The sequence below is a fragment of the Streptomyces sp. NPDC043878 genome (assembly GCF_056435735.1).
Window position 1 is genome coordinate 166,698 of the sequence record NZ_JBWKDW010000012.1, and the last position, 57,167, is coordinate 223,864.

The window sequence follows — 57,167 nt, forward strand, 5'->3', positions numbered from 1 at the left end:
GGTCCGTCGTGCTCTTGGGGTCCACGCACGCGAACGGCGGGGCCCGGGAGTCCCCCCCTCCCCCCCCCGTCCGCGTGCGGGCGTGAGGGCCGTCAGCCGCCGAGCGGGAGGCCCTGCGTGGGCAGGGAGCTGGTCGGCAGCCCGCCCTTGGTCAGGGCGTCCGTCGGCAGTCCGCCCTTGGTGGCGGTCTTCGTGGTGTCACCGAGGATCTCTCCGGCGGCCTTCTGCGCGACCGGCGCCGCCAGCTTCGCGACCTTGCCGGCGGTCGGCACGGCCTTCTTGACGGCCTTGCCGCCGGTGTCGCCGGCGAGCCCGGAGACCTTCGCGGCCGCTCCGTCCACGGGGTTGCCGACGTTCGCGCCGTCCAGCGCGGTGAGCGCGCCGAGGTTCGGAGCGGCCGGAAGCTCGGGGGCCGCACTGGCGGAGCCGGCCGCACCGACCCCGGCGGCCGCCCCCGCAGCGACAAGCAGCGCGGCACGGGCGATCCGACGGGTCAGGGGGAGGGACATGGTGCTCCTTCGACGGGAGGAAACGATGAACTGTCGTCCGTGCCCGCACGTCGACCGCGGTCCGGCCGTCCGGCTGTGGACCGGCCGGCGGTTGATCGTCCGGGCTCGGACGCAGTGACTACCGCTCGAACCCCCCGAAGGTTGCGGCGGCCCGACGTAAAGAGTTGGTAATGCGTCGCATTATCGGTTGTGGATAATAACGGGCAAAGAGTGCCCGTCCCGAAAGCGCGTCGACCCGTACAGCCCTTTGTCCGCAAGGGATCGGGCCGTCGCCGGAAGCAGCGCGGGCAAACCCGCCGAGGGTGTCTCCCGAGGCCGCCCCGCGTGACCCCTGCGGGTGATCGTCCGCACTACTGCGCGGTCACGATCCGCACCGTGCCCGTCCCGGTGTCCGCCGCGGTCCCGCCGGCGACGCGCGTTCCGCTCGTCCGCCACTGGCTGTCGGTGTTCCCGGCGGTCCACTCCCGCCCGTCGTACGCGACGCGTTCGATGTGCAGCGCGGAGGCGTTGGCCACCGCCCAGTGCGCCAGCTGCCAGCCCCGCTGCCGGGCGCTGCGGCGCTCGCCCGTCCCCTTGGCGCCCTTCGCGTCGGCGGCCACCGGCAGGGTCACCGTCCGCCCGCCGCCCGTGGACGCGCTCGCCGTGGGCGACGGCGACGCCTTCGGGTCGCTCACCTCCGCGCCCACCGGCTCCAGCACGTCGCGCCCGAAGTCCCGGACCAGCGCGGACCGCACCCCGTCCGGACCCGCGGCCACGGCGTCGGTCTGCCGGCCGTCACAGGTCAGCGTGGCCGGCGAGGTCCCGGTGAGCGCGGCGGACAGCAGCACGGCGTCCGGTTCGTGCTTCGCGTACGCCGACGGGTAGCCGCTGCGCTGCACGCGCTGGGCGGCGACGGTGAGCGGCAGCCCGGTGTAGCCGGGCACCTTGGCCAGGTGCTCGTAGAAGACACCCGCCGCGTAGGTCGGCTGCATGATCTCCTTCGCCGTGCCCCAGCCCTGCGAGGGCCGCTGCTGGAACAGGCCGAGCGAGTCCCGGTCGCCGTGGCGGATGTTGCGCAGCCCCGACTCCTGGAGCGCGGTCGCCAGCGCGATGGTAACGGCCCGCTCGGGCAGACCGCGCCCGGTGCCCACCGCCGCTATCGTCGCCGCGTTCACCGCCTGCTCCGGCGTGAGGTCGTACGCCGCCGCGGTCCCGTCGCGCGAGACGACCTTGCAGCCGGGTCCGCCCGCGCCACCGGTGACGTACTGCACCACGAGGTAACCGGCGACGGACAGCAGGACCACGAAGGCCGCGCCGAGGCGGAGGAGACGGCCACGGCGGCGCTGGGGAGAGGTGGGGGACGGCTCTGGCACGCGTACAAGGTACTGGAGGCCCCTGTGCCCCCCGCGCCGGGTGGGAAGCAGGGGGCCGACCGCCGGGGCACTAGGGTCGACGGCATGGCCGATACCCCGCTTGACCTCACGCTGGACGCCGCGGGGCTGACCGCGCGGCTCGTCGACTTCCCCTCCGAGAGCGGCGCCGAGAAGCCGCTCGCGGACGCCATCGAGACCGCCCTGCGCGGCCTTCCCCACCTGACGGTCGACCGCCACGGCAACAACGTCGTGGCCCGCACGCACCTGGGCCGTGCCGAACGCGTGATCCTCGCCGGGCACATCGACACGGTGCCGATCGCGGACAACGTGCCCTCCAGGCTGGACGAGGACGGAGTGCTCTGGGGCTGCGGCACCTGCGACATGAAGTCCGGGGTGGCGGTCCAGCTCCGCCTCGCGGCCACCGTCCCCGCCCCCAACCGCGACCTGACCTTCGTCTTCTACGACAACGAGGAGGTCGCCGCCCACCTCAACGGCCTCAAGCACGTCGCCGAGGCGCATCCGCAGTGGCTGGAGGGCGACTTCGCGGTCCTGCTCGAACCGACGGACGGTCAGGTCGAGGGCGGCTGCCAGGGCACGCTGCGGATGTTCCTGAGGTTCACGGGACAGCGTGCGCACTCCGCGCGCGCGTGGATGGGCTCCAACGCGGTCCACGCGGCGGCCCCCGCCCTGGCGAAGCTCGCCGCCTACGAGCCGCGCACCCCGGTCGTGGACGGACTCCGGTTCCACGAGGGCCTCAACGCCGTCCGCGTCGAGGGCGGCGTGGCCAACAACGTCATCCCCGACTCCTGCACCCTCGTCGTCAACTTCCGCTACGCGCCCGACCGCAGCCCCGAGGACGCCGAGGCGTTCGTGCGGGAGTACTTCGCGGACTGCGGTGTGGACGAGTTCGTCGTCGACGACCACAGCGGCGGCGCCCGCCCCGGCCTGAACCACCCGGCGGCGGCCGCCTTCATGGCCGCCGTCGGCGGCGAGGCCCGCCCCAAGTTCGGCTGGACCGACGTCGCCCGGTTCAGCGCCCTGGGCGTACCGGCCGTCAACTACGGCCCCGGCGCACCCCTGCTGGCCCACCGCGTCGACGAACGGGTGCGGGCGTCACTGATTCCCGAGGCGGAGGAACGCCTGCGGCACTGGCTGACGTCCTGACGACGACCAAGCGGGGCGGCGGCGTCCGTACGGCGCTGCGCGGCGGACATGCCGACGTCCCCCGCACGTAACCCCCGTAGATCTACGCTGAGGTGGAAAGACCCGCGATCGGAGGGAGCGCACATGGCTACCGGGAACCCCGAGGGGAAGAAGCAGCCGCCGGAGGAGCAGCGCCTGGGACCGGTTCTCCGACGGCGCGATCAGGTGCAGGCCAGTACGACGGACCAGCGGCTGCTGGACGCGGGCGGCCCGTCGGACTGGGTCCACACCGACCCCTGGCGCGTGCTGCGCATCCAGTCGGAGTTCATCGAGGGCTTCGGCACCCTCGCCGAACTCCCCGCCGCCATCAGCGTGTTCGGCTCGGCGCGGACCCCGGTGGACTCACCCGAGTACGAGGCGGGCGTACGGCTGGGCCGCGGCCTGGTCGAGGCCGGCTTCGCGGTGATCACCGGCGGCGGGCCCGGCGCGATGGAGGCCGCCAACAAGGGGGCCTGCGAGGCGAAGGGCACCTCGGTCGGCCTCGGCATCGAGCTGCCGTTCGAGCAGGGGCTCAACCAGTACGTCGACATCGGCCTCAACTTCCGCTACTTCTTCGTGCGGAAGATGATGTTCGTGAAGTACGCCCAGGGCTTCGTGGTTCTGCCCGGCGGCCTGGGCACGCTCGACGAGTTCTTCGAGGCCCTCACCCTGGTCCAGACCCAGAAGGTCACCCGCTTCCCCATCGTCCTGTTCGGCAGCGCGTACTGGGGCGGCCTGGTCGACTGGCTGAAGAACACGCTGATCGCCCAGGGCAAGGCCGCGGAGAAGGACCTGATGCTCTTCCACGTCACGGACGACGTGGACGAGGCGGTGGCTCTGGTGTCGAAGGAGGCGGGGCGCTGACGGCCCCGGCCGTCGGCTGAACCGCGGTCGTCATGGGAGGGGCCGGCTCGCCGTGCGCCCGGCGTGCCGCCGTTCCTGGTTCAGGCCGTGGCCGCGGGCGTGTGGTTCTCGACCGACGAGGGACGACACCGACGACGTACGACGCGTGACCCCGGGGGGCGCGATCCCAGGGGGAAGGGATGGGGCGGGGGCGCTGTACCGGCGCCCTCGCCGTGCCCTCGCCGGGTTGCCGCGCCGCTTCCCGCCGGGGTGTTACGCCAGTCTCCGGCCGCCCCCGCCGGGGGGTTACGCCAGTCTCCGGCGGGCCACCACCGGCGTGCTACGCCAGTCCCCGGCGGGCCACCGCCGGCGGTCGGTGGCCCGCGATCGACGCCACCATGTCCAGCACCTGACGGGTCTCCGCCACCTCGTGCACGCGGTACACCTGCGCCCCGAGCCACGCGGACACCGCCGTCGTCGCCAGCGTGCCGATCACCCGCTCCTTCACCGGCTTGTCCAGCGTCTCCCCGACGAAGTCCTTGTTGGACAGGGACACCAGCACCGGCCACCCCGTCGCCACCATCTCCTCCAGCCGCCGGGTCGCCTCCAGGCTGTGCCGGGTGCTCTTGCCGAAGTCGTGCCCCGGATCGATCAGCACCGACTCCCGCGGCACCCCCAGCGACACCGCCCGCTCGGCCAGCCCCACGGTCACCCGGAGGATGTCGGCCATGACGTCGTCGTACGCCACCCGGTGCGGCCGGGTCCGCGGTTCGGCGCCGCCCGCGTGCGTGCACACCAGGCCCACCCCGTACCGCGCGGCGACCTCCGCGAGCCGCGGGTCGACGCCGCCCCACGCGTCGTTCAGCAGGTCCGCGCCCGCCTCGCACACGGCCTCGCCGACCTCGTGCCGCCAGGTGTCCACGCTGATCACGGCGTCGGGGAAGCGCCGTCGCACCTCCGCCACGAACCCGACGGTCCGCCGCGCCTCCTCCTCGGCCGTCACCTCCTCGCCCGGCCCGGCCTTGACGCCGCCGATGTCGATGATGGCCGCGCCCTCCGCCACCGCCTGCTCCACGCGCGCGAGGGCGGGCTCGTCGAGGAAGGTGGCTCCCCGGTCGTAGAAGGAGTCCGGGGTCCGGTTCACGATCGCCATGACCACCGGCTCGTGCGCCTCGAACACACGCCTGCCCAGCCTGAGCATTCCCTGTGACCTCTCCTGGTACCTGCTGGTCTTCGGCCCTCTTCGGCCCTGACTGCCAGACTCGCATGGCACGATCGGACCCTGACACATTCGAGGGGACCCAGCGATGGTTATGTTCTTGTTCCTGGTCGTCGCGCTCGCCGTGGTGGTCGCCGCGGTGACGCTCGCCGTGGTCGGCGGCGGCGAGGGTGACGGTCCGCTGCCGGAGGCCGCCCCCGAGCGGCTGCAGGACCCCCTGCCCCCCGACCGCCCGGTGAGCCGCGAGGACGTGGACAGCCTGCGCTTCCCGCTCGCCGCCCGCGGCTACCGCATGGCCGACGTCGACGACGCGCTCGGCCGCCTCGGCGCCGAACTCGCCGAGCGGGACGCCCGTATCGCCGACCTGGAGTCCGCGCTGGCCGGCGCCCAGGCGGCCCCCGCCCACGTCTCCATGGAGAAGCCCGCCCGGGACCACGGGCAGTGGCACGCCCCGGAGGGCGGGCAGTGAGCGACGGCACCGCCCTCGCCGGCCCGGACGGCGCACTGCGCTGCCCCTGGGCCCTGTCCGCCGCGGAATACGTCTCGTACCACGACGGGGAATGGGGACGTCCGGTCCACGGCGACGACGCCCTGTTCGAACGGCTCAGCCTGGAGGCGTTCCAGTCCGGCCTGTCCTGGATCACGATCCTGCGCCGCCGCCCCGGCTTCCGCGCCGCCTTCGCCGGCTTCCGGATCTCCTCGGTCGCCGCCTTCACCGACGACGACCGGGAGCGGCTCCTCGCCGACCCCGGCATCATCCGCAACCGCGCCAAGGTCGACGCGACCCTCGCCAACGCGCGCGTGCTGGCCGACTGGGCGCCGGGCGAGCTGGACGAGCTGATCTGGTCCCACGCGCCCGCCCCCGGGCCGGCCCCCAAGGCCCTCGGGGACGTCCCGGCGATCACCCCGGAGTCCACGGCCCTCTCGAAGGCCCTCAAGAAGCGGGGCCTGCGGTTCGTCGGCCCCACCACGGCGTACGCGCTGATGCAGGCGTGCGGCCTGGTCGACGATCACCTGGCGGACTGCGTGGCCCGCCGGACCTGAGCGGCCAGGCCGGCGCTCACCGCCCCAGGTACTCCGGCTTCTCCTTGTTCACGAACGCGCGGACCGCGATCGTGTGGTCCTCGGAGGCGCCCGCCCGGGTCTGCAGCTCGTCCTCCTTCTCCAGGGTCTCCTCCAGGGAGTGGGACAGCCCGTGGGCCACCGCCTCCTTGATCGCCGCGTACGCCACCGTCGGCCCGGCGGCCAGCGCCCGCGCCACCTTCTCGGCCTCGGCGCGCAGGTCGGCCGCCGGTACGAGACGGTTCGCGATGCCGAGGTCGTACGCCTCCCGCGCCGTGATGCTGCGCGGGAAGAGCAGCAGGTCGGTGGCGCGGCCGGGGCCCACGACCCGCGGCAGCGTCCAGGACACCCCCGAGTCGGCGGTCAGCGCGACACCCGCGAACGAGGTGTTGAACGCCGCCGTGTCCGCCACCACCCGGAAGTCGGCGGCCAGCGCGAAGCCGAAGCCGGCTCCGGCCGCGACACCGTTCACCCCGGCCACCACCGGCTTGGCCATGCCCGTCAGCGCCCGCACGATCGGGTTGTAGTGCTCGCGCACCGTGGTCATGGTGTGCCCCGAGCCGGTCTCCCGGTCGGCGGCCAGCAACCCGATGTGCTCCTTGAGGTCCTGCCCCACGCAGAACGCCCGCTCCCCGGCCGCGGTCAGCAGCACCGCCCGTACGGCGTCGTCGGCCGCCGCGGACTCCACCGCCTCCCGCAGGACGACCTTGGTGGCGATGTCCAGCGCGTTCATCGCCTCGGGGCGGTTCAGCACGATCGTCGCGAGCCCGTCACTGACCTCGTAGAGCACGGTGTCGGCCATGGTGTAACCCCTCCGGTGTCGCGGCTCGGACGTACCCGTCGGCACGTCCCGGTGTGGTCCGAAGGACAGCATGGCGGAGATCACCGGCGGGCGACCGGGCCGCACGTGTGACCTGCGTCAAAGAATTCCGGCGGATTTCCGGTGCGCGGAAGTCCGTGCGGCGGCGCAGTATCGCAGTCAGATCGCCGAATTGAGTGGTTTTGCTCGCGCGCGTTGCCCAAGCGATGCCGACTGATGTTGGTCATCGGGTCCTGAGATGCGGGATAATGGCCTGGAAGCAATGTGTTCGATGCCGGTGTCGCGTGTCCTTCGTCGGGCTGCGCGTGCCCTCCAGGGCCGTCGGCTTTGACGATGAGCTGGTTTCAGGAAGGGGAACGAGCATGGCGGCCATGAAGCCGCGGACGGGCGATGGCCCGCTCGAGGTGACAAAGGAGGGGCGGGGCATTGTCATGCGCGTTCCGCTCGAAGGCGGCGGTCGGCTCGTCGTCGAGCTGACCCCTGACGAGGCCGACGCGCTCGGCGACGCCCTCAAGAAGGTCGTCGGCTGACGCGGGAGCGACCATACCCGTTCAGTCGCCCCGGCACCGCACGCGGTGCCGGGGCGACTGTTTTTTCCGCCCTCGGCGCCACGGGGCGCGGGGTCAGCGTTTGACGGCGCAGAGCAGCCCGTCGCCCACGGGGAGCAGGGACGGCACCAGTTCCTGGCTCTCACGTACCGCGCGCAGCAGCTCCCGCAGCCGCAGCACCTCGGTGGGCTGCGGCCCCGAGTCCACGGTCCGGCCGTTGGCGAAGACGCCCTCGAAGACCACCAGGCCACCGGGACGCAGCAGGCGCAACGATTCAGCGAGGTAGTCCAGGAACTCCAGCCGGTCGCCGTCACAGAAGACGAGGTCGTAGCCGGCGTCCGCGAGCCGGGGCAGGACGTCCAGGGCGCGGCCCGGGATGAAACGGGCCCGGTTGCTGGCGAAACCGCACGCCCGGAAGGCCTGGCGGGCGAACTGCTGGTGCTCCGGCTCCGGGTCCACGGTGGTCAGTACCCCGTCCGGCCGCATGCCGTGCAGAAGATGGATCCCGGAGACGCCGGTGCCGGTGCCGATCTCCGCGACCGCCTTCGCGTCCACCGAGGCCGCCAGCAACCGCAGGGCCGCGCCCGTGCCGGGCGACACCGAGCGCAGGCCCGCCTCACGGGCCCGGTCGCGGGCCCAGCGCAGCACTTCGTCCTCGGCGACGTAGGCGTCGGCGAACGCCCAGCTCGTCTGCCGGTTGCCGCTAATGACCCTCTCCTGTCCCCGTGGTTGCCTGGGCGTGACTGTATCCGTTGCTGCCGGGAACCTGCTGATGGGACCGGGCGTTTAGAGGGGTGCGGGACGACGCGGGGGGACACAGTTGGATCACGATGAGGGACCGGGGCTCCGGCGACCGCCGACGCGTCCGCACGAGCCGGGCCAGCGCACATCATTTTCTCGTAAAACCGCTTATCCGGAGCTAACGGGCGAGGTGGCTATGGTAGGGGCTCCGCTGGACACCATCAGAGCCGACAGGGGAGGTGCGGCGACGTCTGTGGATCGGGGAGGAGCGCTCAGGCGCCTTCTCGGATCGGCGGGCAGGCCGAGATCCGTGAACGACACCGCTGCTGACCACAGCCACGCCGCTGACCAGGCCCAGACCGCGACCTTCGGGACCGACGCGGACGGGCCGGCGTGGACTCCTCCGACCTGGGAGGACATCGTCAGCACCCACAGCGGCCGGGTCTACCGTCTGGCCTATCGCCTGACCGGTAACCAGCACGACGCCGAGGACCTCACGCAGGAGGTCTTCGTCCGCGTCTTCCGCTCGCTGTCGACGTACTCGCCGGGCACCTTCGAGGGCTGGCTGCACCGCATCACCACCAACCTGTTCCTGGACATGGTCCGCCGCAAGCAGCGCATCCGTTTCGACGCCCTCGGCGAGGACGCGGCCGAGCGGCTGCCCAGCCGCGAGCCGTCCCCGCAGCAGCTCTTCAACGACGCCCACTTCGACGCGGACGTGCAGCAGGCCCTGGACACCCTCGCCCCCGAGTTCCGCGCGGCGGTCGTCCTGTGCGACATCGAGGGCCTCTCGTACGAGGAGATCGCCGCGACCCTGGGCGTCAAGCTCGGCACGGTCCGCTCCCGTATCCACCGTGGCCGCTCGCAGCTGCGCAAGGCCCTCGCGCACCGTTCGCCGGAAGCACGCGCCGAGCGCCGTTCCTTCATGCCCCGTGTGCCCGCTCTGGGAGGAGGGGGCGCGACCGCGTGAGTGGATCCCGACCCGATTCCGTAGAGCGGTTCCTGGCCGAGCAGCACCTGGGAGACCGACTCGCCGCCCTGGTGGACGGAGAGCTGGGCCACGAGTCCCGCGACCGCGTCCTCGCCCACCTCGCCACCTGCGCGAAGTGCAAGGCCGAGGCCGACGCACAGCGCCGCCTGAAGAACGTCTTCGCGGAAGCCGCCCCGCCGCCGCCCTCCGAGAGTTTCCTGGCCCGCCTCCAGGGGCTGCCCGGCGGAGGCACCTCCGACCACGGCCAGTCCCCGCCCGCGGGAGGGTTCGGCGTCCACGGAGGCTCCGGCGCCTTCGGGACGCGCCGTTCGGAGCGCTTCGACTTCTCCTACGTGCCCGTCCGGCCGCACCCCTCCGTGCTGCCGGCCGCCGCCTCGGCGGACCGCGGCGGGTTCCGGGTCCACGACGTCAGCCGGCACGACGCCGAACGGTCGGCCTCGCGCGGCATGCGGTTCGCGTTCGCCGCCGCCGGGGCGGTGTCCCTGGCCGCGATCGCCCTCGGCGGTGTCACGGGCGGCGTGCCGACCGACACGGCCGCGGACGCCCGCGGCGGCACCGGCACCGGCAGCAACGTCACACCCGCCCGCACCCAGGGCTCGGGAGCGGTCACCGCTCCGGAGAACCAGCGACGCCGCGGCTCCCTGCTCGCGCAGGGTCTCGGACAGCGGTCCACCCTGGGTGACGTCCCGGCGGCGGCCTCGACCGCGGTGTCCGCGCCGCTGCTGCCCGGGATCACCGCCGCCGCCGGCGCGGGCCTGGCCGAGGAGGCGGTGGACACGCTGACGGCGCCCGTCATGGCCGGCGCCGCCGTCATGTCCCCGCTGATACGTCCGTTCAGTGCCAGTCCGCCGCTGACCCTGACCTCGTGGTCCAACGCCGGGGAGTTCACCGCCCCGGGCCTGCTCCGGCCCGTCCCCGACGCGACCTCCTCCCCCTCCTCCTCGCCCTTCACCCGCTGAGCGGCCTCCGCGCGGTGCCCCGCGAGCCTGGTTGAATCCAGGGACCGGCGGAGGACCCGCGGCGGCGTGGGCGGAGCCGTGCTGCTCGCGCTGGTCTCCGGGGGTGCAGCCGGGGCCACAGGCGCCTGTCCGGAGCGCGAGGCGGGATCGGTGACGTACGCCTGCCCCAGGCCGCGCCGCAGCCCGGTGGGCGATCACGCTGGGCCCCGGCTCCGCCGACGCCCGCTGAGCCGCAGCGGCCACCCGCCCCGGAACCGCCCCGGAACCCGCCCCCGAATCCACAGGAACCTCACACCCGCGGCCCCGCCGGCCGCGCCGCGCGGGGCACGGCAAGGCAAACAACCGGAAAACCCCTCGGGCGGGCGCACTCGGAGTGCCCGGGACAGTACCGGTCGTACGGGATCGCCGGGTACCGTGGACCCGGCCCGGACCACGGAAGACCGCACAGACCACCGAGGGCCGTGGACCGAGGACATCGCAAGGAGCTTCAGGTGTTCAATGACATAGGACCGCTCGAGCTGGTCACGCTCGTTGTCCTCGCCGTGCTCGTCTTCGGTCCGGACAAGCTCCCGAAGGTCATCCAGGACGTCATGCGGACGGTGCGCAAGATCCGCGAGTTCTCGGAGAGCGCGAAGGCGGACATCCGGCAGGAACTCGGCCCGGAGTTCAAGGACTTCGAGTTCGAGGACCTCAACCCCAAGACGTTCATCCGCAAGCAGCTGGACAACGACGAGCTGGGGCTCAAGGAGATCCGCAACGGCTTCGACCTGAAGAAGGAGATGGCCGAGGTCACCGACGCGGTGCACAGCCGCGACACGGACACGTCCTCCACCTCCTCGTCCGGGTCCTCCGGCGGCCGGATCGACATGACGAAGAAGCCCGAGAACCCCGGCGACGACGAGCGGCCGCCCTACGACGCGGACGCCACCTGAGGCGGTACGCCCCGCTGAGGCCGTACGCCCGCTGAAGGCCGTACGCCGGTCGGGCCGTAGGCCACCCGGGTTCCCCGGCACGGCCGTACGTGACGCGTTTCATACGTCCGCCGCCCCTTCCGCGGCCTGAACCCGGGCCTCCGGGCGACCCACGCGGCGGGCGGTTTCCCGGCTGCCCGGAGCGGGGTGGCTATGCTGCCGAGTTGTTGGGCGGGCCGTACCAGAACGAGCACGGCCGCCCGAAGGGGGGCGGGCCGCTCCGGTCCGACGAGAGCGAGGAGGCGTCCGGGCACATGGAGACGACGAGCAGGGCGGTCGCGCAGACGCCGGCCGCGGAGGGCGGACAGCAGGTCCCCTCCGCCCGGCGCACGGTGGACGGCTACCTCCTGGCGCCCTTCCCGTGGTACGGCCTCGACGAGGCGTTCACGGGGCCGCGCTGGCTGATGCAGGTCGGGACGGCGGCCGACGGGGCCGTCGAGCACGGTTCGATCGGACACGGGGAGGAGCCCTCCGTACGCAACGAGGGCACGCAGGACCGGGAGAAGTTCGCGGTGGTGGTCACCGTCGCGGCCAACCCCGTACGCCGCAGCGCCGACGGCACCGGCCTCCTGGAGGCCACCTCGGTGTCCTCCGCGGCCTGGCTCGCGGGGGTGGGACTGCTGTCCTTCACCTGGCCGGGTCAGATGGACCACTCGCTGCGCGACGACTGGCTGGAGCAGCAGACCGAGACCGCGTGGGCCCTCGCCGACGACCTCGCCGGTGAGGACTGGTCCACGCTGTCCCTCCCGGTCGACGGCGTGCCGACGCCCTTCCACTACCGCGAGTCCGAGTTCGGCTGGGTGCTGGCCGGTTCGACGCAGGAGGGCGTCCACGTGGGCGCGTACGGCAGAGGGATGAGCGCGTACGGGCTGGGCTTCGCCATGATCAAGGACATCTCGGCGTACGCGTAGCCGCGACACCGGCCGGGGCGCCGGCGGCGGGACCGCCCGGCGCGCCCGCCGTCACCGTTCTGGTCGCCGCCCGCGCGGGCCGGCGGGCAACGGACGACACGGGCGGGCCCCCGGGGCGCTCAAGCACCCCGGGGGCCCGCCCGCATGTCTCAGAACTTGTTGCGCGGGGTGATCCCGAGGGACAGGCCCGACAGCCCGCGCTGGCGGCCGCCGAGCTTGCCCGCGATGGCCCGCAGGGCGGAGCCCGCCGGGGAGTCCGGGTCCGTCAGGACGACCGGCTTGCCCTCGTCGCCGCCCTCCCGCAGCCGGACGTCGATGGGGATGCTGCCGAGCACGGGGACGCTCGCACCCGTCGTACGGGTCAGGCCGTCGGCGACCGACTGGCCGCCGCCCGTGCCGAACACGTCGACCATCTCGCCGCAGTGCGGGCAGGGCAGGCCCGCCATGTTCTCGACCACGCCGACGATCTTCTGGTGGGTCTGCACGGCGATCGAGCCGGCCCGCTCGGCGACCTCGGCCGCCGCCTGCTGCGGGGTGGTCACCACCAGGATCTCCGCGTTGGGGACCAGCTGCGCCACCGAGATCGCGATGTCGCCGGTGCCCGGGGGCAGGTCCAGGAGCAGCACGTCCAGGTCGCCCCAGTACACGTCCGCGAGGAACTGCTGGAGCGCGCGGTGCAGCATCGGGCCGCGCCACACGACCGGGGCGTTGCCCGGGGTGAACATGCCGATCGAGATGACCTTCACGCCGTGCGCGGACGGCGGCATGATCATGTTCTCGACCTGGGTGGGACGGCCGTCCGCACCGAGCATGCGGGGTACGGAGTGGCCGTAGATGTCGGCGTCGACGACGCCCACCTTCAGACCGTCCGCGGCCATCGCCGCCGCCAGGTTCACCGTCACCGAGGACTTGCCGACACCGCCCTTGCCGGACGCGACCGCGTACACCCGGGTCAGGGAGCCCGGCTTGGCGAAGGGGATCTCGCGGTCCGCCTGGCCGCCGCGCAGCGCCGTCGCCAGTTCCTTGCGCTGCTCGTCGCTCATCACGTCGAGTTCGACGTCGACGCGCGTGACGCCCTCGACGCGCGTGACCGCCTCCGTCACCCGCTGCGTGATCGTGTCCCGCATCGGGCAGCCGGAGACCGTCAGGTACACCGCGACCGCGACCGCTCCGTCCGCGCCGATCTCCACCGACTTGACCATCCCCAGCTCGGTGATGGGCCGGTTGATCTCGGGGTCGTTCACCGTCGCCAGTGCTTCGCGCACCGCGTCTTCCGTAGCCATAGGGTCGATGGTACGGCGCGGCACTGGGGCGCCGGAAAGCCCGTCAGCGGTCGTCTACGTCACGTCCGTGCGGTCGTTCTGCCGGGAATACGACATGGCCCTCGTGCGGGTCACGGCCGCTGTGGCCGTCGCGCCGGTCGTCCAGCTCCTTGACCAGGTCCTGGAGCTCCGAGCGGATCCAGTCGCGGGTGGCGACCTCACCCAGCCTGATCCGCAGCGCGGCGATCTCGCGGGTGAGGTATTCGGTGTCCGCGATCGACCGCTCGTTCTGCTTGCGGTCCTGTTCGAGGTTGACCCGGTCGCGGTCGTCCTGCCGGTTCTGGGCGAGCAGGATCAGCGGGGCCGCGTAGGACGCCTGGAGGGAGAGCATCAGCGTCAGGAAGATGAACGGGTAGTTGTCGAAGCGCACGTCACGCGGCGCGAAGATGTTCCACAGCACCCAGACGATGATGACGATCGTCATCCAGACGATGAACCGCCCGGTGCCCAGGAACCGCGCGATGCGCTCCGACAGCCGGCCGAAGGCCTCCGGGTCCCACTCGGGAAGCAGCCGGCGGCGCGGCGGGCGCGGCTGGTCGAGCCGCGGGCGGTGCCGGGTGCCGGCGGTCGCGCCGGCGGGCGTGCGGTCGCGGCCGCTCTCACGCTCAGGAGTCATGCGCGGCCGCCTCCCCCTGGTCCTTGTCCCTGGCCCCGTTCCCGTTCCCGTTCCCGTTCCCGTCCGCGTCCCCGGTGTCGTCCTCGTCGAGGTGGAACTCCGTCTCGCGCCAGTCGTCCGGCAGCATGTGGTCCAGCACGTCGTCCACGGTCACGGCGCCCAGCAGCGCCCCCGCGTCGTCGACGACGGGCGCCGCGACCATGTCGTACGTCGCGAAGAACCCCGCGACGACCGGAAGTGCCGCGTCCGGCTCCAGCGGCTGCAGGTCGTCGTCGATGATCGCGCCGACCAGCGTGTACGGCGGGTCGCGCAGCAGCCGCTGGAAGTGGACCGTGCCCAGGTACTTGCCGGTCGGCGTCTCGTCGGGCGGCCGGCAGACGTAGACCTGGGCGGCGAGGGCGGGGGACAGGTCGGCGTTGCGGACGCGGGCGAGCGCGTCGGCGACGGTCGCGTCCGGCCGCAGCACGATCGGCTCGGTGGTCATGAGACCGCCCGCGGTGTGTTCCTCGTACGACATCAGGCGCCGCATGTCGGCCGCGTCGGCGGGCTGCATCAGGCTCAGCAACCGCTCCTGGTCCTCCTCGGGGAGCTCGGACAGCAGGTCGGCCGCGTCGTCGGGGTCCATCGCCTCCAGGACGTCGGCCGCGCGCTCCTCCTTCAGCTTGCCGAGGATCTCGATCTGGTCGTCCTCCGGCAGCTCCTCGAGCACGTCGGCGAGACGGTCGTCGTCCAGGGCGGCGGCGACCTCGGCGCGCCGCTTGGCGGAGAGGTGGTGCAGGACGTTGGCGAGGTCGGCGGGGCGCAGCTGCTCGAAGGTGGCCAGCAGGCTCTCCGCGCCCTGCCCCTGCTCCTCCAGGGAGAAGCCGGTGACGGCGGACCACACGACGGTGAGCGTCTCGCCCGACCGGCGCCGGAACGCGCCGCTCCTGCCGCCCTTGCGGACGAACACGCGGTCGATCTCCCAGTCCCTGCGGGCCGGCAGCTGCTGCACCGACACGTCGAGGACGGTGACCTCCTCACCGGTCTCCCCGAGGGTGACGCGCCGGTCGAGCAGCTCACCGAAGACCAGTCGCTCGGTGGGCCGCTGCTCGAAGCGGCGGACGTTGAGCACACCGGTGGTGATGACCTGACCGGACTCGATGCCGGTGACCCTGGTCATGGGCAGGAAGATACGGCGCCGGGTGGAGAGTTCCACGACCAGTCCGAGCACCCGGGGCGGGCGCCGGCCCACCCGCAGCACGACGACCAGATCGCGCACGCGGCCCACCTGGTCGCCGCTCGGATCGAAGACGGCGACGCCGGAGAGGTGCGAGACGAAGATCCGGGGGACGCCCGCTGCCATGGCTGTGCTTCCTTTTCCCGCGGGTGCGCGCCGCGTGTCGCGTACCGCGTGCTCGGTGTCCGGTGGGGTGTCCTGCGCGGGTCTTCCGCTTCTGCTTCCGCTGGGTGTACCGATGCCGGGTGTCTTATCCCCATTGCCCGCCCGGGTGGGCTTCAGGCTAGCCCGTCCCGTTCGGATACGCCCTGGTGAGCGCTTCGGACGGTCTGGCTCCACCCGGCCGCCACCGCCCCGGTACGCTGCCGTACGCCGCTCCGGACCTCCGCCAGAAAGGCACCCACCTGTGACTGTGACTCCCCGGCGCCGTACCCGCTGGACCGCACTGGCGGGCGCGGTCTGCGCCCTGGCCGTGACGGCGACGGGGCTGACGGGATGCGGTTCCGACGATCCGGACGCCGGCACCAACGGGGTCGGCAGACTCAAGCCCGAGCAGATCCAGTCCAGGACCCGCACGGCCGCCGGGTCCGCCGAGGCCGTACACCTGTCGGGGACCGTCGTCACCAGCGGGCGCGCGTACACCCTCGACATGCGCCTGAAGCCCGAGGGCGGCAGCGGCTCGGTCACCTCCCAGGGCATGGCGTTCCGGCTGCTGCGCATCGGGGAGCAGCTGTACCTGAAGGCCGACGCCGGGTTCTGGAACCAGGCGGACGGCGGCGGGGACTCCGGCGCGGCCGACAAGCTCGGCGGCAAGTTCGTGAAGGTGCCGCAGGGCGACCCGGCGTACAAGAAGTTCAGCGGGTTCACGGACAAGGACGTTCTCCTCGAAGGTCTGCTGACGCTGCACGGCGAGCTGGCGACCGACGGCCACCACGAGCAGGCGGGCGTCCGCACCATCCGCCTCACCGGCGACAAGGGCTCCGGCGGCACCCTCGACGTCTCCCTGGAGGGCAAGCCGTATCCGCTGCGCCTGGCGCGGGCGGGCGGCGCGGGCACGCTCGCCTTCTCGGACTGGGGCAAGGACTTCGCCGTGGAAAAACCGGCGCCCGACGAGACGGTGGACTACGGGCAGCAGCTGCCGTCGTCCTGACCCCGCGCTACGGCTGGGCCCCGCCGCGCCGGCGCCGCTTCAACAGCAGCCGGGGCAGGGCGGCCGGCGCCGGCTGCCGGGTGGTCGCCGGGGACGGCAGCGGTGCCTCGGCCAGACTGCCGTCGGGCATCGGGGCCCTCGCTCCGGTGGGCTCCAGGCGCAGCACCCGGCACTCGCGCGCCCAGCGCTCCGTCATGGCCTCGCCGTCGGGGGCGTTGAGCCGCTTGCCCTTCAGCTCGGCGACCGCCGCCTCCCACGCGGGCGACCCGGGCGCCGGCTCGACGACCGTCGCCGTCCACGACACCAGGCGGCCGCCCTTGTCCTTGCTGCGGACGGTCACCTCGGCGTCGGCGCCCGCGGTCAGTGCCGGCAGCGGCTGTTCGCCGGGCCCGTCGCCGACCAGACAGGCGGCGCCCTCGTGCCACACGTGCCACAGGGCGCGGGCCGGTCCGCCGGGGCCCCGGACCCAGATGAGGCCGGACTTCTTCGTGGCCTCCTCGACGAGGGCCTGGCCGAGCAGCTCGCTAGTCATGGCAGCAGCCTATCCACGCGGGCTCACAGCCAGCCGTTGCGCTTGAGCGTGCGGTGGATGCCCACACACATGCCCACCATGACCGACATGACCACGGGGTAGCCGAACTTCCAGTGCAGCTCGGGCATGTAGTCGAAGTTCATGCCGTACACCCCGCACACCATCGTCGGTACGGCGATGATCGCGGCCCATGAGGTGATCTTCCGCATGTCCTCGTTCTGCGCCACGGACGCCTGCGCGAGGTTGGCCTGGAGGATCGAGTTGAGCAGTTCGTCGAAGCCGATGACCTGCTCATGCACCCGGGCGAGGTGGTCGGCGACGTCCCGGAAGTACTTCTGGATGTCCGGGTCGATCAGCCGCATCGGCCGCTCGCTCAGCAGCTGCATGGGCCGCAGCAGGGGCGAGACCGCCCGCTTGAACTCCAGCACCTCCCGCTTGAGCTGGTAGATCCGCGCCGAGTCGACACCGCGTGAGACCCCGCCCCGGCGGCCCGGCGAGAACACCTCGGTCTCCACGTCGTCGATGTCGTCCTGCACCGCGTCGGCGACCGCGACATAGCCGTCGACGACGTGGTCGGCGATCGCGTGCAGCACGGCCGAGGGGCCCCGGGCGAGCAGCTCGGGGTCGTCCTGCAGCCGGTGCCGCAGTGCCCGCAGCGAGCCCTGGCCGCCGTGCCGGACGGTGATGAAGAAGTCCCGTCCGGTGAAGCACATGACCTCGCCGGTCTCGACGACCTCGCTGTTGGCGGTGAGCTGGTCGTGCTCGACGTAGTGGATGGTCTTGAAGACGGTGAACAGGGAGTCGTCGTAGCGCTCCAGCTTGGGCCGCTGGTGGGCCTGCACGGCGTCCTCGACGGCCAGCGGGTGCAGTCCGAACTCGCCCGCGATACCGGAGAATTCGGCCTCGGTCGGCTCGTGCAGGCCGATCCACACGAACCCGCCGTCCCGGCGCACCTGGCGCATCGCCTCGTGCGGGGTCAGCGGCTTCACCGACGCGACGCGGGCGCCGTCGCGGTAGACCGCGCAGTCGATGACGGCCGACGGTGTCGAGGGGTCGCGGGTGGTGTCGTAGACGCCGCTCTCCTTGCGCGGGGAGGGGCGGGACGGGCGGACGACGGCACGCAGGTCACGGATCATCGACATGGCAGGCTCCTTCGCGAACAAGCAACGAAAGGCCGCCCGCGAACGGATGGAACTGCCCGGAATGGGGACGTCCTCCACGGCTCCCCGCCCGCGGGCAGGGGAAGGATGTTCGGCACGTCCACAAAGCGGGGAGCACCGCACCGTCGCGGTGGCGAGCTTCGCTACTGATACAGGCACTGATGCGGATCAGACGGATCAGACGGATCAGGTACAACGAAACGAAGCGCTCTTCCGCGGTGAGGCGAGTGCGAGAGGTGGCGGCCAGCCAGAGCCGGAGCAGCTACATCAGCGGCGGGAAGAGCGGGTGCTACTGCACGGGTGACTTCGGTCCATTGCAGCCCCACCTCCTCCGGCCGGTCCCTCGTGAGGGACGATCCAATCCCCTTGCGGGGAGCCCCCGCAGGGGACTCTCGTCGGTGTCGGGACTCGATCGCGACGCTTCTGCGTGCTGCCCCGAACCACCGGGCAAGAGTAACAGCCGGCTGAAGTGTCAAGGCGCTGCTTTGCCCGCTACTGGTGAGTTCTATGCTCGCGGCATGGCAGATGTTCTTCCTCTGGTCGAGGCCCGGTTGCGCACCGCGCTGGGCGAACCGGACGCGCGCGCCGCGGTCACCTTCGTCGGTACCGACCGCCTGGAGGTGCTGCGTTTCCAGGAGGGCGACATCGTCCGCTACGCCACGCTCGGCATGTCCGCGCAGCCGATGGGCGATCCCACCGCGATGCTCGCCGACCCGGTCAGGGGGCCGCGAGCCGAGCTGGTCCTGTCGGTCCGCGGCGGCCTGGCCGAGACCGACAAGGTGCTCCGCCCGCTCGCCGTCCTCGCCGCGTCCCCGCAGGTCGAGGGCGTGGTCGTGACGCCCGGCGCGTCCCTCGACGTCGGTGAACCCCTGTGGCCCGGCGCCCCGTTCACCTCGGTGCTGGTCGCCGAGCCCGGCGGTCTGGTCGAGGACCTCGCACTCGACGAGCCGCTCGACCCCGTACGGTTTCTGCCGCTGCTGCCGATGACTCCCAACGAGGCCGCCTGGAAACGGGTGCACGGCGCCCAGGCCCTCCAGGAGCGCTGGCTGACGCACGGGACGGACCTGCGGGATCCGTCCCGCACGTCCGTCCCGCTGGAGTGATCCATGTCACCAACTCACGGCTGACGCAGGTCAGTTGGCGAACACGGTGACGCTGTCCTCGGTCGCGTGCCGCGGTTCGTGTTCCTGTGCGTCGTGGGTGAGCGCCCGGCGCCGTACGACGACCACGACCGCGCCCAGCACCGCCGTCACCGCCGCGACCGCGAACGGGACGTGGATGTCGGTCCACTCCTCGATCTTCGGCGCGAAGTACGGCGCGGCGGCGGCCGCGAACCAGCGCACGAAGTTGTAGCCGGCGCTCGCCACCGGGCGCGGCGCGTCCGAGACGCCGAGCGCGAGCTCCGTGTACACCGTGTTGTTCACGCCGATGAACGCGCCGGACAGGATCGTGCAGACGACGGCCGTGGTGTGGTCGCCGTATCCGAGGGCGAGCACGTCGGCCGCGAGCAGCACCAGCGAACCGCCGAGCACCTTCAGCGAGCCGAACCGCTTCTGCAGGCGCGGCGCCACGATCACCGAGAAGACGGCGAGCAGCACACCCCAGGCGAAGAAGACCGCGCCTGACCTGTACGGCGTCATGTTCAGCACGAACGGGGTGAAGGCCAGCACGGTGAAGAACGTGTAGTTGTAGAAGAACGCCGAGACCGCCGCCGAGGCGAGCCCGCCGTGGCCGAGCGCCCTGAGCGGGTCGAGCAGCGAGGTCTTGCGCGCGGGCCGCGGCTGCTCCTTGAGGAACACCGTGACGCACAGGAAGCCGACCGCCATCAGGAACGCGGTGCCGAAGAAGGGGTAGCGCCAGCTGGCGTCACCGAGCAGCGCGCCCAGCAGCGGGCCGCACGCCATACCGAGGCCGAGGGCGGACTCGTAGAGGAGGATGGCGGCCGCGCTGCCGCCGGCCGCGGCGCCGACGATGACCGCGAGGGCCGTCGAGACGAAGAGCGCGTTGCCGAGGCCCCAGCCTGCCCGGAAGCCGACGAGTTCGGCGACCGACCCGGAGGTGCCGGCGAGGCCCGCGAAGACCACGACGAGGGCGAGGCCGAGCAGCAGGGTCTTCTTGCCTCCGATGCGGCTGGAGACGAAGCCGGTCACCAGCATGGCCACGGCGGTGATGAGGAAGTACGAGGTGAACAGCAGGGAGACCTGGCTGGCGGTGGCGTCCAGGCCCTGGGCGATGGACGGCAGGATCGGGTCGACGAGTCCGATGCCCATGAAGGCGACGACGGACGCGCCGGCGGTCGCCCAGACGGCCTTCGGCTGCCGCAGGAGGCCGCCCGCCCCGGAGTCGAACGGGTCGCCGTCGGCGGGACCCCCTGTACTGGTGTGCATGCCTGCTCCCCTTCCGGGATCGTTGTCGTTTACACATAATAAGTTAGCGCAGCTAATTAATGCAAGTTACATGTAATTTTCCCTCGTCAGGGGTTCCGTCCGGACGGGTGATCGTCCTTGACGTGGCGGAGCAGGGGTAGGACCGTGGGGCCCTATGAGGGGCGAACCCAGTTGCCCGAAGTGTGGTGGCCGGGTCAGGGCTCCCGGACTCTTCTCCGATGCCTGGCAGTGCGACGTGCACGGCACCGTGCATCCGCTCCAGCCCGTGATCCCACCCAGTGTCGAGGCCCTCGATGTCGTCGTGCACCGCACGCAGGTACCGGTGTGGATGCCGTGGCCGCTGCCTGTCGGCTGGCTCTTCACGGGCGTGGCCTGCGCGGGCGACGACCGCAGTGGCGGCCGCGCGACCGCCGTGGCCTGCACCGGGCCGGGCCCGCTGGGCGGTGTGGGGGAGCTGATCCTGGTCGCCGAGGAACTCGGCGTCGGCCTCGGCGCGCGGTACGCAGGCATCGACGGCCCGGACCCGGGGCCGTACATGAACGTCGAGAAGCCCGCCCAGGCGAAGGTCCTCGCCGCCGGCCGCCCCACCCCGCTCTGGCACGTCACCGGCAGCCCGGACGACCGGGCCGTCTTCGCGGGCGAGGCGCTCGGGCTGTGGGTGTGGGCGGTCGTGTGGCCCGAGCAGTCGGGACTGCTCATGTACGACGAGCTGGTGCTGACCGATCTGCGGGACGCCGGCGCCGAGGTGGAACTCGTGCCGTGCGGGGCGTTGTCGCCGCGCCTGCTGGAGCCGTGACCCCGGCCGGTGCGGTGCCGGGTGCGGGCCGCGCGGGGCCGGTCACGCGGTCTCCCGCCCTCCTGACGGGTGCTGCCGGGGCGGCCTGGAAGGCGCGGTCCGCCGAGGCTCGGGTGTAGGGGGCGCCGGGCGGGTGTGGGTGTGACAGGGGGGCGGTGAAATGCCGCTATGCTGAAGCGTCCCCGTCCGTCACGTCACCGCCTGGAGTCAGCGTCGTGCGCATCGATCTGCACTGCCACTCCACGGCCTCCGACGGTACGGACACCCCGGCCGAGCTGGTGCGCAACGCCGCCGCGGCCGGTCTGGACGTGGTCGCGCTCACCGACCACGACACCACCCGCGGACACGCGGAGGCCCTCGCCGCGCTGCCCGCCGGGCTCACCCTGGTCACCGGCGCCGAGCTGTCCTGCCGCGTCGACGGCATCAGCATGCACCTGCTGGCCTACCTCTTCGACCCCGGGGAGCCGGCCCTGCTCGCCGAACGCGAGCTGGTCCGCGACGACCGGGTGCCGCGGGCGCGTGGCATGGTCGCCAAGCTGCGGGAACTGGGCGTGCCCGTCACCTGGGAGCAGGTCGCGCGGATCGCCGGCGACGGTTCGGTGGGGCGCCCGCACGTCGCGACCGCGCTCGTCGAGCTCGGCGTCGTACCGACCGTGAACGACGCCTTCACCCCGGACTGGCTCGCCGACGGCGGCCGCGTCCACGTGCCCAAGCACGAGACCGACCCCTTCGAGGCGATCCGCCTGGTCAAGGGCGCGGGCGGAGTCACCGTCTTCGCGCACCCGGCCGCCGCCAAGCGTGGCCGGACCGTGCCCGAATCCGCGATCGCGGAGCTGGCCGCGGCGGGACTCGACGGCATCGAGGTCGACCACATGGACCACGACCCGGACACCCGGGCGCGGCTGCGGGCCCTGGCCGGCGATCTGGGCCTGCTCACCACCGGGTCGAGCGACTACCACGGCAGCCGCAAGACCGTCTCGCTCGGCGAGTACACGACGGACCCCGAGGTCTACGGCGAGATCACCCGGCGCGCGACCGGCGCGTTCCCGGTGCCGGGCGCCGGCGGAGCCTGAGCCCCCTCGTCCCTCCACCCGTCTCCCTCCTCGCAAGGTCTGCAGCTCACCCATGTTCGACGCCGCCGTCTTCGGCTCCCTGTTCCTCACCCTCTTCGTCATCATGGATCCCCCCGGGATCACCCCGATCTTCCTCGCGCTGACCGCCGGCCGGCCCGGCAAGGTGCAGAAGCGCATGGCGTTCCAGGCCGTCTGCGTGGCCGGCGGGGTGATCGCCGTCTTCGGACTCCTCGGGCACCAGATCCTCGACTACCTGCACGTGTCCGTGCCCGCGCTGATGATCGCGGGCGGTCTGTTGCTCCTGCTGATCGCGCTGGACCTGCTCACCGGCAAGACGGACGAGCCGAAGCAGACCAAGGACGTCAACGTCGCGCTCGTCCCGCTGGGCATGCCCCTGCTGGCCGGCCCCGGCGCGATCGTGTCCGTGATCCTCGCCGTGCAGAAGGCCGACAGCATCTCCTCGCAGGTGTCGGTGTGGTCGGCGATCCTCGCCATCCATGTCGTGCTGTGGGTGGTGATGCGGTACTCGCTGCTGATCATCCGGGTCATCAAGGACGGCGGCGTGGTGCTGGTGACGCGGCTCGCGGGCATGATGCTCTCCGCCATCGCCGTCCAGCAGATCATCAACGGGATCACACAGGTCGTACGGGGGGGTTGAGCCCCGGGCATGCGCAGAGCCCCGGCTCGGCATCGGGTCGATGCGCGCCGGGGCTCTGGAATCTGTGTGGGACCGTGGGGGTTATGAGGCCGAGGTCCCGGCCGGCCGGATCCACAGCCGCTGGCCAATCGAGGCAGCCTGCTGAACGATTCGGTTGACGGAGGCGGCGTCCACGACGGTGCTGTCGACGGGCGTGCCGTCGACGTCGTCGAGTCGCATGATTTCGAAGCGCATGGGCTTCTCCCTTCGTCTGGTCATCCTCCTGAGGAGAACTACTGGTGGGTGGCGTGGGAGGCATCGGCGCCTCCTGTTCCATATGAGTGAACCTGCTTCGTGTTACGAACATTCCCTACGCTAAAGAAATTTTTCGAACGCCTAACTACCGACCGGTAAGTGTGGTGAACGAGACTGACCGGGACCGGTTGTGTTCGAAGCGTGACCGCCGGGACAATGGGCGTGATGAACGACGACCTCGCGGCGCTCACCGCCCGCATCGACCGCACCAACGAGCTGCTCCAGCGCATGCTCGCCGAGGTGGCGAAGACGCCCTCCACCCACGCGATCTTCGTCGACGCCGGCTACCTGTACGCGGCCGCGGGGCGACTGGTGGCGGGCACGGAGGACCGGCGCGCCTTCGAGCTGGACACCGAGGGGCTGATCGAGGCGCTCATCGACCGCGGCCGCACGATCTTCGCGGACAGCCGCCTGCTGCGGGTCTACTGGTACGACGGCGCCAGACGCCGCATCCACACGGGGGAACAGCAGAGCATCGCCGAACTCCCCGACGTCAAGGTCCGCCTCGGCAACCTGAACGCCAACAACCAGCAGAAGGGCGTCGACTCGCTGATCCGCTCCGACCTGGAGTCACTCGCCCGGCACCGCGCCATCAGCGACGCGGCCCTGCTCGGCGGCGACGAGGACCTGGTGTCCGCCGTCGAGGCCGCCCAGGGGTACGGGGCGCGGGTGCACCTGTGGGGCATCGAGGCGCCGGAGGGCCGCAACCAGGCCGAGCCGCTGCTGTGGGAGGTCGACAGCCAGCGCACCCTCGACCTCGACTTCTTCAAGCCGTACGTCGCCCGGCGCACCGCCGCGACCCACGAGGGCCCGGCCGCCCGGCCGACCCGGGAGGGTGTCCGGTTCGTCGGCGCGCAGGTCGCCGCGAAGTGGCTGGCGGCGCGCGGCCGGGAGTCCCTGGTGGAACTGCTGCCGGGGCACCCCTACCTGCCGGGTTCGGTGGACCAGGACCTGCTGGTGGAGGCGGAGGGCCTGCTGCAGTACTCGCTCCGCGGCCAGGCGGACCTGCGGCGGGCGCTGCGCGACGGCTTCTGGGAGCACCTGCGGACCCAGTACTGACACCGCCCGCCGGGTCAGCCCCCGGTGGTGTCCCAGAAGTCGGCGAGGGCACGCGCGGTCACCAGCGGCTGCTCCACGTTGGGTGAGTGCTCGGCTCCCGGGACGACCGTCCGGCGCGCCTTCAGTCGTACGGCCATGTCGTCCAGGAGGGTCACCGGCCAGGTGTCGTCACGAGCGCCCGACAGCACGTGCAGCGGGAGCGGAGCGGCGGCCAGCTCGGCGACCCGGTCCGGCTCCGTGCACAACTGTCGTCCTGTGGCGATGAGTTGGGCGGGCTTGTTGCCCAGCCAGCGGCGGCGCAACAGCTCCTGGTAGCCGAGGCCGCGGTCGGGCAGCTCGACCTCCTCCGGCGGGACCATCGCCTGCATCGCCTCCCAGACCTCCGCCATGCTCATCACCGCGAGCGCGTCCCGCAACAGCTTCACGCGCTGCTGCTGGGAGTCCGAGATCTGTGCCGGGCCCGAGGCCACCAGCGTGAACGAGTCGAAGGGTGAGTGGTCGAGCAGTACGGCGGCCCGCGAGATCTGCCCGCCGAGAGAGTGCCCGACCAACTGCACGGGACCACCGAGCGCCGCAGCCTGCGCGAGCACGTCCCGCGCCAACTCCTCCTGCGCGTACGGCGATTCGTCGTCGGCGGGCCCGTCGGACTCGAACTGCCCCCGGCCGTCGACGGCGACGGTACGGTACCCGCGCGCCGCGAGCGGCTCGTGCAGCAGCGTGAAGTCCTCCTTGCTCCCGGTGAACCCGGGCACCAGCAGGGCAACCCCCCTGGCCTCCACACCGGGCGCGACCGGCGCATCAACGACGGCGAACTCCCCACGCACGGTCCGCAGAGCGTACGCACGGGCACTGGACGGCGGACTGAATGCGGGTCGGCTGCTCACGGGGAGAGGGTAACGGGGGCGACGGGTAGCGGCGATACGGGGATGTCCCGGCCTCTCCGGCGTTTGAGGAGCGGGGGTCCGGGGGCGGAGCCACCGGGGGACGGGACGGGAAGGGGCGGCGGGGGCGAAAACAGCCCGGGCGCGGCCCGCCACGCAGGCGCGCCCCTGCCGCGAAGGCGCATCCCCGCCGCGGAGGGGCGAGGCGTGCACCCCCACACGGCCGACGGCCCGACCCCCACGCAGGGAATCGGGCCGTCGACGTCAGACAGAGAACACTCAGCCCTCGGAGGGCTCCACCGCGTCCGCGGCCTTACGCGCCCGCCGCACCCGCGGCGTGACCTCGGCCGAGCCACCGGCGACCTCGACGGCATCCGCGGCCTTCCGCGTACGACGACGCGGCGCGGCCTCCGGCTCCTGCGTGGCCTGAGCCGGAATCCCGACCCCCTCGACACTCTCGGCGGCCTTGCGGGTCCGACGCGGCTTGGCCGCGACGGCACCTTCGGGGGTGTCGACGGCGGCCTCGGCGGGGGCCGCGGTCTTGCGGGTGCGGCGCGGCTTGGCCGCGACGGTCTCGTCGGCCGGCTCCGCGCTGACCACGGCTTCCGCGGTCTTGCGGGTGCGGCGCGGCTTGGCCGCGACGGTCTCGTCGGCCGGCTCCGCGCTGACCACGGCTTCCGCGGTCTTGCGGGTCCGGCGCGGCTTGGTCTCGACGGCACTTTCGGCGGTGTCGACGGCGGCCTCGGCGGGGGCCGCGGTCTTGCGGGTGCGGCGACGCGGCGCGGGCGCGGCGACCTCGGCGGCCGCGGAACCCTCGGCCGTCTCGACGGCGGCCTCGGCGGGAGCCGCGGTCTTGCGGGTGCGACGGCGCGGCGCGGGCGCGGCCACCTCGGCGGCCGCGGAACCCTCGGCTGTCTCGACGGCGACCTCGGCCGGAGCCGCGGCGGCAGCCTTCCGCGTACGACGACGCGGCGCGGCGACCGGAGCCTCGGCCGCGACAACCTCGGCGATCGCCGCGCTCTCGGCGACCGGCGTCTCCGACACGGCCACGCTGCTGGCGTCAGCCGGCGACTCCGCCGAACTGCCCACCGACGCGGCCGACTTGCGCGTGCGGCGCCGACGGGCCGGCGTCGCCTCGGCGTCCGTGGCCGGGGCGTCCAGAGCCGGACCCTCGGCCGTCGTCACAGCGGCTTCGGCGGCCTCGGGGGCCGCCGGCTGCACCGGCGCTGCTGCCGTGGCAGGCAGGGCCTCAGGCGCCGCGCCGTTACGGGTGCGGCGACGGCGACGCGGGGTGCGGGGCGAGGTGATGTCGTCCGCCACGGCGGCGTCGGTCACGACCGCCGGAGTGGCCACCGGCGTCGTGGTCACCGACAGCGTCTGGTCCGCGTCCATCGGCGCACCGTTGCGGGTGCGGCGGCGCCGGCGCGGCGTCCGGGCCGTACGCTCACGGTCCGCGGAACGGGTCTCGTCCCGGCCACCACGGTCGTCCCGGCCACCACGGTCGTCCCCGCCACCGCGGTGGTCATTGCGACCACCCCGGTCGCCGCGGTCGCCGCGTCCGCGCGCTCCACGGCCACCGGTCTCGCCGAGGTCCTCGACCTCCTCCGCCGACAGCCCGGCGCGCGTGCGCTCCGAGCGCGGCAGGACACCCTTGGTGCCGGCCGGGATCTTCAGCTCCTCGAAGAGGTGCGGGGAGGTGGAGTAGGTCTCCGGCGGGTCGTTGAACCCGAGGTCCAGCGCCTTGTTGATGAGCTGCCAGCGCGGGATGTCGTCCCAGTCGACGAGGGTGATCGCGATGCCCTTGGCTCCCGCGCGGCCGGTACGGCCGATGCGGTGCAGGTACGTCTTCTCGTCCTCGGGGGACTGGTAGTTGATGACGTGGGTGACACCCTCGACGTCGATGCCGCGGGCGGCGACGTCGGTGCAGACGAGGACGTCGACCTTGCCGTTGCGGAAGGCGCGCAGCGCCTGCTCGCGGGCGCCCTGGCCCAGGTCGCCGTGGACCGCGCCGGATGCGAAACCGCGCTGCTGGAGTTGGTCGGCGAGGTCCGCCGCCGTCCGCTTGGTGCGGCAGAAGACCATCGCGAGGCCCCGGCCCTCGGCCTGCAGTATCCGCGCGACCAGCTCGGGCTTGTCCATGTTGTGCGCGCGGTAGATGTGCTGCTTGGTGTTGGCGACGGTGTGGCCCGCGTCGTCCGGCTCGGAGGCACGGATGTGCGTGGGTTGCGACATGTAGCGGCGCGCGAGGCCGATGACCGCGCCCGGCATGGTCGCCGAGAACAGCATCGTCTGACGGCGGGCCGGCAGCATGTTCATGATCTTCTCGACGTCGGGCAGGAAGCCCAGGTCGAGCATCTCGTCGGCCTCGTCGAGGACGAGCGCCTTGATGTGCTTGAGGTTGAGCTTCTTCTGGCCCGCGAGGTCCAGCAGCCGGCCCGGGGTGCCGACGACGACGTCGATGCCCTTCTTGAGGGCCTCGACCTGCGGCTCGTAGGCCCGGCCGCCGTAGATGGCGAGGACGCGCACGTTGCGGACCTTGCCCGCGGTCAGCAGGTCGTTGGTGACCTGGGTGCACAGCTCGCGGGTGGGGACCACGACGAGCGCCTGCGGCGCGTCCGTGAGGTCCTCGGGCTTCGCGCGGCCGGCCTCGACGTCCGCGGGGACGGTGACGCGCTCGAGGAGCGGGAGACCGAAGCCCAGCGTCTTGCCGGTGCCGGTCTTGGCCTGGCCGATGACGTCGGAGCCCGACAGGGCCACGGGGAGCGTCATCTCCTGGATGGGGAACGGCGTCATGATGCCGACGGCTTCGAGGGCCTCGGCGGTCTCGGGAAGAATCCCGAGGTCTCGGAAAGTAGTCAGGGTGCTGCCTCTTCTGTGTGCGCGGTGCGAGGCGAGCGCGGGGGTCGTGTCAGGACCGTGCCGGGGGACGTCGGCTGCGTTACTGGCGGGCCGTGGGGACACGGGACCACTGCCGACGCTCTAGCGCTCGAACCGCTGAGGGTCCCCCTCCGGGTTCCGTACGACCACTGCCGTACGGACGAGGAGGGCTGTCGGGTCGGAGCCGATCGGGCCACCGACCGGGCATCCTCATTCGTGCGGCCCGTCGAATACTCGGCGGGCGCCTTACCACTGTACCCCGGAAACGCGCACATGTGATGGCCGGATTGGTCACGTAGCCGGGGTCACAGTCATTGACCAGGGGCTTCCACTGTGCATGGAGCGGGCTATTGTGCGCTTCATGACGACGCCTGACAACACCTCCGACGCCCCCGCAGAAGCCGCCCCCCGGGCGACCGGAGTCGCCGCCCAGGACTGGGCGCAGGCCTCCGCCGAGCCTCAGTACCGGGCCGCCGTCGTGGACCTCCTCGGCGCGCTCGCGTACGGCGAGCTGGCCGCCTTCGAACGGCTCGCGGAGGACGCCAAGCTGGCGCCGACACTGGCGGACAAGGCGGAACTGGCGAAGATGGCGTCGGCCGAGTTCCACCACTTCGAGCAGCTGCGCGACCGGCTCTCGGAGATCGGCGAGGAGCCGACGTCGGCGATGCAGCCCTTCGTCGCCGCCCTCGACGGCTTCCACAAGCAGACGGCACCCTCGGACTGGCTGGAGGGACTCGTCAAGGCGTACGTCGGCGACTCGATCGCCAGCGACTTCTACCGGGAGGTCGCCGCCCGGCTGGACGCCGACACCCGCGCGCTGGTGCTGGGCGTGCTGGACGACACCGGGCACGCCAGCTTCGCCATCGAGAAGGTGCGCGCGGCGATCGACGCCGAGCCGCGGGTGGGCGGACGGCTCGCGCTCTGGGCGCGGCGGCTGATGGGCGAGGCGCTCTCGCAGTCCCAGCGGGTCGTCGCCGACCGGGACGCGCTGTCGACGATGCTCGTGGGCGGCGTCGCGGACGGCTTCGACCTCGCGGAGGTCGGCCGCATGTTCTCCCGGATCACCGAGGCGCACACCAAGCGGATGGCGGCGCTGGGCCTGGCGGCCTAGCCGGCCCGGGGACGACCTGGAGGTTGCCCGCGCCAAGCGGATGGCGGCGCTGGGCCTGGCGGCCTAGCCGGCCCGGGGACGACCTGGAGGTTGCCCGCGCCAAGCGGATGGCGGCGCCGGACCTGGCGGCCCAGTCGGCCGGGACCGGCTGGAAGCCGCACACCAGGCGGATGGCGGCGCCGCGGACGGCCGCGCCGGCGGATCGCCGCGCCGGGTCCGGCGGCCAGGGCGGCCCGGTCCAGCCGCGTCGCCCCAGCCGCCCCGGCACGCCCGGGAAAGAGGTCGCCCGCCCGACCCGTCGACACGGGTGGGCGGGCGGCGCCGGTCCGGTCGGATCCGGTCACGTTCCGTTCAGGCGGTGCAGGCGGGCCGGGCGCCCGATCGGCGCGTGCAGGCGGGCTGGTCGTCCGAGGCGTTCCGCCACCTCCGTCACGCCGGGGCCGATCGTCGCCGGAAGTGGCCGGCCGGGCGCAGCAGCAGTGAGAGCGAGGCCGCGGAGACCACCGCGGCGCCGACGAGGTTCAGCAGGAGGCTGCCGGGGCCCAGCGCGCTGTGCGTGAGGAACGCCCCGAAGAGGGCTCCCGCGACACCTGTCGCCAGTACGAGCGAGCGGGTGGGCAGGCGGTGGGACAGCCGGTGGACCGCCGCCCCGGCCAGCACCACACCGAGCAGCGCGGCACCGAGTGCTTCAAACAACATGACGAGTCCCTCCCACACGGCCGGACCTGCGCTTCACGGTCGTAGCCCGTCCTACCCGTGACCTGCGGAACGCAACCCTCGACCGTGTCCGTGGTGTGCTCCATCTGTGCGGGTTCCCGCCGACGGCGGGGGACGGCGGGTACCCGCCGTGGCGCGACCGACGCACGAAAGGGGCCCGGCGACCAGTCGGTCACCGGGCCCCTCCCGTCACATGCCCTACAGCGCGCCGAAGCCGACCTTGCGCGGCGCCGGCTCGCCCAGCTCGACGTACGCGAGGCGGTCGGCCGGGACCAGGACCTTGCGGCCGTGCTCGTCCGTGAGGCTCAGCAGCTGCGTCTTTCCGGCGAGAGCGTCGGCCACCACGCGCTCGACCTCGTCAGCGCTCTGACCGCTCTCCAGAACGATCTCGCGAGGCGCGTGCTGCACGCCGATCTTGACCTCCACGGGTATGTCCCTCCGACGGTCGGTGAAGTGCGCGACCTTCCGCGCCGTACCCAGCACACATTAGCCCGGTGCGGGGACGTTCATGCTCCGCCCGAGAACGCCAACAGCGAACATCGGACGGGAACAAACGTCCCCCTCGACCTCGCGTCAGGCGTGGTCCGTGCCGTGCAGCGGGAAACCGGCGATGCCCCGCCAGGCCAGCGAGGTCAGCAACTGGACCGCCTGGTCGCGCGGCACGCTGCGGTCGCTGTGCAGCCACGAACGCGCCACCACCTGGGCGAGACCGCCGAGACCCGACGCCAGCAGCATCGACTCCGCGCGCGACAGACCCGTGTCCTCGGCGATGACCTCGCAGATCGCCTCCGCGCACTCGTTCGTGACCTTGTCGACGCGCTCGCGCACCGCGGGCTCGTTGGTCAGGTCCGACTCGAAGACCAGACGGAAGGCGCCGCCGTCGTCCTCGACGTACGCGAAGTACGCGTCCATCGTCGCCCGGACGCGCTGCTTGTTGTCGCTGGTCGACGCGAGCGCGCTCCGCACGGACTGGATGAGGGACTCGCAGTGCTGGTCCAGCAGGGCGAGGTACAGATCGAGCTTGCCCGGGAAGTGCTGGTAGAGCACCGGCTTGCTGACGCCGGCCCGCTCGGCGATGTCGTCCATCGCCGCCGCGTGGTAGCCCTGTGCCACGAATACTTCCTGGGCGGCGCCCAGCAGCTGGTTCCGCCGGGCACGGCGCGGCAGGCGCGTCCCCCTCGGGCGTGCCGCCTCTGTCTGCTCGATGGCTGTCACGCCGCCTCCCAATGTCGTCCACACGCGGTGTGCGCCGCGCGGCCATCGTACTTTTCGGTAACCGTGCTGTGCGCGGTGCGAGCGCAGAATTTCACGGACCGGACAACGGCGACAGCCGCGCGAAGCGTCGCAAAGAGGGGCGCTCCGGGCGACAGCGCCCCCGCCGCTGGTCAGCGCGGTCCTTCCGGTCGCGTCGCCGGGCGCCCGTCAGCTCACCGGTAGTCGTCCTCGTCGAGGGAGACGACGCGCGCCTGTTCGATGAGGTCGCCCTCGTCGCCGCGGGTCGGGTCCACCTCGGTCAGGGGGTCGTCGCGGTCGGGTGTGACGTCCGTGAGCTGCTCGGCGGCGTCGTCCTCCGGCGCTTCCACGCCGATCTCCGGTACGCCGGGCGCTCCCTCGGCGCTCTCGTCGGCGAACGTCTCGGGATCGGTGGGGTCGACGGTCATTGCGGGCTCCCTTCCTAGAACGTCCCTGTCGATCAGGGGGCCACGTACGGGTGCCCTCAGTTCGAGCCTAGGAGACACCCGATCCGGTCGCCAAGCGATCCGGGCGTCTTCTGTGACGGCGAACACATGAGCCACAGCGTGATCGTCTCGTAACATTGCCGCATGTCTTCGACCGAGCTGCCCTCCGTGCCGGCCACCACCGTGCTTCCGAAGGTGTCGCCCGTCAGGGTCGCCGAGGGCGAGCGGCTCAGGTCGGTCGGGCTGCCGGGAGTCACGCTGGCGGTGCGGTCGAGACCCCCGGCGCGCCAGGGCCTGCCGCCCGCGCTCTACGTCCACGGTCTCGGCGGTTCCTCGCAGAACTGGTCGGCGCTGATGCAGTTGCTCGACGGGGTCGTCGACGGCGAGGCCGTCGACCTGCCGGGCTTCGGCGACTCCCCGCCACCGGACGACGGCGACTACTCGGTCCTCGGGCACGCGCGCGCGGTCATCCGTTTCCTCGACGCGTCCGGGCGTGGGCCCGTGCACCTCTTCGGCAACTCCCTCGGCGGCGCGATCTCCACGCGCGTGGCCGCGACACGCCCGGACCTCGTGCGAACGCTCACCCTCGTCTCGCCCGCCCTGCCGGAGCTGCGCGTCCAGCGCACGGCCGTACCGACGGGCCTGCTCGCGGTGCCCGGAGTGGCCGCGCTGTTCACCCGGCTCACCAAGGAGTGGACGGCGGAGCAGCGGGTCCGCGGGGTCATGGCCCTGTGCTACGGCGATCCCGCGCGGGTCTCGCCCGAAGGCTTCCGGCACGCGGTGGAGGAGATGGAACGGCGGCTGCGGCTGCCGTACTTCTGGGACGCGATGACGCGGTCCGCGCGCGGGCTCGTCAACGCCTACACACTGGGTGGCCAACACGCGCTGTGGCGCCAGGCCGAGCGGGTCCTCGCGCCGACCCTCCTCGTCTACGGCGGCCGGGACCAGCTCGTCGGGTACCGCATGGCCCAGAGGGCGGCCCGTGCCTTCCGCGACTCCCGCCTGCTCACCCTGCCGGATGCGGGCCACGTGGCGATGATGGAGTACCCGGAGACGGTCGCCCACGCCTTCCGTGAACTCCTCACGGACACGGGGGAGTTGACGCCCGCCGCCGAGGGCGCCGATGGCCTGCGGCGGGCCGGTGGCGGCGACCGGACCGGTGGTGCCGGCGGTGGCGAACGCGACCGGACCGGTGGTGCCGGCGGTGGCGAACGCGACCGAACCGGTCGTGCCGGCGGTTCCGACCGTGCCGGGGGTGCCGGCCGAGCCGCTAGTGTGGACCGTGCCGATGGCACGGCGCGCGGCGACCGGTCGGGCGCCTCCGAGAGCGCGGGGAGCTGACGGGCGAGGTGGGACGCCACAGCCGGCGCGGGTCTGCCCGACCCGCGGACAAGGACGGCACCGCGGACGATTCCGCGAACAGGGGCCCCCAGGGCCCCGAGGGCTCACGAACTCCGCGGAACGCGCAGGGAGCGCCGACGTTCCCCGACGGCACCCCCGCGCACGGCTTTCCGCGGTTCCCCGACGGCACCCCCGGGCGCGGAACGCCCCGACTGCCCGACGGCACCCCGGCCCACGGCTTCCCCCGGGTCCGTGGCGGGCACCCCGAGCAGCGCGAACCAGGCGGCGGCTGGGGCGAGTTGAGCGCACAGGGCGGCGCCGGAAAGTCGGGAAGGTCCGGGATCGCCCTGCCGCGCCAGCGCAAGGCGGGCCCCCGGCAGGACTACGTCGACGCCTTCGACGCGGACGACGACCTCTCCGCCCCCCGTGTCCCCCTCGCCCGGTCCGCCGGCGCGACCACGGTTCCGCGGCCCACCCGTCCCGGCCGGATCGACGGCGCCCCGCCCGCGGGGGAGCCCGGCGGGGCCAAAGGCTCCAAGGGGCGCACGTTCACCGGGATCGCGGCCGCCGCCGTCACCACCGTGCTGGCCGTCGTCGTGGCCGGACAGGTCACCGGCGGGCGTGACGACGCCGAGGCCGGAGCGCGGTCCGCGTCCGACCAGACGCGCGACGCCCGGGGATCCGCCTCCCGCGGGGACCAGCGGCCCACCCCGTCGGGTTCCCCCGCCGTGGCGGCGCTGACATACGCGCAGAAGATGGGCACGACGTACGCGCTCGGCGCCAAGGCCAAGGGTTCCGGGAAGTTCGACGCGGTTCCCGGCGTCGACAAGGCACCCGGCAAGGGCCGGAAGTTCACCTACCGCGTGGACGTGGAACGCGGACTCGGGCTCGACGGCGCGCTCTTCGCCCAGGCCGTGCAGAAGACGCTCAACGACGACCGGAGCTGGGCCCACGACGGTGCCCGTACGTTCCAGCGCGTCCCCTCCGGCGAGGTCGACTTCGTGATCACGCTCGCCAGCCCCGGCACCACCGCCAAGTGGTGCGCCAAGTCCGGTCTCGACACCACCGAGGACAACGTCTCGTGCGACTCGGCCGCCACCGAGCGCGTGATGATCAACGGCTACCGCTGGGCCCAGGGATCGACGACATACGGTGACCAGATCCACGCCTACCGGCAGATGCTGATCAACCACGAGGTCGGTCACCGGCTCGGCTACGGCCACGTCACCTGCGACAAGGACGGCGAACTGGCGCCGGTCATGCAGCAGCAGACCAAGTTCCTGAACCACGACGGCATCCACTGCCGAGCCAATCCCTGGCCCTACCCCGCGAGTTGACGGGCGCCCCCGACGTCACGCCGGCCTGCGTGAGCCCCCGCGTGCGCGGCGCCCGACCGCCGTCCGGCATGTGACGCTGCGCGTCCGAGCGATCTCCTAGCGCGACGGAACGCGCCCCGCACCGGAAAGTCACGACCGTTCACCCCTTCTGGTGGCGTGATGGACAACCGTCCGTCGCGCCACCGTCTTGTCCGCATACGTTCGTCCCGCTGCGAGCCGTCGGGCCAACGGCGGCTCCCCATACGGGAGATCGGGGGTGCACTGTGCGCATTGGGTTGCTTACGGAGGGTGGCTATCCGTATGTGAGCGGTGACGCGAGGCTCTGGTGCGACCGGCTCGTGCGCGGGCTCGGGCAGCACGAGTTCGACCTCTACGCGCTCAGCCGCAGCGAACGGCAGGAGGACGAGGGCTGGGTACCGCTGCCGCCGCAGGTCAGCAGGGTCCGTACCGCACCGCTGTGGACAGCGGAGGTCGACGGCCAGAGCTACGGGCGCCGTGCGCGCCGGCGCTTCGCCGAGTGCTACGGGGAGCTCGCGGACGTGTTGTGCGCCGGAGGAGGCGCCCTCGGGCCCTCCGCCGCTGGTGCCCCGGGCGCCGGCGACTCGCCGCGCTTGCCCGGTCCGGGTTTCACGGAGGCGGTGGGGGAGCCGTCCGTCACGGAGGCGGACCGTTTCGGCAGCGCGCTCCGCGGACTCGCCGAACTCGCCCGCGACGAGGGCGGCCTGGTCGGAGCGCTCCGCTCGGAGACCGCCGTACGCGCCCTCGAACGCGCCTGTCGCGCGCCCGGCGCCCTGCGTACGGCGCGTGAGGCGCGCGTCCCCGAACTGCTCGCCGTGGCCGCCCACCTGGAGCGCGCCCTGCGCCCCCTGTCCCTCGACTGGTACCGGGACGACGGCCTCGGCGCCGTAGACCTGTGCCATGCCGCGTCCGGCGGCCCGGCGGCGCTGCCCGGACTGCTCGCCCACCACTTCTTCGACGTGCCCCTGCTCGTCACCGAGTACGGCGTCCACCTGCGCGCCCACTACCTGGCCGCCACGGACTCCGCACCCGCGGTCCGCGCGCTGCTCGCCGCCTTCCACGGCAGGCTCGCCGCCGAGACCTACCGCCGGGCCGTGCTCGTCACCCCCGGCAACACCCACGCCCGCCGCTGGCTGGAACGCTGCGGCGCCGACCGGGCGAAGCTGCGCACCGTCTACCCGGGCATGGACGCGGCCCACTTCGCGGACGTGGGCGAGTCGGCCGAGTCCGCGGACCCCGGCACCCTCGTCTGGGTCGGCCGCGTGGAACCCGCCAAGGACCTGGTGTCCCTCCTGCACGCCTTCGCGGAGATCCGCAAGGAGGAGCCGAGAACCCGCCTCAGGATCGTCGGCGCCCCCACCGGTCCCGGGGGCGCGGCCTACCTCGGCCACTGCAGGGCACTGGCCGCACAGCTCTTCCCCGACGAGGCCGACGGCCTGCACGCGGTCGGCGACAACCCGGTCTCCTTCGTGGAGATCGGCGGCCCCGAGGTGCCGTCCCCGGCCGACGCCTACGCCTCGGGTTCCGTGACCGTCCTGTCCAGCGTGGTCGAGGGGTTTCCGGTGAGCCTGGTCGAGGCCATGTTCTGCGGCCGGGCCACGGTCTCCACGGACGTCGGCGCGGTGGTGGAGGTCATCGGCGGCACGGGTCTCGTCGTACCCCCGCGCAACCCGCGGGCGCTCGCCGAGGCGTGCCTGACGCTGCTGCGCGACCCCGCACGCCGTGAGCGCCTCGGCGCCGCCGCCCGCGCCCGGGCGCTCGAACTGTTCACCGTCGAGCAGAACACCACCACCTCCCACGGCATCTACCTGGAGATCGTCTCGCACTGCCCGGTCCGCCGGGTCGTCCTCGACGCCGCCGGCGACCCCCTCCCGTTCGCCGCCCCCGCCGAGGCCCACGTCCCCGCCCACTGGACCGGGCCGGGCGCGCGCTTCGCGGCCCACGACGTCCCCGGCCGCGAAGCGGGACCCCCGGCACGGGACCCCGGCCCCGTCCCCGCCGCGGAGGGAGCGCGATGAACGGCTCGGGGGAAGCGAGTGGTTGGGGAGACGCGGGTGGCTCGGGGGAGTTGAGCGGTCTCGGGGAGACGAGCGGTTTGGGAGACGCGGGTGGCTCGGGGGGCTTGAGCGGTCTCGGGGGAGGGGGTGGCCTGGGGGACGCGGGTGGCTTGGGGGAGTTGAGCGGTCTCGGGGAGACGAGCGGCCTGGGAGAACCGGACCGCTCCGAAAGGCCGAGCAACCCCGGCGGACGGGACCCACGGTCACAGCGGTGGCTGACGGGGGACACGCGGGCGCGGGAGAACCGGGAGCCGGGGGAGAGCCGGAGCCCTGAAGGGGACTACGGCATCGGCGTCGGAGGTGCGGGGGGTGCCGGCGAGGCGGGAGGTGCGGAGGGTGTCGGCCAGTCGGGGGCCGGGCTCGGGGGCGAGTCGGGGGTCGGGCGTATCCGCGAGGCGGGGGACGGGCTCGGGGCGCGTGCCGGGCGTCCCCGCGCGGCGGGCGCCGGGCGTTCGGATGAGGCGCGTGCAGGGCGTACGGGCGACGTGGGTGCCTGGGGCGCCGGTGCCCCCGGTGCTGGGCGCGTCACCGCTGAGGTGGCCGCCGGGCGTACCGCCGCCGAGCGGAGTGCCGGGCGTACCACCGTCGAGCGGAGTGCCGGGCGTGCCGGTGCAGAGCGGAGTGCCGAGCGTGCCGGACCTGCCGGCGCCGAGCGGAGTGCCGGGCGTGCCGTCGCCGGGCCGGGTGCGGACCGTGCCGGTGAGGCCGGCGCCGGGCGTACGCACTCCGCCGCTTCCCGCCGTACCGCCGCGGACCCCGTGAAGGCGCTGATGCATCGTCATCGCGACCTGTGCGAGCGGGCCGTGGACCCCCTGGAGATCGCGGCCGGTCTGGAGGCCCACGGCGTCACCGACCGCACCGCGGCACGCTTCCGCCACCGGGACGTCTTCTCGCTGGCCGAGGAGCTCTACGCCCGCACCCCGCGTGACGGCGAAACGCCTCCGCCCGCCGCCTCCGTCACCACCCCCCGGGTCCGCGCCGACTGGGCGCTGCTGACCCTCCTGCCCGGCGCGCTGTGCGCCGCCGCCGTGGCGGCACTTCGCCTCACCCACGGCCAACACCGGCTGATCGCGGCCGCCGTGGGCCTCCTCGCCCTGGCGCTCGGTCTGCGCGCGGCGCTCGCCCGCGGCCCGCTCGGCCCCAGGGACCACACACCGCCCGGCGTGCGCGTCGCCGGCCTGGCGACCTGCTGGCTGCTCGCCTACGCCCTCCTCGGCGACGGCCTGCTCCACGCCGCCGTCACCGGAGGCCCGGACGAGCCGCCCACGGGATCCCCGGACGGCCCCTGGCCCCTCGCGGCCGCCCCCGTCCTGGCGCTCGCCCTCTCCTGCGCCCCGGCCGCATGGTGCGCCCACCTGTTCACCGTGCGCGCCCGCCGCAGGCTGACGGCCAGCCGAGGACTGGAGGACTTCACCGCCTCCACGCGCCCCCTCCTGCTGAGCGCCTTCGCCCTCTACCTCGGTGCCCTCGGCATCCTCATGGCCCTGTGCGCCGCGGTGCTGGACGAGCCCGCCGCCTACGCACGCGCCACCACCCTGGGCGCCCTCCTGCTCCTGGCCCGCCTCCTCACCCTCCACGGCTTCCCCCACAGCGCCGCCCTCGCCCTCGCCGCGACGGCAGCGGCCCAACTGGTCGCGCTGGCAAGCGTGTTCGCGGCCCGCCTCCCCGGCTTCGCCCCTGTGGGGGCCCCCGTGAAGACGGTCGTCGACACCTGGGGCCCGGCCGCCGTCCCCACGCTCACCTGCGCGGTCGCCGCCCTCGCCCTGCTGCTGCACGCGACCCGCACTCTGACCCGAGCGTCCGCCCACGCCCCCTCGGACCAGCCATGGTGACCCCGTCGGTCGCCCCGGGCCTTCTCCGGTCACCCCGCCCCACGGCGCCGCCGCGTGCCGACCGCACCGTCACCGCGCGAAGGCCGCCCGTTCACAGCCGCCGCCACGACCAGCCGCAGGCGCCCCGCTGTGCCGCCGTCCCGCGCAGGCCACTGGCCCGCGGCCCCCACGACCAGCCGCAGGCGCCCCGCTGTGCCGCCGTCCCGCGCAGGCCACTGGCCCGCCGCCCCCACGACCAGCCGCAGGCGCCCCGCTGTACCGCCGTCCCGCGACGGCCACTGGCCCGCCGCCCCCACGACCAGCCGCAGGCGCCCCGCTGTGCCGCCGTCCCGCGACGGCCACTGGCCCGCCGCCCCCACGACCAGCCGCAGGCGCCCCGCTGTGCCGCCGTCCCGCGACGGTCACCCGCCCACCGCCACACCCAGTCGCAGGCGCCCGGTCCGGACGCCGGAGGCAACCGCACCACCCCCGTTGAAGGAGAACCCCAGATGATCACCTCCCGACCCGAAGCCTCGGCCCCGGGAGCCGTCCGATGAGAGTCCTGCTGATCGGAGCCAACGGCTACCTCGGCCGTTTCGTGGCCGACCGCCTCGTCGCCGACCCGGCCGTCCAGCTCACCGCGCTCGGCCGCGGCGACGACGCCGACGTCCGCTTCGACCTCGCGTCCGGCAGCCCCGGCGCCCTCACCCGCTTCCTCGACGCGGTCCACCCCGGCGTCGTAGTCAACTGCGCGGGCGCCACCCGCGGCGGTGCCCGCGAACTCACCCGCCACAACACCGTCGCCGTCGCCACCGTCTGCGAGGCACTGCGCCGCAGCGGCTGCGGCGCCCGGCTGGTGCAGATCGGCTGCGGCGCCGAGTACGGCCCGAGCCAGCCCGGCTCCTCCACGGCCGAGGACGCCGTGCCCCGCCCCGGCGGCCCCTACGGCGTCAGCAAACTCGCCGCCACCGAGCTGGTCCTGGGCTCCGGTCTGGACGCCGTGGTGCTGCGGGTCTTCTCCCCTGCCGGCCCGGGCACGCCCGCCGGCTCCCCCCTCGGCCGCCTCGCCGACGCCATGCGCCGCGCCATGCAGTCCGGCGACGGCGACCTCAAACTCGGCGGGCTCGGCGCCCAGCGCGACTTCGTCGATGTACGCGACGTGGCCCGCGCAGTCCACGCCGCCTCCCTGTCCGCCGCGCAGGGCGTCATCAACATCGGTTCGGGCCGTGCCGTGCGCCTCCGAGACGCCGCCGCCGTGCTCGCCCGCGTGGCCGGATACGGCGGCGCCCTCCACGAACTCGACGGAGCACCCGGTCAGCTCAGGGTGTCCATCGGCCACCCGCGCACCGACTCCGACCACGCGGCTCCCGTCGCCTACCCGTACCCCGACGGCTGCGGCAACTGGCAGCAGGCCGACGTGCGCACCGCGCGCGACCGCCTCGGCTGGCGGCCCCGGATCAACCTCGAGGAATCCCTCGCCGACATCTGGATGGAGGCGGCGTGCCGCCTGTGACCAGCACAAGAGCGGGCACCGCGAGCACCGGCGTCCACACCGGCCTGGGCATCCCCGGCTATGCGCACCCCCTCGTCGCCCCCACCGAATGGGCCGAACTCACCCGCCCCGGCACGCCCCTGCACTGGGTCGTCCTGAACGTCTCCGGCGGCGGCCCCGGCAGCCGCCCCGACCCGCACTGCCTGGAAGCGGCCGGCCGGCTGCGCAACGCCGGTGTCCGCGTCCTCGGCCACCTCGACACCCGGTACGGCACCCGTGCCTTCGGCGAGGTGATCTCCGACGCGCAGCGCTACACCGACTGGTACCGGGCCGACGGCTTCCTCCTCGACCACTGCCCGACCGAGCGCACCGCGCTGCCCGCGGTCCGCCGCACGGTCACCACACTCCGCGCGCTCCGTGCCGGCGCGCACATCGTCCTCGGCCACGGCACCCACCCGCACCCCGGCTTCGCCGAACACGCCGACCAGCTCGTCACCTTCTCCGGCGCGTGGAGCGACTACCGCTGGTCGCAGGTGGCCGAGTGGACCGCCGAGCACCCGCCCGAGCGTTTCTGCCACTTCGTCCACGGCGTCCCGCTGGGGCACCTCGACGAAGCCCTGCGGATCGCCCGCTGGCAGGGCGCCGCCACGATCTGGTTCACCGACCGCACGGACTTCGGCGGGCGCACCGACCCCTGGGAGGCCATGCCCGGCTACTGGGACGACATCGTCTCGCGGGTCGGAACGGGTGTCTCGGAATGAAGAAGCCCGTGGCAGTGTTACGGGGAGAACAACTGTAGTGATTGACCGACCAACGGAGTCCCCGTGTCGCTGCCACCCCTGGTCGAGCCCGCCTCCGAGCTCACCGTAGACGAGGTCCGCAGGTACTCCCGCCACCTGATCATCCCCGACGTGGGCATGGACGGGCAGAAGCGGCTGAAGAACGCCAAGGTGCTCTGTGTGGGCGCCGGCGGCCTGGGCTCGCCGGCGCTGATGTACCTGGCCGCGGCGGGCGTCGGCACGCTCGGCATCGTGGAGTTCGACGAGGTCGACGAGTCGAACCTGCAGCGGCAGATCATCCACAGCCAGGCCGACATCGGCCGCTCCAAGGCCGCCTCCGCGCGTGACTCCGTGCTGGGCATCAACCCGTACGTGAACGTGGTCCTGCACGAGGAGCGGCTCGAAGCCGACAACGTGATGGACATCTTCAGCCAGTACGACCTGATCGTCGACGGCACGGACAACTTCGCGACCCGTTACCTGGTCAACGACGCCTGCGTGCTGCTGAACAAGCCGTACGTGTGGGGTTCGATCTACCGCTTCGACGGGCAGGCCTCCGTCTTCTGGTCCGAGCACGGGCCCTGCTACCGCTGCCTGTACCCGGAGCCCCCGCCCCCGGGCATGGTCCCCTCCTGCGCCGAGGGCGGGGTTCTGGGTGTGCTGTGCGCGTCCATCGGTTCCATCCAGGTCAACGAGGCCATCAAGCTCCTCGCCGGTATCGGTGAGCCGCTCGTCGGCCGCCTGATGATCTACGACGCCCTGGAGATGCAGTACCGCCAGGTCAAGGTCCGCAAGGACCCCGACTGCGCGGTCTGCGGCGAGAACCCCACCGTCACCGAGCTCATCGACTACGAGGCCTTCTGCGGCGTCGTGTCCGAGGAGGCCCAGGAGGCGGCCGCCGGCTCGACGATCACTCCCAAGCAGCTCAAGGAGTGGATCGACGACGGTGAGAACATCGACATCATCGACGTCCGCGAGATCAACGAGTACGAGATCGTCTCGATCCCCGGCGCCCGGCTGATCCCGAAGAACGAGTTCCTGATGGGCACCGCGCTGGAGAGCCTGCCGCAGGACAAGAAGATCGTCCTGCACTGCAAGACGGGTGTCCGCAGTGCGGAAGTCCTCGCCGTGCTGAAGTCCGCGGGCTTCTCGGACGCCGTGCACGTCGGCGGCGGCGTCATCGGCTGGGTCAACCAGATCGAACCGGACAAGCCGGTCTACTGAGCCGGCATCCCGGTCCGGACGGCGGGGGCTTCGCGCATCGACGGTGCGTGAGGCCCCCGCCGTCGTCATGAGCAGACCTTGCCGTCCTTCGGCACCGTCCCCTTCAGCAGGTACGCGTTCACCGTGGAGTCGACGCAGTCGCTGCCGCTCCCGTACGCGCCGTGTCCCTCGCCCTTCCAGGTGAGCTCCACACCGACACCGCTGCCCAGCTCGTCGGCCATCCGGCGGGCCCCCTCGTAGGGCGTCGCCGGGTCGCCGGTGTTGCCGACCAGCAGGACCGGTGCCGCACCGGGCGCCTTCACCTCCGGGGTGTCGTACTGACCCGCCACCGGCCACTCGTGGCACCAGCCGGCCGTGTCCCAGCCCATGAAGCTCCCGAACACCGGCGAGATCTTCTCGAAGGCCGGCAGCAGTTTCCTGGTCTCGGCGAGCGTCGGCCGCTGCTTGTCGTCCAGGCACGATATGACCCGTTGCGCGTGCGTCGTCGTGCCGTAGTGGCCGGAGGCGTCCCGCTCGTTGTACTCGTCGGCGAGGGTCAGCAGCTCCGAGCCGTCCCCCTCCTGCGCCGAGGCCAGGGCACTGGTGAGGGTGGGCCAGCCGGACCTGTTGTACAGCGGCAGCACGATGCCGGTGACCGCCAGCGTCTGGGTCAGCTTCCGCCCGGACGCCGTGGACAGCGGCTTCGTGTCGAGCCGCTTCAGCAGGTCCGCGATCTTCCGTGAGCCCTGCTCCGGGTCCTGGCCGGTGGACTTGAGGTAGTCGTTCAGCGCGCGCTGGAAGCCCCGGGCCTGGTTCTCAGCGTGGCCCACCGTGCCGGCGCTCGGGTCGACGACCGCGTCGAGGATCAGCCGCCCCACGTTCTGCGGGAACAGGTGGGCGTACACGCCGCCGAGCTCGGTGCCGTAGGAGATGCCGAAGTAGTGCGTCTTCCTGTCGCCGAGGACCTGGCGCATCAGGTCGATGTCCCGGGCGGTGTCGGTGGTCGAGACGTGCCCCAGCAGCTTCCCGGCGGCCTTCTGGCAGCCCTCGCCGAAGTCGGCGGCGTCCCGGAAGTACGCCTGTTCCTCCGCCGGGGTGTCCGGTGTGGCGTCCACCGCCTCGGCGGCCTGGATCGCCTTGTCGGAGCGGCAGCGCAGCCCCTCGCTGGCCCCGACCCCGCGGGGGTCCCAGCTCACCAGGTCGTAGCGCTCGCGCAGCGCGGACACCGTGGCCGAGTACGCGGGCAGCGTGGACACGCCGGAGGCGCCGGGGCCGCCGAAGTTGAACAGCAGTGAGCCGATGCGGTCACCGCCCCGGGCCTTGCCCCGGATCAGCGCGATGCCGATGGTCTCGCCGCCCGGTCGTGACCAGTCCAGCGGCGCCCTGAGCGTCGTGCACTGCCAGTCGCTGCCCGGCGCGGGGGAGTCCGCGGTGGCCCTGCAGCGCCCCCAGGAAGGCTTCTGCGAGGTCAAAGACGAGGGCAGGGCCGCCGTCGCGGACGTGCCCGGCGGAGAGGCGGCCGACGGGTCGCTCCCGCTCGTCCCCCGGCCGTTCTTGCCGTCGCCGGACGAGCCGCCGCCACAGCCCGCCGTCAGCAGTGCGGCGGCGGCCACCAGGGCCGCCCACCGTACGAAACGCGTCATCGCCTTCCCCCCTCGCAGGCCCCCCGCATCGTGCCGCGGGTGGCGTTCAGGCCATGGTAGGCGGATCACGCGGCGACCGTCGGAGCCTGTGGATAACGCTCTGACCTGTGGTTTTTCAAGAGCAGACGGTGCGGGCCGCCGGTACCTCGCCGTTCAGCAGATAGCCGTTCACGGCGGCCTGCACGCACTTGTTCCCGCTGTCGTACGACCCGTGCCCCTGCCCCTTGTACGTCAGCTCGACGCCGACGCCCTTGCCGAGCGCGTCCACCATCTTCTTCGCCCCCTCGTACGGCGTCGCGGGGTCGCCGGTGTTGCCCACGACGAGGATCGGCGCCGACCCGGGTGCGCTCACGTCCGGATGGTCGGCGGCACCCGCCACCGCCCAGTCGGTGCAGCTGGCCATCGACCAGGCCAGGAAGTCGCCGAACAGGGCCGAGGCCGCCCGGAACTCCGGCAGCTTCCCCTCCACATAGCCGGCGGTGTACCGCGGCCTGTCGTCGGCGCAGTTGATGGACACGTTGGCGGCGGTGATGTTGCTGTACGTGCCGTCGTCGTTGCGCCCGTTCAGCGAGTCGGACAGCAGCATCAGGACCCTGCCGTCACCGTCGTACGCCTGCTCCAGGCCCTCGGTGAGGTACGCCCAGAAGTCCTTGGAGTACAGGGCCTGCGCGATGCCGCCGGTGGCGGCGGTCTGGGTCAGCCGGCGCGGGAAGACTCCCGGGATCGGCTTGCCGTCGAGGTCCTTGAGCAGCTTGGCGATGCGGTCCTTGACGTTCTGCGGGCTGTCGCCGATCGGGCAGTCCCCGGTCTTGGAGACGCAGTCCTCGGCGAAGTTGCCGAGCGCCAGCTGGAACCCCCTGGCCTGTCCCAGCGAGCTCTGCTCGGGGTTCTGCGTCGGGTCCACGACCGCGTCGAACACGGCGCGGCCGACGTGCGTCGGGAAGAGGTGGGCGTAGACGCCGCCGAGTTCCGTGCCGTAGGAGATGCCGAAGTAGTACAGCTTGGGGTCGCCGAGTACCTGCCGCATCAGGTCCATGTCGCGGGCGGCGTCCGTGGTGCGCACATGCGGCAGCACCTTCCCGGAGTTCTTCTCGCAGGCCCCGTTGAAGTCCTTGGTGCTGTTCAGGAACTCGGTGCGCTCGGCGGCGTCGTCGGGGGTCGCGTCCTGCTGGAAGTAGGCGTCCAGCTGCTGGTCGTCCTCGCACTGCACGGGCGCGCTGCGGCCGACCCCGCGCGGGTCGAAGCTGACCAGGTCGTAACGGGTGCGCAGGGCCGCGTAGTCCTTGCCGAAGGCGGGCAGGGTGGTGACGCCCGAGCCGCCGGGGCCGCCGAAGTTGAAGACGAGCGACCCGATACGCCGGCCGGCGGCACCGCTCGCCTTCGCCCGGATCAGCGCCAGCCCGATCGTGTCGCCCTTCGGTTTGCTCCAGTCCAGTGGTGCTCGCATGGTGGCGCACTGCCAGGTGTCACCGTCCGGCAGCGGCGACGGGGCCGCACCGCCGCCCTCCGCGGCGGACGGGGCCGGGCAGCTCTTCCAGTCCAGCTTCTGGGCTGTCAGATCCTCGTCCTTGGCGTCGTCGCCGCAGCCCGCCAGTACGGAGGACAGCAGGAGGGCGGTGGCGGTCACGGCCGTGGCGCGCAGTCGGCAGGAACTCGGCATGCTCCCATCCTGCGCTCGCGCGCGGGGCGCCGCTCGGGGCGCGAGCCGTCCGGGGTACCTCCACGGACCGGTCGGCGCCCCGCGGCCGCCGTCCTACAGCGAGCCCTTGCGCGAGAGGTAGTTGAAGGCGAGCCAGCCGGGCAGGACCGGCAGCCACAGCGTCAGCAGACGGAACAGCAGGACCGCCGGCGCGGCGACCTCCTTGGGCAGGCCCACCGCGATCAGACCCACCGTCAGGGTCGCCTCGACCGCGCCCACACCGCCCGGGGTGGGCGCCGCCGAGCCGAGCGCGTTGCCGGCGAGGAAGACCACCGCGACGCTGGCGATGCTCAGCGAGGTCGACTGGTCGCCGAAGGCGCGGATCGACGCGTCCAGGCACATCACGAAGCAGGCGGTCAGCAGCAGCATGCCGCCGACCCCGGTGACCAGCTTCTGCGGCCGCTGCAGTACGTCCAGCATGCGCGGCACGACACCCGCGAACAGGGACCTCACGCGCGTGACGACGAACTTCCGCAGGAACGGCACCGACGTCACCACCAGCACGAGCACCGCCACCGTCAACAGACCCGCGATGACCGTCCGGGAGGGCGACAGCGACGGCGTCTTCTCGGTACCGGTCAGATAGCCGAACGACAGCAGCATCAGGATGTGGCAGCCGAGGCCGAACAGCTGGGACGCGCCGACGCTCGCCACCGCGAGCCCGGGCCGCACGCCCGAGCGCTGCAGGAAGCGCGTGTTGAGGGCGACCCCGCCCACCGCGGCCGGCGCGACGATCTTGACGAAGGACCCGGCGACCTGCGCCGCCACGGTCCGCAGGAACGGCACCCGCTCCGGCACGAAGCCCAGCAGCGCCATCGCCGCCGCGAAGTAGCTCAGCGCCGAGAACAGCACGGCCGCGGCGACCCAGCCCCACTCCGCGTTGGCCACGAGCGGGCCGAACTCGATGTGGGTGAGCTGCGTCAGCAGGAAGTACGCGCCGATCGCGCCGGCGATGAAACTCAGCAGCGTGCGCGGCCGCACCCGTTCGAGGCGGGCCGGCTCGACCGGAGCCTGCGGTCTGATCAGCAGCACCTCGTGGCGGATCTGGGTGAGCAGGTCCTCCTCGCGCGCCTCGTCCAGGGCCTCGTCGATGGCCCGCTTCTCGGCCCGCTGCTCCGCGCGTACGGCCTTCTTGTCGGGCTTTTCGAGTACGACGGGTCCCGCGGCGTCCGCGCTCGCCTCCAGCCGCGCCTGCTTGGCCTGCCGGGACGCCTCCAGCACGGCCTCGCGCTCGCGCTGCGCCCGCTCCCGGGCCAGTTTCCGCAGCGTCGCGCGCGTGGAGCGGCTCAGGGCGATGGGTTGCAGCATCGGCAGGCAGTCGGCGACGGCGTCGGGGCCGAGCATGCCGACCGCCGAGGCCACCGCGCGTTCGGCGCCCACCCGCAGGCCGATCGTCACCAGCAGCTGGGAGACGTCCATGCGCAGCAGCAGGTCACCGGCCGCGATCTCGCCGACGCGCAGGTCGGTCAGGATCACCATGCCGGAACGATCCACCAGGATCGCGTCGCCCACCAGCCTGCGATGGGCGATGCGCCGCGACTGCAGCGCCCGCACCTGATGCCAGGTATCGCGCAGCAGGTCGTCGGTGATCGCCTCGTCGGGCAGAGAGTCGAGGGTGCGTCCGCCGGTGTGCTCGTAGACGAGCATGACGGCGTCGGGTCCCAGTTCGGAGGTCGCGATCAGCTTCGGTGCGTTGGCGCCGGCCGCGATGGCCGCGTAGGCCAGGAGAGCTTCCTGTTCCAGGGCCTGGCGCAGCGACTGCAGGCTGCTGCGCGTCGCGAAGCCGCGCAGTGTCAGGTTGCGCCACGCGCGGTAGAAGAAGCCCTGCGCCTGCTGCTCGCGGTCGACCACGGTCACGTCCAGCGGCGGACCGTCCTCCAGGGTCACGAAGTAGCGCCGTCCCCGGTCGCCGGTCTCCGCGGTGTCGGGCAGCTCCTCGCGCGCCGCGCTCACCGGGTGGAAGCCGACGGTCCGCAGCCCGGCGATCAGGGTCTGCCCGGTGGGACGGACGTTGGGTGAGCCGACCGCGTACAGCGTGCCGTAGGCCACGGTCCAGCCGATCAGCACCGTCAGGATGATCGAGAAGGGTGTCGTGTAGCCGGTCACCAGCATCGAGAACGCGTCGAGGAGCAGCACCATCCACAGCACCGCGCGCCAGCGTGGCCGGCGGGACATGCCGACGGCCGTCATGTAGGCGATGACCGGAGCCAGGTAGCCGTGCACGGGGTCGGTCAGAGCGTGTATGTCACCGGGCGAGGGCTGGGTGAGCGCTTCCTGGATCGAGTTCGGGGCGCCCTTGGCGACCCACAGGTCGGTGGCGAGGGTCACCCCGTGCGCGAGGACCGCCGCGAGGACGCCGTCGGCGATGCGCAGGCCGTCGCGTTTGATCAGCCGCTCGATCGCGAACGCGACCGGCACCAGCAGGATCGCGATGCTGGACGCCAGCCCGGCGATCTTGATCAGCAGGTCGGGCGCCTGTCCGGTGCCCTTGTTGATGTCCTGCTCGAGGCCCGACGTGGTGCCGTGGGCGAACGCGGCGATGCCGAGCAGCAGCACGACGGCCAGCACACCCACGAGGAGACGCATCAGGTCGGAGGGACGGTGCACGCGCGCGGGGAGCAGCGGTTCGTCGCCCTCGACCCTCTCGACGTGCGTGTCCTCGCACGCGAGTGCGTCGTCAGGCGTCCCGTCCGTGGTCTCGGTCGACGTTCTCTCGGCGCGCTCCGCGGCTGATTTCCCGGTCGTCGCCTTCGCGTCGGCGGTGTCCGGGCGCGACGAAGCGTCAGAGGTGCTCTCAGCGCCCTCGGGCTGTGCGCCCTGCTGCTTCATCGTCTCTTCTTGATCTCGTATCACCGGTCACCGCCCGCACGATGGTGGCATGCCCCGCCGACACAGGGGGGCATCAGGGTGCAAATGCGGGGGCGCACAGTCTGCCCGAAGCGCCGCTCGGGGGCGAGGACTACGCACAGTGGTCACGGTGTCACGTTGTCGGTGGAGTGGGGCAGGATGGGGCGGATGAGTGAGGACAGCCTTCCGGAGGACGACATCCGCCCGGGCTCCGCGGGCCGCCGGCAGGACCGCGAGGACAGGGGGCCCACCTACGAGGATGCCCGCCCTGGCCACGCGGACGCTCTGCCGGAGTACGCCGAGCGCGTCCTCGAGGTCGCCGAGACGGTCCCGCCCGGGCGCGTGATGACGTACGGGGACGTCGCCGAGTGGCTCGAGGAGGGCGGTCCCCGTCAGGTCGGCCGGGTGATGGCCCTCTACGGAGGGGCGGTCGCGTGGTGGCGCGTGGTCCGGGCGGACGGCGTCCTGCTGCCGGGTCACGAACTGCGGGCGCTCGCCCACTACCGCGCGGAGGGGACACCCCTGAAGCAGGTGGGCCGGGCCGCCGAGGGCCACGTACCGCGGCTCGACATGCCACGGGCGCGGTGGGACGGCGGCGGGCGCGCGGAAGGTCACACCTGACAGCTTCGGCCATCCGGCGGCCCCGGGAGCACCCCGTGATCCGTACGGGGGAGTCGGGGCACGGCCGTGGCATGACGTACGTTCGTGAGATGAGGGGCGCATGCGTCGTGAGCGCCGCGGGGGATGAAGGGGAAGCGCTGCTTCCGCACGATCCCCGGGCGTAGCGTCGGCTGCACGTGTCTCTCTCACCCCGCGGTCACCGCCCTCCACGCGCGATGGCCGGCCCGCTCGTGACCCGACCACCACGACTCGACGACGGCGCTCCGCGCCCGCAGTGACAGATCGCACACCCACCAGGACCGGCGAACCACGTGAGCTCCTCTTCCTCCACCAGGCGCCCGTCGCACCCCGAGGTGCGACGGGGGAGCCGTGGCGCTTACCGGCTGGTACGTACCCCGCCGACTCCTGTGGACCCCCCTCATCTGGACGCCGTACAGCGCGCGGTGGTTGACCACAAGGCCGGTCCGCTGCTCGTCCTCGCAGGTCCGGGCACGGGGAAGACCACCACGCTCGTCGAGTCCGTGGCGGCGCGCATCGCCCGGGGCGGGGACCCCGCGCGCGTTCTGGTGCTGACGTTCAGCCGCCGGGCGGCCGTCGAGCTGCGTGACCGCATGGCGCTGCGCACGGGGGCGGCACGCGCGCCGCGCGCCACCACGTTCCACTCGTTCTGCTACGCCCTGGTCCGCGCACACCAGGACGCCGGCCTGTTCGTGGAGCCGCTGCGGCTCCTGTCCGGCCCGGAGCAGGACGTCACCGTCCGGGGCCTCCTCGCGGGCCAGCCCGACCTGGAGCGACTCGGCCTCGCCCACGTGCGCTGGCCGGACGACCTGCGCGCGTGCCTGACCACCCGGGGCTTCGCCGACGAGGTCCGCGCCGTCCTCGCCCGCAGCCGCGAACTGGGTCTGGAGCCCGGCGCCCTGGACGCCTTCGCCCGCCGTATCGGCCGCCCCGACTGGCGGGCCGCGGCCGCCTTCCTCGCCGAGTACCTGGACGTGCTCGACATGCAGGGCGTCCTCGACTACGCGGAACTGGTCCACCGCGCGGTGCTCCTCGCCCGCCGGCCCGAGGTCGCGGAGCGGCTGGCCGCGCAGTACGACGCCGTCCTTGTCGACGAGTACCAGGACACCGACCCGGCGCAGGTACGGCTGCTGCACGCGCTCGCCGGAGGTGGCCGCACCCTCGTCGCGTTCGGTGACCCCGACCAGTCGATCTACGCGTTCCGCGGCGCGGACGTGAACGGCATCCTGGACTTCCCGGACGCCTTCCCGCGCGCGGACGGCCGTCCGGCCCCCGTGGAGGTCCTCAGGACCTCCCGCCGCTCCGGCGCCACCGTGCTGGCCGCGACCCGCCTGCTGACCCAGCGCATGCCCCTGACCCGCCTCCCGGCCGAGAAGGTGCGCGCCCACCGGGAGCTCAGGCCGGTTCGGGACGGGGGCCGCGTCGAGGTCTTCACCTATCCGACACCGGGCACCGAACTGGACAACATCGCCGACATCCTCCGCCGGGCGCACCTGGAGGAGGGTGTCCCCTGGCGCGAGATGGCCGTCCTGGTGCGCGCCGGCTCCCGCACGATCCCGACGGTCCGCCGCGCCCTCACCGCCGCCGGCGTCCCCCTGGACATCGACGGCGACGACCTGCCCCTGCGCCACGAACCGGCGGTCGCCCCCCTGCTGACGGCACTGCGGACGGTCGCCAGGGCGGCGGCGTCGGCCCACCCCGAACCGACCACCGGTGACACGGGGACGACGGAGGCGGGTGCGGGCGGGCAGGCCGCTGAGGACGCCGATGGCGTACGCGCGGCCGCCCAGAGCGACACCGGCGAGGTACCCGCCGCTCAGGACACCGACGGTGTCCCGCCCGGGGACGGACCCGGGACCGGCGCCGAGGAGCCGGTGTCCGGGGACTGCTGGCTGGACACCGAAACCGCCCTGACCCTGCTGGCCTCGCCCCTGGCCGGCATGGACGCGGCCGATCTGCGCCGCCTCGGGCGGGCGTTGCGGGACGAGGAGAGGGCCGCGGGCAACCCGCTGCCGCCGCCCTCGGACGACCTCCTCGCGCGCGCGCTCGCCGAACCGGAACGTCTGGTCGCGCACGACCCCACCTACGCGCGCGGTGCGCAGCGACTCGGCGCGCTGCTCGCAGAGGCCCGGGAGCGCCTCGCGGGCGGCGGCACGGCCGAGGAGGCGCTCTGGGACCTGTGGCAGGGCACACCCTGGCCCACCCGCCTGGAACGCGCGGCGCGGCGCGGCGGCGCGGCCGGCCGCAACGCCGACCGCGACCTCGACGCCGTGTGCGCGCTGTTCGCCACTGCGGCCCGCGCGGAGGAGCGCACCGGCGGCCGGGGCGCCCTGAACTTCCTGGAGGAGATCGAGGCCGAGGACATCGCCGCCGACACCCTCACCCGGCGCGCCGTCCGCCCCGACGCCGTACGCCTGATGACCGCGCACCGCTCCAAGGGCCTGGAATGGCGCCTGGTCGTCGTCGCGGGCGTCCAGGAGGGCCTGTGGCCGGACCTGCGCCGCCGCGGCTCCCTCCTGGAGGCCGACCGCATCGGCCGCGACGGCCTCGCCGAACCCCTCACCCCCGGCGCGCTGCTCGCCGAGGAACGCCGACTTTTCTACGTGGGCGCCACCCGCGCGCGCGAGCGCCTGGTGGTGACCGCCGTGAAGGCCCCCGCCGAGGACGGTGACCAGCCCTCCCGCTTCCTGACCGAACTGGGCGTCGAACCGAGGGACGTCACCGGCCGCCCGCGCCGCCCGCTGTCCGTGGCCGCGCTCGTCGCCGAACTGCGCGCCACCACGGTCGACCCGCACGTGTCCGACACCCTCAGGCAGGCGGCCGCCCACCGCCTGGCCCGGCTGGCGGCGCTCGCCGACGAGGACGGCCGACCACTCGTCCCGGCCGCGCACCCCTACCGCTGGTGGGGCATGTTCGAGCCGACCGAGAGCAAGGTGCCGCTGCGCGACCGCGACCAGCCCGTCGTGCTGTCCGGCAGCGCCCTCGACCAGCTCGCCAACACCTGCGCCCTCCAGTGGTTCCTGGGCCGCGAGGTGAAGGCCGACGCGCCCGCCACGGTCGCGCAGGGCTTCGGGAACGTCGTGCACGTCCTCGCCGACGAGGTCGCCTCCGGACACACCCCGGCCGATCTCGCCGTCCTCATGGAACGCCTCGACTCCGTGTGGAACGCCCTCGCCTTCGACGCGCCCTGGAAGTCGGCGCAGGAGAAGGAGAACGCGCGCGTCGCGCTCGAACGCTTCCTGAAGTGGCACGTCGAAACCGGTGGGGCCCGCACCGGACGCACGGTGGTGGCCGGTGAGCACGGCTTCGACGTCACCCTGGAGGCAGGCGACTACGAGGTCCGTATCCGGGGCTCGATGGACCGTGTCGAGGCCGACGGCGAGGGCCGCGCGTACGTCGTCGACTTCAAGACCGGCAAACAGGCGCCCAGCGCCGCCGAGGTGGCCCGCCACCCGCAGCTCGCCGTCTACCAGCTCGCCCTCCGCGAGGGTGCCGTCGACGAACTCTTCGACGGTGTACGTCCCCAGCCGGGCGGCGCCGAACTCGTGCAGCTGCGTCAGGGCGCCGCCCGACGCGACGGCGGCGAGACGCTGCCCAAGGTGCAGGCGCAGGAACCGCTCGAAGGGGAGGCGGGGGAGTGGGCCGGCGACCTGCTGGCCACGGCCGCCGGCAAGGTCCTCGACGAACGGTTCACGCCGAGCGCCGGCCAGCACTGCACGCACTGCGCGTTCCGGGCCTCGTGCGGCGCGCGACCCGAGGGACGGCACGTCGTGGAGTGAGACGCCGGCGCCGCGCGCACGGGGACGGGGGCGGGAAGACCTGAGGTGCGGGAGACGGGACACCTGCGGTGCGGGGGAGATGGGAAGACCTGCGGCCGAAGGAGACGGGAAGACCTGCGGTCGCGGGAGAGGGGGACACCTGCGGGAGACGGGAAGACGTGCGGCGCGGGAGACGGGGCCACCTGCTGGCGCGCGGGAGCCGAAAGGATTGCGGGCGTGGCATACCGGGACACCTGCGGCCCAGGGACACGAGAACACCCGTGTGACCGACCGCACCACACGTGCTGACCAGCGCTTCTCCGTGCCCGGCGGCCGATCGGTCCTCGGCTGTCAGTGACCGCCGCTAGCCTCTGCCACATGCCCGCCCGTATCACCCATCCCGATCAGCTCAAGGAGCTCCTCGGCATCCCGTTCACCCCGGAGCAGACGGCCTGCATCACCGCGCCGCCGGCCCCGCAGGTGATCGTGGCCGGAGCCGGATCGGGCAAGACGACGGTGATGGCGGCACGCGTGGTCTGGCTGGTCGGAACCGGCCAGGTCACCCCGGAACAGGTGCTCGGCCTCACCTTCACCAACAAGGCAGCCGGTGAACTCGCCGAGCGCGTCCGCAAGGCGCTGGTCAAGGCAGGTGTCACCGACCCGGACGTCATCGACCCGGACCACCCGCCCGGCGAGCCGGTGATCTCCACCTACCACGCCTTCGCGGGCCGCCTCCTGACCGATCACGGCCTGCGCATCGGGCTGGAGCCCACCGCCCGCCTGCTCGCCGACGCCACCCGGTACCAGCTCGCCGCGCGCGTCCTGCGCGAAGCACCCGGCCCCTACCCCTCGCTCACCCGCTCCTTCGCGGACCTGGTCAGCGACCTGCTCACCCTCGACGCCGAACTCGCCGAGCACCTCGTACGCCCCGAGGACCTGCGCGCGCACGACGCCGGGCTGCTCAGTGCCCTGGAAGGAGCCAGACTCACCAACGCCGACCTGCGCAAGATCCCCGACACGGCCGCCGCGCGCCGCGAACTCGCCGAGCTCGTCGTCCGCTACCGCGCCGCGAAACGCGAGCGCGACCTGCTCGACTTCGGCGACCAGATCGCCCTGTCGGCGACTCTCGCGCGCAGCCGCCCCGAGGTCGGCGAGATCCTGCGCGAGGAGTTCCGCGTGGTGCTGCTCGACGAGTACCAGGACACGTCGGTGGCGCAGCGCATTCTCCTGGCGGGCCTGTTCGGAGGCGGCACGGGCCACCCGGTGACCGCCGTCGGCGACCCCTGCCAGGCGATCTACGGCTGGCGCGGCGCGTCCGTCGCCAACCTCGACGACTTCCCCGAGCACTTCGCCCACGCCGACGGCCGTCCCGCCGCCCGCCAGGCACTCAGCGAGAACCGCCGCAGCGGCGGCCGCCTCCTCGACCTCGCCAACACGCTCGCGGAGCCGCTGCGCGCCATGCACGCGGGCGTGGAGGCCCTCCGCCCGGCCCCCGGTGCCGAGCGCGACGGCATCGTGCGCTGCGCCCTGCTGCCCACCCACGCCGAGGAGATCGGCTGGCTCGCCGACTCCGTCGCCCACCTGGTGAACACGGGGAAGGCACCCGCTGAGATCGCCGTCCTGTGCCGTACGGCGACCGACTTCGCCGAGATCCAGGGCGCCCTCGTCGCCCGGGACGTCCCCGTCGAGGTTGTCGGCCTGTCCGGACTGCTGCACCTGCCCGAGGTCGCCGATCTCGTCGCCGTCTGCGAGGTCCTTCAAGACCCCGGCGCCAACGCCTCCCTGGTCCGGCTGCTGACCGGCCCCCGCTGGCGCATCGGGCCCCGTGACCTCGCCCTGCTGGGACGCCGGGCCAGGCTGCTGGTGTCCCACGCGCGCGTGGGCACCGACGAGGACCCGGACCGCCGGCTCGCCGAGGCCGTCGAAGGGGTCGACCCGGCCGAGGTGATCTCGCTCGCCGACGCCCTCGACACGTTCCTGGAGACACCTCTCGACGGCCGCGGGGACGACGACGGGCTGCCGTTCTCCCCCGACGCGCGCGTGCGTTTCGCGCGCCTGGCCGCCGAGCTGCGGGAGCTGCGCCGATCGCTGTCCGATCCCCTGATGGACGTCCTGCACCGCGTCCTCGCGGTCACCGGCCTCGAAGTGGAGCTCTCGGCGTCCCCGCACGCGCTCGCCGCCCGGCGCCGCGAGACCCTGTCGAACTTCCTCGACGTCGCGGCCTCGTTCGCGGCGGGCGACGGCCGGGCCACCCTGCTGGCGTTCCTGGGCTTCCTGCGCACAGCCGCCCAGTACGAGAAGGGCCTCGACAACGCGCTCCCCGGCGGCGAGAACACCGTGAAGGTGCTCACCGCACACCGGGCCAAGGGCCTGGAGTGGGACGTGGTGGTCGTCCCCGGCCTGGTCACGGGCACGTTCCCCAGCACGCAGGGGCGCGAGAAGTGGACGTCCCAGAGCAAGGTGCTGCCGCACGCCCTGCGCGGCGACACCGCGACCCTGCCCGACGTCGAGTCCTTCGACTCGCGCGGCCTGAAGGCCTTCCACGACGCCATGCAGGAGCACCAGCACACCGAGGAACTCCGCCTCGGGTACGTCACCTTCACCCGCCCGCGGTCCCTGCTCCTCGGCTCGGGCCACTGGTGGGGGCCCACCCAGAAGAAGCCCCGCGGCCCGTCCGACTTCCTGTGGGCCCTCCACGACCACTGCGCCGCCGGCCACGGCGAGATCGAGGCGTGGGCCGACGAACCCGCCGAGGACGAGGAGAACCCGGCCCTGCACCGGGAGACCGCCGACCAGGTATGGCCGCTGCCCCTCGACGAGGCGGCCCTGACCCGGCGCCGGGCCGCCGCGGAGACCGTCCTCGCGCACCTGGAGCACCTCGCCGCCGGCCCGGACGACCACCCCGCGGCGACCCACGACCCGTACACCCACGACGCCCCGGACTGGCCCCCGCCCCCGGACGAGGAAGAACCCCTCGCGGAGGAGGCCCTCGCGGAGGAGGGCGGCTACCGGGAGGAGGACGCCCTCCCCGAGGGTGACCCCGCCGACTGGGACACCTGGACCACGGACCGCCCCACCGTCCCCCGCCAGGCGGCGCCCCCGGACGCCACCGCACACGCCGGTACGCCGGAGGGCGCGCGCCCCCACCCCTCGGAACCCGGACGCACCCGTTTCACCCCCGAGGAAGCCCGCACCCTCGCCTCCTGGGACCGCGACCTCGACGCCCTCACCGGAGAACTCCTGCGCGCGCGCCGGCGGATCACCGACGTGCCCCTGCCCGCCTCGCTCACCGCCTCCCAACTGCTGCGCCTGGCCGAGGACCCGGACGCGTTCGCGCAAGAGCTGGCCCGCCCCATGCCCCGCCCGCCGCAGCCCGCCGCCCGCCGCGGCACCCGTTTCCACGCCTGGGTCGAGGCCCGTTTCGAAGAGCTGACGCTGCCCATGCTGGAGCCCGACGAACTGCCCGGCAGCGAGGCCGAGATCGCCGACGAACACGATCTCCAGGCCCTCAAGGACGCCTTCGAGCGCACCGAGTACGCCCACCGCACCCCCTACCGGGTCGAGACCTCCTTCCAGACGGCCATCGCGGGCCGCGTCGTACGCGGCCGTATCGACGCCGTCTACAAGCACGGCGACGGCGCGGACGCGACGTACGAGATCGTCGACTGGAAGACCAGCCGCACCCGCGCGGCCGACCCGCTCCAGCTCGCCGTGTACCGCCTCGCCTGGGCCGAGCAGCAGGGTGTGCCGCTGGAATCGGTCACGGCCGCGTTCGTGTACGTCCGCAGCGGCGAGGTCGTCCGGCCGGCCGGCCTGCCGGGCCGGGCCGGCCTCGAGCGACTGCTTCTGGAGGAGCCGTCGTGTGACGAACCGCCCAACGAGGATGTCGGTGCGGGCCGATAGGCTCGTGACCATGAGCCATCCCGTTGACAGTGCCGTCAGCGCCGTCCGTTCGTACGTCGAGCAGCACCGCGCCGGCTTCCTCGAAGACCTCGCCGAGTGGCTGCGCATCCCGTCCGTGTCGGCCCAGCCCGAGCACGCGACCGACGTACGCCGCAGCGCCGACTGGCTCGCGGCACGGCTCAGGGAGACCGGGTTCACCACGGCCGAGGTCTGGGAGACACCGGGCGCGCCCGCCGTCTTCGCCGAGTGGCCCTCCGACCGGCCGGACGCACCGACCGTGCTCGTCTACGGCCACCACGACGTGCAGCCCGCCGCCCGCGAGGACGGCTGGGACAGCGACCCCTTCGAGCCCCGGATCCGCGGCAACCGGCTCCACGCGCGCGGGGCCGCCGACGACAAGGGCCAGGTGTTCTTCCACACACTCGGTGTCCGCGCCCACCTCGCGGTCACCGGCCGCAGCACCCCGGCGGTCAACCTGAAGCTGCTCGTCGAGGGCGAGGAGGAGTCCGGCTCCCCGCACTTCCGGGCCCTCGTGGAGGAGCGCGCCGAGCGTCTCGCCGCCGACGCCGTGATCGTCTCCGACACCGGCATGTGGTCCGAGGACACCCCCACGGTGTGCACCGGCATGCGGGGCCTCGCCGAGTGCGAGATCCGGCTGCACGGTCCCGACCAGGACATCCACTCCGGTTCCTTCGGCGGCGCGGTGCCCAACCCGGCCACCGCCGTCGCCCGCCTCGTCGCCGCCCTCCACGACGAGCACGCGCGCGTCACGGTCCCCGGTTTCTACGACGGCATCGTGGAGCTCACCGACCGCGAACGCGAACTCTTCGCCGAGCTCCCCTTCGACGAGCGGCAGTGGCTGCGCACGGCCAGGTCGCACGCCGCGTACGGGGAGGCCGGACACACCACCCTGGAACGCGTCTGGGCCCGCCCCACCGCCGAGGTCAACGGCATCGGCGGCGGCTACCAGGGCCCCGGCAGCAAGACGATCATCCCGTCCTCCG

The 57,167-nt window shown here is 73.0% G+C and carries 49 protein-coding genes (1 of these 49 only partly in view); 28 read left to right on the plus strand and 21 right to left on the minus strand.

Going from position 1 to position 57,167, the window contains the following annotated elements; genetic code table 11:
• Positions 1–92: 92 nt before the first annotated feature.
• Positions 93–509 (minus strand): ATP-binding protein, encoded by a 417-nt coding sequence (locus AC07AZ_RS18685; RefSeq protein WP_478848984.1) that lies wholly within the window; start codon positions 507–509, stop codon positions 93–95.
• 350 nt (positions 510–859) lie between these two features.
• Positions 860–1,861, minus strand: coding sequence for a VldE C-terminal domain-containing protein (locus AC07AZ_RS18690; RefSeq protein ID WP_478848986.1), 1,002 nt, complete (start codon positions 1,859–1,861; stop codon positions 860–862).
• Between the two features lie 84 nt (positions 1,862–1,945).
• Here AC07AZ_RS18690 and dapE point away from each other — a divergent pair, with 84 nt between their 5' ends.
• Together dapE and AC07AZ_RS18700 are read left to right on the plus strand one after the other, a co-directional pair.
• Positions 1,946–3,025 carry a succinyl-diaminopimelate desuccinylase gene (dapE, locus tag AC07AZ_RS18695; RefSeq protein ID WP_478848988.1) on the plus strand — a complete coding sequence of 360 codons (1,080 nt, stop codon included), beginning with the start codon at positions 1,946–1,948 and terminating at the stop codon, positions 3,023–3,025.
• 123 nt (positions 3,026–3,148) lie between these two features.
• Complete coding sequence (locus AC07AZ_RS18700; RefSeq protein WP_478848990.1) at positions 3,149–3,907, plus strand: LOG family protein; 759 nt, start codon at positions 3,149–3,151, stop codon at positions 3,905–3,907.
• 319 nt (positions 3,908–4,226) lie between these two features.
• Here AC07AZ_RS18700 and folP read toward each other — a convergent pair whose 3' ends face one another.
• Positions 4,227–5,087 carry a dihydropteroate synthase gene (gene folP, locus AC07AZ_RS18705; RefSeq protein WP_478848992.1) on the minus strand — a complete coding sequence of 287 codons (861 nt, stop codon included), beginning with the start codon at positions 5,085–5,087 and terminating at the stop codon, positions 4,227–4,229.
• A 112-nt stretch (positions 5,088–5,199) separates the two neighbouring features.
• Here folP and AC07AZ_RS18710 point away from each other — a divergent pair, with 112 nt between their 5' ends.
• Together AC07AZ_RS18710 and AC07AZ_RS18715 are read left to right on the plus strand one after the other, a co-directional pair.
• Complete coding sequence (locus tag AC07AZ_RS18710; RefSeq protein ID WP_478849134.1) at positions 5,200–5,574, plus strand: DivIVA domain-containing protein; 375 nt, start codon at positions 5,200–5,202, stop codon at positions 5,572–5,574.
• Positions 5,571–6,149 carry a DNA-3-methyladenine glycosylase I gene (locus tag AC07AZ_RS18715; protein ID WP_478848994.1) on the plus strand — a complete coding sequence of 193 codons (579 nt, stop codon included), beginning with the start codon at positions 5,571–5,573 and terminating at the stop codon, positions 6,147–6,149. Before AC07AZ_RS18710 ends, AC07AZ_RS18715 begins: the two co-directional genes overlap by 4 nt.
• A gap of 16 nt (positions 6,150–6,165) precedes the next feature.
• On the opposite strand, the gene chcB is transcribed toward AC07AZ_RS18715, so the two are convergent.
• A complete protein-coding gene (gene chcB, locus AC07AZ_RS18720) occupies positions 6,166–6,969 on the minus strand; it encodes a 2-cyclohexenylcarbonyl CoA isomerase (RefSeq protein WP_478848996.1) in 804 nt (267 codons plus the stop codon).
• Positions 6,970–7,039: 70 nt separating this feature from the next.
• Between chcB and AC07AZ_RS18725 the strand changes: the two genes are divergently transcribed.
• Both AC07AZ_RS18725 and AC07AZ_RS18730 read left to right on the plus strand, forming a co-directional pair.
• Positions 7,040–7,204, plus strand: coding sequence for a hypothetical protein (locus AC07AZ_RS18725; RefSeq protein WP_478848998.1), 165 nt, complete (start codon positions 7,040–7,042; stop codon positions 7,202–7,204).
• 145 nt (positions 7,205–7,349) lie between these two features.
• Positions 7,350–7,517, plus strand: a complete 168-nt coding sequence (locus AC07AZ_RS18730; protein ID WP_003966491.1) for a DUF3117 domain-containing protein — start codon at positions 7,350–7,352, stop codon at positions 7,515–7,517.
• 93 nt (positions 7,518–7,610) lie between these two features.
• On the opposite strand, the gene AC07AZ_RS18735 is transcribed toward AC07AZ_RS18730, so the two are convergent.
• Positions 7,611–8,243 carry an O-methyltransferase gene (locus AC07AZ_RS18735; RefSeq protein ID WP_478849136.1) on the minus strand — a complete coding sequence of 211 codons (633 nt, stop codon included), beginning with the start codon at positions 8,241–8,243 and terminating at the stop codon, positions 7,611–7,613.
• A 229-nt stretch (positions 8,244–8,472) separates the two neighbouring features.
• Between AC07AZ_RS18735 and sigE the strand changes: the two genes are divergently transcribed.
• The 4 genes from sigE (at position 8,473) to AC07AZ_RS18755 (ending at position 12,108) form a co-directional block, all read left to right on the plus strand.
• On the plus strand, positions 8,473–9,246 hold the full coding sequence (gene sigE, locus AC07AZ_RS18740) for an RNA polymerase sigma factor SigE (RefSeq protein WP_478849000.1): 774 nt from the start codon (positions 8,473–8,475) through the stop codon (positions 9,244–9,246).
• Positions 9,243–10,226, plus strand: a complete 984-nt coding sequence (locus tag AC07AZ_RS18745) for an anti-sigma factor family protein (RefSeq protein ID WP_478849002.1) — start codon at positions 9,243–9,245, stop codon at positions 10,224–10,226. The genes sigE and AC07AZ_RS18745 overlap by 4 nt, the downstream gene beginning before the upstream one ends.
• A 491-nt stretch (positions 10,227–10,717) precedes the next feature.
• Positions 10,718–11,158, plus strand: coding sequence for a sec-independent translocase (locus AC07AZ_RS18750; RefSeq protein ID WP_478849004.1), 441 nt, complete (start codon positions 10,718–10,720; stop codon positions 11,156–11,158).
• A 293-nt stretch (positions 11,159–11,451) separates the two neighbouring features.
• A complete protein-coding gene (locus tag AC07AZ_RS18755; RefSeq protein WP_478849006.1) occupies positions 11,452–12,108 on the plus strand; it encodes a hypothetical protein in 657 nt (218 codons plus the stop codon).
• Between the two features lie 149 nt (positions 12,109–12,257).
• Here the strand turns inward: AC07AZ_RS18755 and AC07AZ_RS18760 are convergent, their stop codons facing one another.
• Genes AC07AZ_RS18760 through AC07AZ_RS18770 form a run of 3 tightly spaced genes read right to left on the minus strand, consistent with a single transcriptional unit; the run spans position 12,258 to position 15,388 of the window.
• A complete protein-coding gene (locus AC07AZ_RS18760) occupies positions 12,258–13,391 on the minus strand; it encodes an Mrp/NBP35 family ATP-binding protein (RefSeq protein WP_478849008.1) in 1,134 nt (377 codons plus the stop codon).
• A 43-nt stretch (positions 13,392–13,434) separates the two neighbouring features.
• Positions 13,435–14,046, minus strand: a complete 612-nt coding sequence (locus AC07AZ_RS18765) for a DUF1003 domain-containing protein (RefSeq protein ID WP_478849010.1) — start codon at positions 14,044–14,046, stop codon at positions 13,435–13,437.
• Positions 14,036–15,388: a magnesium transporter MgtE N-terminal domain-containing protein gene (locus AC07AZ_RS18770; protein ID WP_478849012.1), complete on the minus strand. Its 1,353-nt coding sequence runs from the start codon at positions 15,386–15,388 to the stop codon at positions 14,036–14,038. Before AC07AZ_RS18770 ends, AC07AZ_RS18765 begins: the two co-directional genes overlap by 11 nt.
• 280 nt (positions 15,389–15,668) lie before the next feature.
• On the opposite strand from AC07AZ_RS18770, the gene AC07AZ_RS18775 reads away from it, so the two are divergent.
• Positions 15,669–16,412 (plus strand): hypothetical protein, encoded by a 744-nt coding sequence (locus tag AC07AZ_RS18775; RefSeq protein ID WP_478849014.1) that lies wholly within the window; start codon positions 15,669–15,671, stop codon positions 16,410–16,412.
• A 7-nt stretch (positions 16,413–16,419) separates the two neighbouring features.
• Here AC07AZ_RS18775 and AC07AZ_RS18780 read toward each other — a convergent pair whose 3' ends face one another.
• Positions 16,420–16,944, minus strand: coding sequence for a hypothetical protein (locus AC07AZ_RS18780; protein WP_478849016.1), 525 nt, complete (start codon positions 16,942–16,944; stop codon positions 16,420–16,422).
• A 23-nt stretch (positions 16,945–16,967) separates the two neighbouring features.
• Entirely contained in the window at positions 16,968–18,086 is a 1,119-nt protein-coding gene (locus AC07AZ_RS18785) for a magnesium and cobalt transport protein CorA (RefSeq protein WP_478849018.1), read from the minus strand.
• Positions 18,087–18,622: 536 nt separating this feature from the next.
• On the opposite strand from AC07AZ_RS18785, the gene AC07AZ_RS18790 reads away from it, so the two are divergent.
• Entirely contained in the window at positions 18,623–19,207 is a 585-nt protein-coding gene (locus tag AC07AZ_RS18790; protein WP_478849020.1) for a suppressor of fused domain protein, read from the plus strand.
• A gap of 30 nt (positions 19,208–19,237) precedes the next feature.
• Here AC07AZ_RS18790 and AC07AZ_RS18795 read toward each other — a convergent pair whose 3' ends face one another.
• The gene (locus AC07AZ_RS18795) at positions 19,238–20,491 is read right to left on the minus strand and encodes an MFS transporter (protein ID WP_478849022.1); all 1,254 of its coding nucleotides are present in this window, start codon (positions 20,489–20,491) and stop codon (positions 19,238–19,240) included.
• A gap of 154 nt (positions 20,492–20,645) precedes the next feature.
• Here AC07AZ_RS18795 and AC07AZ_RS18800 point away from each other — a divergent pair, with 154 nt between their 5' ends.
• The 3 genes from AC07AZ_RS18800 to AC07AZ_RS18810 all read left to right on the plus strand — a co-directional run bounded on the left by AC07AZ_RS18800 (position 20,646) and on the right by AC07AZ_RS18810 (position 23,018).
• Positions 20,646–21,287, plus strand: a complete 642-nt coding sequence (locus tag AC07AZ_RS18800; RefSeq protein ID WP_478849024.1) for a DUF6758 family protein — start codon at positions 20,646–20,648, stop codon at positions 21,285–21,287.
• 215 nt (positions 21,288–21,502) lie between these two features.
• Complete coding sequence (locus AC07AZ_RS18805; RefSeq protein WP_478849026.1) at positions 21,503–22,360, plus strand: PHP domain-containing protein; 858 nt, start codon at positions 21,503–21,505, stop codon at positions 22,358–22,360.
• 52 nt (positions 22,361–22,412) lie between these two features.
• Positions 22,413–23,018 (plus strand): MarC family protein, encoded by a 606-nt coding sequence (locus AC07AZ_RS18810; protein ID WP_478849028.1) that lies wholly within the window; start codon positions 22,413–22,415, stop codon positions 23,016–23,018.
• A gap of 81 nt (positions 23,019–23,099) precedes the next feature.
• Here AC07AZ_RS18810 and AC07AZ_RS18815 read toward each other — a convergent pair whose 3' ends face one another.
• Positions 23,100–23,252, minus strand: coding sequence for a hypothetical protein (locus AC07AZ_RS18815; RefSeq protein ID WP_371669277.1), 153 nt, complete (start codon positions 23,250–23,252; stop codon positions 23,100–23,102).
• 225 nt (positions 23,253–23,477) lie between these two features.
• Here AC07AZ_RS18815 and AC07AZ_RS18820 point away from each other — a divergent pair, with 225 nt between their 5' ends.
• Complete coding sequence (locus AC07AZ_RS18820; RefSeq protein WP_478849030.1) at positions 23,478–24,371, plus strand: NYN domain-containing protein; 894 nt, start codon at positions 23,478–23,480, stop codon at positions 24,369–24,371.
• A 14-nt stretch (positions 24,372–24,385) separates the two neighbouring features.
• Here the strand turns inward: AC07AZ_RS18820 and AC07AZ_RS18825 are convergent, their stop codons facing one another.
• Both AC07AZ_RS18825 and AC07AZ_RS18830 read right to left on the minus strand, forming a co-directional pair.
• Complete coding sequence (locus AC07AZ_RS18825; protein ID WP_478849032.1) at positions 24,386–25,255, minus strand: alpha/beta fold hydrolase; 870 nt, start codon at positions 25,253–25,255, stop codon at positions 24,386–24,388.
• A gap of 276 nt (positions 25,256–25,531) precedes the next feature.
• The gene (locus tag AC07AZ_RS18830) at positions 25,532–28,021 is read right to left on the minus strand and encodes a DEAD/DEAH box helicase (RefSeq protein ID WP_478849138.1); all 2,490 of its coding nucleotides are present in this window, start codon (positions 28,019–28,021) and stop codon (positions 25,532–25,534) included.
• A 469-nt stretch (positions 28,022–28,490) separates the two neighbouring features.
• On the opposite strand from AC07AZ_RS18830, the gene AC07AZ_RS18835 reads away from it, so the two are divergent.
• The gene (locus tag AC07AZ_RS18835) at positions 28,491–29,240 is read left to right on the plus strand and encodes a ferritin-like fold-containing protein (protein WP_478849034.1); all 750 of its coding nucleotides are present in this window, start codon (positions 28,491–28,493) and stop codon (positions 29,238–29,240) included.
• 429 nt (positions 29,241–29,669) lie between these two features.
• On the opposite strand, the gene AC07AZ_RS18840 is transcribed toward AC07AZ_RS18835, so the two are convergent.
• The 4 genes from AC07AZ_RS18840 to AC07AZ_RS18855 form a co-directional block, all read right to left on the minus strand.
• Positions 29,670–29,939, minus strand: coding sequence for a hypothetical protein (locus AC07AZ_RS18840; RefSeq protein ID WP_478849036.1), 270 nt, complete (start codon positions 29,937–29,939; stop codon positions 29,670–29,672).
• A gap of 216 nt (positions 29,940–30,155) precedes the next feature.
• On the minus strand, positions 30,156–30,383 hold the full coding sequence (locus AC07AZ_RS18845) for a DUF3107 domain-containing protein (protein ID WP_356032698.1): 228 nt from the start codon (positions 30,381–30,383) through the stop codon (positions 30,156–30,158).
• 147 nt (positions 30,384–30,530) lie between these two features.
• Positions 30,531–31,172, minus strand: coding sequence for a TetR/AcrR family transcriptional regulator (locus AC07AZ_RS18850; protein ID WP_478849038.1), 642 nt, complete (start codon positions 31,170–31,172; stop codon positions 30,531–30,533).
• 212 nt (positions 31,173–31,384) lie between these two features.
• Entirely contained in the window at positions 31,385–31,618 is a 234-nt protein-coding gene (locus AC07AZ_RS18855) for a hypothetical protein (RefSeq protein WP_478849040.1), read from the minus strand.
• 162 nt (positions 31,619–31,780) lie between these two features.
• Between AC07AZ_RS18855 and AC07AZ_RS18860 the strand changes: the two genes are divergently transcribed.
• From AC07AZ_RS18860 to moeZ, 7 genes are all read left to right on the plus strand, one after another.
• Positions 31,781–32,977: an alpha/beta fold hydrolase gene (locus tag AC07AZ_RS18860; RefSeq protein ID WP_478849042.1), complete on the plus strand. Its 1,197-nt coding sequence runs from the start codon at positions 31,781–31,783 to the stop codon at positions 32,975–32,977.
• 8 nt (positions 32,978–32,985) lie between these two features.
• Positions 32,986–34,314 (plus strand): DUF3152 domain-containing protein, encoded by a 1,329-nt coding sequence (locus AC07AZ_RS18865; protein ID WP_478849044.1) that lies wholly within the window; start codon positions 32,986–32,988, stop codon positions 34,312–34,314.
• Positions 34,315–34,577: 263 nt separating this feature from the next.
• Entirely contained in the window at positions 34,578–36,350 is a 1,773-nt protein-coding gene (locus AC07AZ_RS18870) for a DUF3492 domain-containing protein (protein ID WP_478849046.1), read from the plus strand.
• Between the two features lie 575 nt (positions 36,351–36,925).
• On the plus strand, positions 36,926–38,221 hold the full coding sequence (locus AC07AZ_RS18875) for a hypothetical protein (protein WP_478849048.1): 1,296 nt from the start codon (positions 36,926–36,928) through the stop codon (positions 38,219–38,221).
• 532 nt (positions 38,222–38,753) lie between these two features.
• A complete protein-coding gene (locus AC07AZ_RS18880) occupies positions 38,754–39,713 on the plus strand; it encodes an NAD-dependent epimerase/dehydratase family protein (protein WP_478849050.1) in 960 nt (319 codons plus the stop codon).
• Positions 39,701–40,453, plus strand: a complete 753-nt coding sequence (locus tag AC07AZ_RS18885) for a spherulation-specific family 4 protein (protein ID WP_478849052.1) — start codon at positions 39,701–39,703, stop codon at positions 40,451–40,453. The genes AC07AZ_RS18880 and AC07AZ_RS18885 overlap by 13 nt, the downstream gene beginning before the upstream one ends.
• A gap of 63 nt (positions 40,454–40,516) precedes the next feature.
• Positions 40,517–41,695: an adenylyltransferase/sulfurtransferase MoeZ gene (gene moeZ / locus AC07AZ_RS18890; RefSeq protein ID WP_478849054.1), complete on the plus strand. Its 1,179-nt coding sequence runs from the start codon at positions 40,517–40,519 to the stop codon at positions 41,693–41,695.
• A 65-nt stretch (positions 41,696–41,760) separates the two neighbouring features.
• Here moeZ and AC07AZ_RS18895 read toward each other — a convergent pair whose 3' ends face one another.
• The 3 genes from AC07AZ_RS18895 to AC07AZ_RS18905 form a co-directional block, all read right to left on the minus strand.
• On the minus strand, positions 41,761–43,317 hold the full coding sequence (locus AC07AZ_RS18895; RefSeq protein ID WP_478849056.1) for an alpha/beta hydrolase: 1,557 nt from the start codon (positions 43,315–43,317) through the stop codon (positions 41,761–41,763).
• 115 nt (positions 43,318–43,432) lie between these two features.
• Complete coding sequence (locus tag AC07AZ_RS18900; RefSeq protein WP_478849058.1) at positions 43,433–44,977, minus strand: alpha/beta hydrolase; 1,545 nt, start codon at positions 44,975–44,977, stop codon at positions 43,433–43,435.
• Positions 44,978–45,070: 93 nt separating this feature from the next.
• On the minus strand, positions 45,071–47,845 hold the full coding sequence (locus AC07AZ_RS18905) for a lysylphosphatidylglycerol synthase transmembrane domain-containing protein (protein WP_478849060.1): 2,775 nt from the start codon (positions 47,843–47,845) through the stop codon (positions 45,071–45,073).
• 186 nt (positions 47,846–48,031) lie between these two features.
• On the opposite strand from AC07AZ_RS18905, the gene AC07AZ_RS18910 reads away from it, so the two are divergent.
• The 4 genes from AC07AZ_RS18910 to AC07AZ_RS18925 all read left to right on the plus strand — a co-directional run.
• Complete coding sequence (locus AC07AZ_RS18910) at positions 48,032–48,484, plus strand: MGMT family protein (RefSeq protein ID WP_478849062.1); 453 nt, start codon at positions 48,032–48,034, stop codon at positions 48,482–48,484.
• A 311-nt stretch (positions 48,485–48,795) separates the two neighbouring features.
• Positions 48,796–52,281: an ATP-dependent helicase gene (locus tag AC07AZ_RS18915; RefSeq protein WP_478849064.1), complete on the plus strand. Its 3,486-nt coding sequence runs from the start codon at positions 48,796–48,798 to the stop codon at positions 52,279–52,281.
• Between the two features lie 357 nt (positions 52,282–52,638).
• Entirely contained in the window at positions 52,639–56,163 is a 3,525-nt protein-coding gene (locus tag AC07AZ_RS18920; RefSeq protein ID WP_478849066.1) for a UvrD-helicase domain-containing protein, read from the plus strand.
• Between the two features lie 10 nt (positions 56,164–56,173).
• Positions 56,174–57,167, plus strand: partial view of a dipeptidase gene (locus tag AC07AZ_RS18925; RefSeq protein ID WP_478849068.1) — the 5' portion only. Its footprint extends 419 nt past the window's final position; only the first 994 of its 1,413 coding nucleotides appear in the window; the start codon lies at positions 56,174–56,176; the stop codon falls past the right edge of the window.

Bases quoted from the DNA above. Each gene is read 5' to 3' on its own strand.
- AC07AZ_RS18880 (WP_478849050.1), top strand. From the start codon at position 38,754: ATGAGAGTCCTGCTGATCGGAGCCAACGGCTACCTCGGCCGTTTCGTG.
- sigE (WP_478849000.1), top strand. From the start codon at position 8,473: ATGGTAGGGGCTCCGCTGGACACCATCAGAGCCGACAGGGGAGGTGCG.
- AC07AZ_RS18815 (WP_371669277.1), bottom strand. From the start codon at position 23,252: ATGCGCTTCGAAATCATGCGACTCGACGACGTCGACGGCACGCCCGTC.
- AC07AZ_RS18835 (WP_478849034.1), top strand. From the start codon at position 28,491: ATGACGACGCCTGACAACACCTCCGACGCCCCCGCAGAAGCCGCCCCC.
- AC07AZ_RS18905 (WP_478849060.1), bottom strand. From the start codon at position 47,845: ATGAAGCAGCAGGGCGCACAGCCCGAGGGCGCTGAGAGCACCTCTGAC.
- AC07AZ_RS18810 (WP_478849028.1), top strand. From the start codon at position 22,413: ATGTTCGACGCCGCCGTCTTCGGCTCCCTGTTCCTCACCCTCTTCGTC.
- AC07AZ_RS18710 (WP_478849134.1), top strand. From the start codon at position 5,200: ATGTTCTTGTTCCTGGTCGTCGCGCTCGCCGTGGTGGTCGCCGCGGTG.
- AC07AZ_RS18800 (WP_478849024.1), top strand. From the start codon at position 20,646: ATGAGGGGCGAACCCAGTTGCCCGAAGTGTGGTGGCCGGGTCAGGGCT.
- AC07AZ_RS18755 (WP_478849006.1), top strand. From the start codon at position 11,452: ATGGAGACGACGAGCAGGGCGGTCGCGCAGACGCCGGCCGCGGAGGGC.
- AC07AZ_RS18700 (WP_478848990.1), top strand. From the start codon at position 3,149: ATGGCTACCGGGAACCCCGAGGGGAAGAAGCAGCCGCCGGAGGAGCAG.
- AC07AZ_RS18785 (WP_478849018.1), bottom strand. From the start codon at position 18,086: ATGTCGATGATCCGTGACCTGCGTGCCGTCGTCCGCCCGTCCCGCCCC.
- AC07AZ_RS18830 (WP_478849138.1), bottom strand. From the start codon at position 28,021: ATGACGCTCCCCGTGGCCCTGTCGGGCTCCGACGTCATCGGCCAGGCC.
- AC07AZ_RS18920 (WP_478849066.1), top strand. From the start codon at position 52,639: ATGCCCGCCCGTATCACCCATCCCGATCAGCTCAAGGAGCTCCTCGGC.
- AC07AZ_RS18900 (WP_478849058.1), bottom strand. From the start codon at position 44,977: ATGCCGAGTTCCTGCCGACTGCGCGCCACGGCCGTGACCGCCACCGCC.
- AC07AZ_RS18895 (WP_478849056.1), bottom strand. From the start codon at position 43,317: ATGACGCGTTTCGTACGGTGGGCGGCCCTGGTGGCCGCCGCCGCACTG.
- AC07AZ_RS18780 (WP_478849016.1), bottom strand. From the start codon at position 16,944: ATGACTAGCGAGCTGCTCGGCCAGGCCCTCGTCGAGGAGGCCACGAAG.
- AC07AZ_RS18730 (WP_003966491.1), top strand. From the start codon at position 7,350: ATGGCGGCCATGAAGCCGCGGACGGGCGATGGCCCGCTCGAGGTGACA.
- AC07AZ_RS18820 (WP_478849030.1), top strand. From the start codon at position 23,478: ATGAACGACGACCTCGCGGCGCTCACCGCCCGCATCGACCGCACCAAC.
- AC07AZ_RS18790 (WP_478849020.1), top strand. From the start codon at position 18,623: ATGGCAGATGTTCTTCCTCTGGTCGAGGCCCGGTTGCGCACCGCGCTG.
- chcB (WP_478848996.1), bottom strand. From the start codon at position 6,969: ATGGCCGACACCGTGCTCTACGAGGTCAGTGACGGGCTCGCGACGATC.
- AC07AZ_RS18855 (WP_478849040.1), bottom strand. From the start codon at position 31,618: ATGACCGTCGACCCCACCGATCCCGAGACGTTCGCCGACGAGAGCGCC.
- dapE (WP_478848988.1), top strand. From the start codon at position 1,946: ATGGCCGATACCCCGCTTGACCTCACGCTGGACGCCGCGGGGCTGACC.
- AC07AZ_RS18765 (WP_478849010.1), bottom strand. From the start codon at position 14,046: ATGACTCCTGAGCGTGAGAGCGGCCGCGACCGCACGCCCGCCGGCGCG.
- AC07AZ_RS18685 (WP_478848984.1), bottom strand. From the start codon at position 509: ATGTCCCTCCCCCTGACCCGTCGGATCGCCCGTGCCGCGCTGCTTGTC.
- AC07AZ_RS18840 (WP_478849036.1), bottom strand. From the start codon at position 29,939: ATGTTGTTTGAAGCACTCGGTGCCGCGCTGCTCGGTGTGGTGCTGGCC.
- AC07AZ_RS18770 (WP_478849012.1), bottom strand. From the start codon at position 15,388: ATGGCAGCGGGCGTCCCCCGGATCTTCGTCTCGCACCTCTCCGGCGTC.
- AC07AZ_RS18725 (WP_478848998.1), top strand. From the start codon at position 7,040: ATGGCGGAGATCACCGGCGGGCGACCGGGCCGCACGTGTGACCTGCGT.
- AC07AZ_RS18910 (WP_478849062.1), top strand. From the start codon at position 48,032: ATGAGTGAGGACAGCCTTCCGGAGGACGACATCCGCCCGGGCTCCGCG.
- AC07AZ_RS18860 (WP_478849042.1), top strand. From the start codon at position 31,781: ATGTCTTCGACCGAGCTGCCCTCCGTGCCGGCCACCACCGTGCTTCCG.
- folP (WP_478848992.1), bottom strand. From the start codon at position 5,087: ATGCTCAGGCTGGGCAGGCGTGTGTTCGAGGCGCACGAGCCGGTGGTC.
- AC07AZ_RS18795 (WP_478849022.1), bottom strand. From the start codon at position 20,491: ATGCACACCAGTACAGGGGGTCCCGCCGACGGCGACCCGTTCGACTCC.
- AC07AZ_RS18760 (WP_478849008.1), bottom strand. From the start codon at position 13,391: ATGGCTACGGAAGACGCGGTGCGCGAAGCACTGGCGACGGTGAACGAC.